Consider the following 55,334-nt stretch of genomic DNA (forward strand, 5'->3'; position numbering starts at 1 on the left):
GGATGCGGTGCTTGTTCTCGACAAGGCCGATGCGCACATGGCCGTCGCCGTACTCGCCGAAGCCCAGCCCCGGCGCCACGGCCACCTTGGCCTCGCTGAGCAGCAGCTTGGAAAATTCCACCGAGCCCAGGTGACGGAACGCCGGCGGGATCGGCGCCCAGCAGAACATGGTCGCCGGGGGCGACGGTACCTGCCAGCCGGCCTGGCCCAGCCCCTCGATCAGCACGTCGCGGCGCTCGCGGTACATGGCGCGGATGTCGTCGACGCAGTCCTGCGGACCGTTCAGTGCCGCCGTCGCCGCCACCTGAACCGGCGTGAAGGCGCCGTAGTCCAGATAGCTTTTCACCCGCGCCAGCGCCGAAACCAGCTTCTTGTTGCCGCAGGCGAAGCCGATGCGCCAGCCCGGCATGTTGTAGGTCTTGGACATGGAGGTGAACTCAACCGCGATCTCGCGGGCGCCAGGAACCTGTAGGATCGACGGCGGCGGGTTGTCGTCGAAATAGATTTCGGAATAGGCGATGTCCGACAGCACGTAGATGCCATGGTGGCGGCAGAAATCCACCACTTGCCCGTAGAAGTCCAGGTCGGCGGTGTAGGCGGTCGGGTTGGACGGATAGTTGATGACCAGCGCCAGCGGCTTGGGCACCGAATGGCGCACCGCGCGGTCCAGCGCCTCCAGCAGCTCCGGCCCCGGCTCGGCGGGCAGCGAGCGGATGGCGCCGCCCACGATGATGAAGCCGAAGGCGTGGATGGGATAGCTGGGATTGGGCGACAGGATCACGTCGCCCGGGCTGGTGATGGCCGACGCCAGGTTGGCCAGTCCTTCCTTGGAGCCCAGGGTGACGATGATTTCCGTCTCGGGGTCCAGGGTCACGCCGAAGCGGCGCTCGTAATAGGCCGCCTGGGCGCGGCGCAGGCCGGGGATGCCCTTGGACGTGGAATAGCGGTGGGCGCGCGGGTTTCGGGCAGCCTCGCACAGCTTTTCGACGATGTGGTCGGGGGTGGGCTGGTCCGGGTTGCCCATGCCGAAATCGATGATGTCCTCGCCGGCGGCGCGAGCTCGGGCCTTCATCGCGTTCACCTCGGCGAAGACGTACGGCGGAAGCCGCTTTATGCGATGAAACTCCTGCTCGATCATGGCACTGCCCAAAAATTCGATTTCGACGGCCTTGCGGAATGGGGTCGGAGCGGCGCGCCGGTGACACGGCGACGCCCGGGGCACGGGACGCCAAGGCCGGGACGACGTCCCCGTCCCGGCCTCTGTTCTACAACCTGTCCCTTCCGGGCGCGACTGCTTTCTGTAACGAATGCCCGCCCGTACCGAAACATCCTTTCAAGACGCTCCGCCTCAGCGAACCAGGAAAATCTCGACGCGGCGGTTGCCGGCCTCGCCCGAGGGCATGACCTCCAGGTACAGGGGCTCGCGGTCGCCCACGGCGGCCACGTCGATCACCTCGGCCGGAACACCTTCCCGGCGCAGTGCGTCGGCGACCGCCTCGGCGCGGGCGACGGAGGTGGTGAAGTTCACCAGCTTGTGCCGGTCCTGCGGCATGTTGGCGGTGAACAGGCTGGAGTGGCCGACCACCTTGACGAAACCACCCTGGCGCGCCTGGATGTCGGCGACCTGGCGCAGCACCCGGCGATCGCGCGCATCCAGCGTGGCCGCGCCGAAGGGGAACTGGATGACGGCGATGGGCCCGCCGCCCGCCGGCAGGCCGGGCACGGCAGACGGGGCGCCGGTCACGGCCGGGGCGACGCCGCCGCGCGGGCCGCCGCCGATGACCACCGGCCCGTTGCCGCCCGTCACCATGGGTACGGCGCCTCCGCCGGCCGGACCGCCGATGACGACGGGGCCACCGGCCGGCACAGCGCCGCCGCGGGGCCCGCCGACGACGGCGCCGGGAATAAGCGCATCGGGATGGGCCGGCTGGCGCACCTGCGGGCGCACCGCCACGCCACCGTAGGCCGCGGCCACCGCCTGGTCGAGCGCCGTCGTATCGGCACTGAGCGTCGGGCGCTGCGGCGCGGCGGGTGCGGCCTCCGCCGGGGGCTGCTGCGTCCTCGGCGTGCGCGGCGCCTCGCGCGCCACCAGCACCTCGTTCTGCTCGGCCGACGGCGTCGGGCTCTGGGCCACGGGCTGGGCCTCCGGCTCCGGTGCGGGTTGCGGCTCGGCAACCGGCTGCGGGGCGGCCGCGGCCTGAACCGGGGCGACGGGCTCGGACTCGACGTCCTCCGCGCGGCGCGGCGCGACCGATGCCTGGGGCTCGGGCGCCGGCGCCTCGGCGCTGGCGGGCTCCTCCTCCAGCGGGCGGACGGTGGTCACCGGCCGGCGGCTCAGTGTGTCGTCGTAGCGCTGGTTGGCGGTGTCGGGCGGCAGGCCGTCGACCACGCCCAGTGCGTCGGGATCGACCCGCGCCGGAGCCGCCTCGGCCGCCGCCGCGCCTCCCTCCGCGCCGGGGGCGGGAGACGATTCTTCTCCAAACATGGAACAAGACGCGACGAGAGAAATTCCCAACAGCAGTGACCCCGCCTTCACGCCGAAGCGAGCACCATTCACCGCCGTACCGGGCTTGCGCTTGTTCACCATGACGTCTCCGACCCTGTCCTTCGCCGATTCGGCAACAATTCGGTCAACAAATGCGACTTTATGTCGCCGCTGGCACTCCCTACAGTGTAAGCGCCGCGTTGACAATGTCTTGCCGACCGCTGGCGCAGTATACAGGGCGGAGTCGCCCAGGGACAGTACCGCGCGCGGTGCAGGCGCGACGGCCGCACGGGTTACAACAATGGACACCGGTGTGGTTCAATCGTAGCCTGCGCCCGACAACAAGACGGTCGCCCTGGCCGCGTCACCCGCCGCATCACGCCCGTATCCGGGACGGTTCCACGAAGGACTGGAAAATGGCCGACAATCAGGACCCCGATGTGAAGATGCCCGACCCCGCCGAGCTGACCAAGGCGATGACCGGAATCGCGGAGCGCAGCCAGCGGCTCGTGTCAGAGTTTCTCGCGCGGCAATCGCAGAACCCCGAAGTGGCGGCGAACGACCCGCTGAACCTCGGCGAGGCGTTCCTGGAGATGACCACGCGCCTGATGGCCGACCCGACCAAGCTGGTCGAGGCCCAGATGAACCTGTGGCAGGACTACATGCAGCTGTGGACCAACACGGCCCGCCGCATGATGGGCGAGGAGACCGAGCCCGTGGTCAAGCCCGAGCCGGGCGACCGCCGCTTCAAGGACGAGACCTGGCAGGACAACGAGGTCTTCGACTTCATCAAGCAGTCCTACCTGCTGTCGTCGCGCTTCGTGCAGGATGTGGTCCACGGCACCGAGGGCCTGGACGAGCACACCCGCGACAAGGTCGACTTCTTCACCAAGCAGTATGTCGACGCCATGGCGCCCACCAACTTCGCCATGACCAACCCCGAGGTGCTGCGCGCCACCGTGGAAAGCGGCGGCGAGAACCTGGTGAAGGGCCTGGAGCACCTGCTGGAGGACCTGGAGCGCGGCGGCGGCAAGCTGCGCATCACCATGACCGACGAAAGCGCCTTCACGGTCGGCGAGAACGTGGCGGCGACCCCGGGCCAGGTGGTCTACCAGAACGATCTGATCCAGCTCATTCAGTACACCCCGACCACGGAGAAGGTCCGCGAGACGCCGCTGGTGATCGTGCCGCCGTGGATCAACAAGTTCTACATCCTGGACCTGCGCCCGAAGAACAGCTTCATCAAATGGGCCGTCGACCAGGGCAACACCGTTTTCGTCATCTCGTGGGTCAACCCCAACGAGAAGCTCGCCAAGAAGTCCTTCGAGGACTACATGCTGGAAGGCCCGCTGTCGGCCATCGAGCAGGCCAAGAAGCAGACCGGCGCCGACACCGTGAACATGGTCGGCTACTGCCTGGGCGGCACGCTGCTGGCCTCCACGCTGGCCTACCTGGCGGCCAAGGGCGAGGACGAGCAGGTGGCCTCGGCGACCTTCCTGACGACGCTGACCGACTTCGAGAAGGCCGGCGACCTGAAGGTGTTCATCGACGACGACCAGTTGAAGAGCCTCGAGCACAAGATGGACGAGGCCGGCTACCTGGACGGCGCCGAAATGGCGACCACGTTCAACATGCTGCGCGCCAACGACCTGATCTGGTCGTTCGTCATCAACAACTACCTGCTGGGCAAGGACCCGTTCCCCTTCGACCTGCTGTACTGGAACAGCGACTCGACGCGGATGCCGGCGGCCATGCACAAGTTCTACCTGCGCAACATGTACCTGGAGAACAAGCTGCGCGAGCCGGGCGGGATCGAGCTGGCGGGCGTGCCCATCGACCTGGGCAAGATCAAGACGCCCATCTACATGCTGTCGACGCGCGAGGACCACATCGCGCCGTGGGTGGCGACGTACGAGCTGACCAACCTGGTCTCGGGCAAGGCGAAGTTCGTGCTGTCGGCCTCGGGCCACATTGCGGGCGTCGTGAATCCGCCGGTGTCGAACAAGTACTGCTACTGGACGAACAGCCGCAAGGCGAAGACGCCGGAAACCTGGCTGAAGAACGCCCAGCAGAACGAGGGGTCGTGGTGGACCGACTGGGATGCTTGGCTCAAGCCCATGGCCGGCAAGGAGGTCGAGCCCCGCGACCCGACCAAGGGCAAGCTCAAGGCCATCGAACCGGCCCCTGGCTCCTACGTGAAGACCCGCGTGGTGTGAGGCTTCGGCTGGTTCGTTGAATGAGGAAGGGGCGGCTCCTGACGGGGCCGCCCTTTTTCCGTGCCGTCAGCCGGACAGCCAGTTCTCGACACGCAGGCCCTCGACGCGACGGAACTCGCGCTCGTTGGCCGTGACCAGCGTCAGGTTCATGGCCAGTGCGTGGGCGGCGATGAACAGGTCATTGCCGCCGATGGTCTTGCCGCGCGCCTGAAGGTCGGCCCGTATGCGTCCGTAGATGTCATCGGCTGGTGGCTCGAAGGGGAGCACTTCAATGCCGAATAGAGCATCGTCCACACGATGGGCGGCCATCTTCGAGGGACTGCGGGCAGCGCCAAAGCGCAGCTCCGCGGCCACGATAACGCTCACGCAGACGGCCGACAGACCCACTTCTCTGATCCGTGCGGCGACTCGCCCGCTCGGATGGCGCATGCCGTCTGAGATGGCGTTGGTGTCGAGCATGTAGACGAGCATTAAAAGTCCACCGGCTCAGGCGGAGGGTCTTCCGGGTCAGGAAAATCCTCGTCCAAGTCGTCCCACTCATCGAACAGCTCAATGAGGGTTTTCCGCCGCTTCGGCGCGATGACCAGCCGGTCGCCCTCGCGGGTGACCGTCACCTCGTCGCCGGGGAACTGCATATCCGCAGGCAGGCTGATGCGTTGCTCGCCGCCCTCGCGAATGATCTTCAGCGTGCGCTGTGCGTTCATGGGCGCCTCCCGTGCGCGTCTGCCTTGAAGATAGGCCGCGCCGCGCGCAGGGTCAAACGGGGCCGAGGCACCAGACGCGCGCACGGGGCGACCGCGCGGGCCGCCCCTCCTCCACCGGAACGCGGCAGTGGCCTATTGCTTGCGGTGCGGCGCGCCGGGGCCGGACTGGTTCTGCTCGTCCTTGTTGCCCGAATGGACCGGGTCGACGTGTCCCTTCCGCGCCGACTTGCCGGGGCCACCGGCCTGGTGCTTCTGGATGTCCGTGTTCTCGTGCTTGGTCTCGCGGCGGACTTCCTGTTTCTGGCTCTTGCGCTCGGTCATGGCGTCCTCCTTGCCGTCTGGTGTCCGGCAGGAACGACCGAGGCGCGCGGAGGCTCCCCGATGTTTTAAGTCAGTACTGAATGCGCCCCTCCAGGGCCATGTATTCCTCGAAGATCAGGCGGCTTTCGTCGGGCATCAGGCGTTCGAAGGCCATTTCCCGCTCTTCCATCGTGCGCGGCAGTTCGCGGTAGAGGAAGGCGTCGTCGAAGCCCGCTTCCGCCGCGTCGAGGTGGCTCGCGGCCCAGTACACCTTGTCCAGGTGCGCCCAATAGATGGCCGACAGGCACATGGGGCACGGCTCGCACGAGGTGTAGATGACGCAGCCCTCCAGGTGGAAGACGCCCAGCTTCGCACAGGCGCGGCGGATGGCGACCATCTCCGCGTGGGCCGTCGGGTCGCAGCCGGACACCACCTCGTTGTGGCCCTCGCCCACGATCTCGCCATCGCGCACGATGACCGCGCCGAAGGGGCCGCCGCAGCCGGCCGTCATGCCTTTTTCCGCCAGATCAATGGCGCGCTGCATGAAGGCGCGATGCGGCTCGCCGCCGTCCCCGCCGGCGGTCATCAGCCCTGCCCGCCCGAGAGCATCCGACGGTACTGCTGCGCCATGTTGGCGTAATGCGCCGTGCCCTTGGGCAGGCTTTCCAGTTCCTCGGGCTTGAGGTCGCGGATGTATTTTGCGGGCGTGCCGGCCCAAAGCTGGCCCTTGCGGACGATCTTGCCCGGGCTGACCAGGGCGCCGGCGGCCACCATGGCGCCGCCCTCGACCACCGCGCCATCCATGACGGTCGCGCCCATGCCGACGAAGCTGCCGTCCTGAAGCTCGCAGCCATGGATGGTGGCCATGTGGCCCACCAGCACGTCGTCCCCGATGTAGGTGCCGAAGCGCTCGCGGGTCACATGGACCACGGAACCGTCCTGGATGTTCGACCGCGCGCCGATGCGGATCTCGTGCACGTCGCCGCGCACCGTGACGTTGAACCACAGGCTCGACTCATGCCCGATCACCACGTCGCCGATCACCACGCTGCTGGGGGCGACGAAGGCCGTTTCGTGGATGGTCGGCAGGACGTCGTTCCAGGGCAGGATGATGGGGTGGTGCGTGGTCGGCGCGGACATCGCGGCGGCTCTCCTTGGTTCGGTTTCGCTTTGGTTTCGCGGCTTTTACGGGAACATGGGCTGCTGCATCAGCCCGGTGGTCTCGTCGAAGCCCAGCATGACGTTCATGTTCTGCACGGCCTGGCCGGACGCGCCCTTGACCAGGTTGTCCTCCACCGCCGTCAGGATGCAGCGGCCGGGGACGCGGTCGGGGAAGGCGTTCAGCAGCACGTAATTGGACCCGCGCACATGGCGGGTGGCAGGCACCTGCCCTTCCTTCAGAACGCGCACGAAGGGTTCGGCGCTGAAGGTTTCCGACAGGTGTGCGCGCAGGTCGTCGGCGGTCGCGCCCTTGGCGGTCTGCACGTAGATGGTCGCCAGGATGCCGCGCGCCATGGGCATGAGATGCGGCGTGAAGGTGGACACCACGGGCTGCCCGGCGGCGTCCGTCAGGCCCTGGTCGATCTCCGGGCCGTGGCGGTGGGTGCCGACGCCGTAGGGGTGGATGCCTTCGGTCACCTCGGCGTACAGGGTGCCCTCCTTGGGTCCGCGGCCCGCGCCCGTGACACCGGACTTGGCGTCGGCGATGATGCCCTCGGCCTCGATCAGCCCGGCCTTCAACAGCGGCATGAGCGCCAGCTGGATGCCGGTCGGGTAGCAGCCGGGGTTGGCGACGATGCGCGCCGCCCGCACCTGCTCGCGATACATCTCGGTCAGGCCGTAGGCGACGGAGGCCTGCAGGTCCGGCGCCTTGTGGGGCGCGCCGTAGACCTGTTCGTACAGGGCGGTGTCCTTCAGGCGGAAGTCGGCCGACAGGTCGCAGACCTTGATGCGCTCGGGCAGGCCGGCGATGACCTCCTGCGTGGTGCCGTGCGGCAGGGCGCAGAAGACGAAGTCCACGACGTCCCAGTTGACCTCGTCGATGGCGGTCAGCGTCGGCAGGTCCAGGCCGCCCAGGTGCGGGAAGACGTCGGCGAACTCCTTCCCTGCGCGGCGGTCGGCGGTCAGCGCCGTGATGCGCACATGGGGATGCAGTGCCAGCAGGCGCACCAGTTCGGCGCCGGTGTAGCCGGAGGCACCGAGGATCGCGACTCTCGTCTTCTCGCTCATCTGTCTTGACGTCCTGTGTCCTGAGAAATGCGGGGCGCGGCCCCAATACACACGAAAAGGGCGCCCTCCCGCAAGAGGACGCCCTTTCGAACGCAGCGTTTGATCCGCGGGATCAGCGCTTGGAGAACTGGAAGCTGCGGCGGGCCTTGGCCTTGCCGTACTTCTTACGCTCAACCGCACGCGGGTCGCGGGTCAGGAAGCCGGCGGCCTTGAGCGCCGGACGCATGTTCGGATCGAACGCCGTCAGCGCGCGGGCCAGGCCATGGCGCAGCGCGCCGGCCTGACCGGACAGGCCACCGCCGGACACGGTGCAGACCACATCGAACTGGTTCTCGATGTTGGCGACCTTGAACGGCTGGTTGATCATCATGCGCAGCACGGGACGCGGGAAGTAGTTCTCGAACTCGCGGCCGTTGACGGTGATCTTGCCGGAACCGGCCTTCACCCACACGCGGGCGACGGCGTCCTTACGACGACCGGTGCCGTAGGACCGGCCCAGTTCGTCCTTCTTCACCTCGTACTTCGGGCCCTCGACGGTCTCGCCGCCGGTGGTCGCGCCCTTCAGGTCCTCGAGGGTCAGCTTTTCCTCGGCCATGGATTAGGCGCTCCTCTTGTTCTTCGGGTTGCGGGCGGCGAAGTCCAACACTTCCGGCTGCTGAGCCTCGTGCGGGTGTTCGGCGCCGGCGTAGACACGCAGCTTCTTCAGCTGGGCGCGGCCCAGCGGACCACGGGGCATCATGCGCTCCACGGCCTTCTGGATGACGCGCTCCGGGTAGCGGCCGCCCAGGATCTGCTCCATGGTGCGTTCCTTGATGCCGCCGGGGAAGCCGGTGTGCCAGAAGAACTTCTTGTCGGAGAGCTTCTTGCCGGTCAGCTTCACCTTCTCGGCGTTGATGACGACAACGTGGTCACCGACATCGATGTGCGGCGTGTACTGCGGCTTGGTCTTGCCGCGAAGAATGTTCGCCACGGTCGAGGCGAGGCGGCCCAGAACGACGTCCTCGGCGTCGATCAGGACCCACTTCTTCTCCACCTCGTTGGGCTTGGCGGAATAGGTTTTCATGGCACCATCTCGATTGCGGTTCTCGTCGGCTGCGGCGGGCCCGGGCGGGCTTGCCTTCGCCTCGGAAAACGACAGGGGCCACGGCTGCCGCGACCCCGGTGAACTTGAGAGCCGGAATATGCCACGTTTCAGCCGGATGTCAACGTTGGTAAAATCAATAAAATCAGACACTTAGAGGAACGGTATAATTTTACCTCCGCCGAGAGCCGCGGTATGCGGGCGTTCCAGCGGCCTTCGTCCGCCGACTATCCCGACAGGATAAGCCAGCCGCCACCCGCTCCGTTCCGTCTGGACCTATCCTCCTCGCAGCGGCCGTACATCGCCGGGAACGGCGCCTTCGCCCGACGAAGTAGAAGTCTTACGCGTCCTTATGGTTTCTTTATGCAGGAGCGGAAGAAGCCTTATGGACCGCTTATGGAATGTCCCAGCATCCTCGTCAGGCTTATCGTCTTAGACCGAGGTACCGATGGACACCCCTTCAGATTGCATTGAAGATCATCTTCCAGCGATGCGACGTTTGGCGCTGCATCTGACGCGCGACCGTGTCGCTGCGGACGACCTGGTTCAGGACACTGTCCTGCGCGCCCTGGAAAAGGTTCATCGCTACGAGTCCGGGACGAACATGCAGGCCTGGCTCGCCACCCTGATGCGCAACATCTTCCTCAGCCAGCGACGTCGTGACGGTCTTGCGGTGCGCCACGCGCGGCAGGTCGCCATGCAGGAGCGGCGCAGCGAGGCCCCGGCCCGCCAGGACGCCCACATCTACATCGGCCAGATGTGGAGCGCGATGCACCGCATGAAGGACCACGAACGCAACCTGCTGTCGGCCATCGCGCTGGAGGGGATGGAACTGGAGCAGTTGTCGCAGCGCCACGGACTGCCGACCGGCACCATCAAGTCGCGCGCCGCCCGCGCCCGGGCGAAGCTCCGTCTGGCACTTGGCGAACAGGCGGCTACGGCCGGGCGCGCGAAACGGCCTCAGGCGGCGTCGGGGGTGCCGGGCGGGATCGAATAGGTGCCGGTGACGTGGGCGACCATCTGCGGGTCGCCTTCGGAATAGAGGTCCACCTCAACCACCGCCAGGCGCTTGCCCGCCTTGATGACGCGGCCCTCGGCGATCATGTCCTTCGGCCCCGGCTTGCGCAGGAAGTTGATGTTCAGGTTGGTGGTCACCGCCAGATCCACCGGCCCCACCAAGCTGAGCACCACCACATACATGGCCAGGTCCGCCAGCGCCATCATGGCCGGCCCCGCCACAGTGCCGCCCGGGCGGATGAGGTCGGGCTTGAAGCGCATGCGCACGCGGCAGGTGCCGGCCGTCACCTCCTCCACCTGCATGCCCAGCACCTCCACCAGAGGAAGCTCGGCGTCGAGTATGGCCTGGATTTCGGGAATGGTGATCTTGCTCGCCATGGTGCGGACGGATGCCTCCTGGTTGGGTCGACGACCTTGTTTTCGCACCACAATGATCGGGCTTTACGCTTACGTCAACGGCAAGGGCCTTGCCGCCGGGGCGCAGGATCGCCACCATGGGCGAAAGCCCAACCCTCTGACGGAGGACGTTCATGAGCCCCGATAGCCCTGCCACCGCCACGCCCGCCGCCGACGCCGCCGCCGAAACCGACATCCTGCTGCGCGCCGATGCCGACGGCGTCGCCACGCTGACGCTCAACCGCCCCAAGGCGCGCAATGCGCTGTCGGTCGGGCTGATGGCGGCCCTGCAGGCCGAACTGGACGCCATCGCCAAGGACCAGTCGGTGAAGGTTGTGGTGATCGAGGCCGCCGGCCCCGCCTTCTGCGCCGGGCACGACCTGCGCGAGGTGCGGGCCAATCCGGGCCGCGAGGCCTATGAAGCGCTGTTCGAGCAGTGCTCCAACCTGATGATGTCGGTGGTCAACCTGCCCAAGCCGGTGATCGCCAAGGTTCACGCCATGGCCACCGCCGCCGGCTGCCAGCTCGTCGCCAGCTGCGATCTCGCCTATGCGGCCGAGGAGGCCAAGTTCGCCACGCCGGGCGTCAACATCGGCCTGTTCTGCTCCACCCCCATGGTGGCGCTGTCCCGCGCGGTCGGCCGCAAGAAGGCCATGGAAATGCTGCTGTCCGGCCGCCCCATCACCGCGCACGAGGCCGAGGCCGCCGGGCTTGTCAACGCCGTCGTGCCCGCCGCCGAGCTGGACGCAACGGTGGCCAACATGGCCGCGACCATCGCCGGCAAGTCGCCGCTGACGCTGGCGATCGGCAAGGAGGCCTTCTACAGGCAGGTGGAAATGCCGCTGGCCGACGCCTACGCCTACGCCAGCGAGGTCATGACCCGCAACATGATGGCGCGCGATGCCGAGGAAGGCATCGACGCCTTCCTGCAAAAGCGCACCCCGACCTGGGAAGGCCGCTGAGGGTGCTGCGCTGATGCGCGCGACGGGGTGATGCGGGGCCGGATTCCGGCCCCGCCTACTCCGCCGCCGCCTCGCGCCCGGCCTCCCGGTCGAGGTCCTCGAACAGGCGCTTGGCCGCGAGGATGGCATTGAGCGTCACGGGGAAGCCGGCGTAGGGGGCGACCTGCATGACCACTTCCACCAGTTCGTCACGGGTGACGCCGGTGCGCAGGGCCGCGCGCATGTGGATGACCAGTTCCGCCTCCACGTTGCCCATGGCCGTCAGCGCCGAGACGATGGCGAGTTGCCGGTCGCGGGCCGACAGGCCGGGGCGGCTGTGGATGTCGCCGTAGGGAAATTCGACCACCATGCGCGCGAAGTCCGGCGCGATGGCGCGCACCTCGTCCAGAACCCCTTCGCCCACCATGCCGTGGACCTCGCTCAGGCGGCCGAGGCCGCGCGCGTACCGGTCGTTACTCATATCCGCAGGACTACCTTTTACCCGAATGGCCTTGCCACCATAACGGGACACGCGCCTGAAAATCCAGTACCATTGGATGCGGCGGTCACTCCGCCGGCGAAGGCTCGGCCGCGCGGGAGGCCTCGACCACCGCCGGGGGTGCCGGCTCAGGCTCCGCGATGGCGCGGCAGATGCGCTTGCTGAAGTAGTAGACGCGGCGCAGCTGCTCCACCACCTCGGTCTCGCGGGCGTAGGCGTTGACGCGATTGGGCTCCGACGCCAGCAGGCGGGTCGCGCCGTAGTCCAGCGCCTTGCGGACCATGGCCTGGATTTCCGGCTTCATGGCGACAACGCGGCGGGCAGCCTCGCGGTCGTCCTCGGCCACGGCCTTGAGCGTCAGATCCAGGGCTTCCAGCACGCGGGCGTGCAGGTCGCCGACGCGGCGTGCGGTGTGCTCGCTGACGGTGACCTTCTCCTCCAGCCGCCGCCGGCCGATGGAGACGATGTCGGTTTCCACCAGGTCGCCGATGCTCTCCAGCCCGCGCGCGACCTCCATCAGGCGCATGTAAACGGCGGTCTGCTTCGGCGTCAGCGTGCCGGCGCCGAGGCGGCGCAGGTAATCAATGGTGGCCTCGTAGAGGGCATCCACCGAGTCGTCCATGCGCGCCAGGCGGTCCAGCGCGGTTTTTGATCCATGCAGGGCCGCCGGCAGGGCCTCGGCCACCATGCGACGGGCTCGCCACCCGATGCGCCCCAGTTCGCGCCGGACGGCCTCCATGGCGGCGGGCGGGGTGGAGAGCAGCGCCGGGTCCAGGTAGCGGGGCGTGACCGCCTCTTCCTCGGGGCTCTTGGGCCGTTCTGGGATCAGTCGCGTGATGACGGCCGTCAGCAGCGGTGCAAACCAGATCAGCACCACCGTCGCTCCCACGTTCACCAGCGTGTGCGCGTTGGCGATCTGTCGGGCGACGTCGCCGGGCGTCAGGCTCTGCATCAGGTCGGCGACCGGGCCGATCAGCCACACCCAGCCGAACACGCTGATGACGTTGAACAGGACATGCGCCAGCGATGCGCGCACCGCCTCGCGCGGGCGGCCGATGGCGGCCAGCAGCGCGGTGACGCAGGTGCCGATGTTCGCGCCCAGGATGATGGGGATGCCCGCCTCGATGGACATGATCCCCTGCCCCGCCATGACGATGACGATGCCCGTCGTCGCGCCCGAGGACTGGACCAGCGCCGTAAACAGCGCCCCGGCCAGGATGCCGAGCACCGGGTTCTTCATGCTGGCGATGGCGTCCAGGAACGGCGGCCAGTCGCGCAGGGGCTCCATGGCGTTGCCCATGAGCATCATGCCCAGGAACACCAGCCCCAGCCCCAGCAGCACCCCTCCCCACTGGCCGAACACCTTGCCGCGCTGCAGGCTGGCGCCGACGAAGCCGATGGCGATCAGCGGCAGGGCGGCATCCGTGATGCGAAAGGCGATGACCTGGGCGAAGACGGTGGAGCCGATGTTGGCCCCCATGATGACGCCGATGGCCTGGGTCAACGTCATCACGCCGGCAGAAATGAAGCCCACCACCAGCACGGTCGTCACCGACGAGGACTGGATGACCGCCGTCGTCACGGCACCGGTGATCACGCCCAGCAGCCGGTTTCGCGTCATGGCGGCCAGGATTCCGCGCATGTTGTCGCCCGCCGCCGCCTTCAGGGCGCCGGTCAGCTGCTCCAGGCCGAACAGGAACAGCGCCAGCCCGCCGAACAGGCCGGTGATGATGGCGAACAGGGGCAGGTCTCCCCCCGCGGTGACGGTCGCTGCGTCCATGATCGTGTCCCCGGCGCATCCCGCCGCGCGGCGGCATAGCCGCACTGTGTGCGCCTTTCCAGCGAGAATACACCCACCGGCCATTTATGACAATACGATGACAGGAGACGGACCCCGGGCCGATCGCATACGGGCACGGGCTCGATGGGATCGCCGGGTTGAAAAATCGGTCCGCCGCCCCAAGTGAAACCTGTGACGAGAAGACTTCCCCTTCTTCGATCAGATCCCGTCCTTGAGCGGCGAACGGCCCCCCTTGCCGTTCGCCGCATTTTTTGTGCGCATGGCTTCCGTGCCGGAACGACGAAAGCCCGGCCAATCCCGGCCGGGCTTTTCCGTCAGGTCATGCGCGCGAAAGCGCGTCTATCTGTGAGCGTCGTGCTCGAGGGATGGCGGGGCCGGAATATTGGCGTGGGCGTCGGCGAAGGCCTCCAGGTCGCGCACGGCAATGCGCCAGTCGCGGCCCACCTTGATGGCGCGCAGCTTGCCGCTGCGAATCCAGTCGCCCACCGTGCGCGGCGTCACCTTCATTCGGTCAGCCACCTCGTGGACGGTCAGCATGGGAGCCCGAAACATGCGTCCTCTCCGAACATGAGGGGGATGGCGTAACGCCAGCCGGCACCGACCGGTGGCGCACTCACCCTTCCAAAAACGCATATAACCACACAAACGCGTCATTCAACAGGTCTCATAAGATCGTCCGGCTGCCGGGCGGCGACGCAAGGCCGGCGGCAGGCGTACCCTGTAGGGACGACGCGACTCGGGAGACCAGCATGACCGCGAACGATGCCGCCCTTTCCGACGATGCCGCCGCGCTGAACGCCGCGTCCACGGACGAGCGCGTCAAGGCCCTGCTGACGGGGTGCCGGCGCATTGCCGTGGTCGGCGCCTCGCCCAAGGCCCACCGGCCGAGCAACGGGGTTCTGCGCTTCCTGGTACGGCACGGCTACGACGTCGTCGCGGTGAACCCCGGCCATGCGGGAGGTACCGTCGCCGACGTGCCGTGCCATGCGAAACTCGCCGATGTGCCGGGCCCGGTGCACATGGTGGACATCTTCCGCCGCTCAGACCGCGCCGGGGCGGTGATCGACGAGGCGATCACGCTGAAGGAGGAAAAGGGCATCGTCGGCATCTGGACCCAATTGGGCGTCGTGGACGACGCGGCCGCCGCCCGCGCCGCCGCCGCCGGACTGGTGGTGGTGCAGAATCGTTGCCCGGCCATCGAACTGCCCCGCCTCGGCCTGGGCTGAGGCCCTTCCCTACTCCGCCGCCTGGACGGGCGCCGGGGCGGGTTCGGGCACCGGCCGGTCCCCCGGCAGGCGGATGCCCATCACGGCGACGAACAGCGCCGCCCCGGCCAACAGCGCATAAAGCCAGAAGAAATCGCCCGTGGTGCCGCGAATCCAGGCCGCCAGTTGCACGCCGAGGCCCGCCACGCCGAAGGCCAGCACGAACTTCAGCCCATAGGCCGTCGCCCGCCAGCGCGCCGGGGTGTACTTGGCCAGCAGGCTGTTCTCAGCCGGCAGGGCGCCGATGTTCAGCGTCACCGCCAGCACGGCCGCCAGCAGCAGCGGCGCGCCGGTCAGCCCCAGGATCATCGCCAGCATGGGGATTTGCAGCAGGTACATGCCGACGTAGACGTATTTCAGCGGGAAGCGATCCGCCAGATGCCCGCAGACCAGCTGCATGAAGCCCGCGACGCCGTAGACGATCATCACCGCCGTGCCGACGCCCAGCGTCCCGCCGTCGCCCAGCAGGCCGCCCAATCCTTCCTCGAACACCTTGGGCAGCGTCGATTGCGTCGACTGGTAAATCAGCCCGCCGCAGACCATGCACAGCGCCAGGATGGTGTAGGCGCGCACCGTGTCGCGGCGATCCGGCTCGGGCTGCGGCGTGGCATCGTGGCGAGTCTCCCGCACCACGCCGCGCATCATGAGGACCACGAAGACCACCCCCAGCGCCAGCACCACCAGCGACGGCACGATGAAGGCCGCCCGCCAGCCGAACCATTCCACCAGCCCGCCGGCCGTCACGCCCGCCACCGCCGGTCCCAGGCCGCCGAAAATGCCGTTGAACCCCAGCGCCTTCCCGCGCGAGGTTGCCGACCGCACCAGCCAGGCGATGCCGACCGGGTGGTAAATGCTGCCGAACAGGCCGAGCGCCGCCAGTGCCAGCATCATCTCGGTGGCCGACCCTGACATGCCTGCCCACAGGCCCGAGGCGCCGAGCCCCAGGAAGAACACCGCCATCATGCCTGTGGCCGACCACCGGTCGCCCAGCCACCCCGCCGCCGGCGCCGCCAGTCCGTAAAGCAGTTTGCCGACGATGATGAGGGTCAGCGCCGCCTCGTAGGAGACATCGAACACCGTCGGCAGCACCAGCGCGACCACATAGAAGATCGGCTCGAACAGGTGGCTGAAGAAGTGCGCGATGCCGGCGATCCAGGCGACGGCCCGCTGTTCGGCGCGTGTGGGCGTCATGGCGGCGAAAGACCTTCCGTGGCGGACAGTCGTTCACCCTACAGCCCCGCCGCGCCCTCCGACAGGGCCATTGCGCCGCCAGCCCCAACAGCCCCGTTCCCGGCGCGCGCGGGCTGTGGTAAGAGCGGCCCATGCTGCACATCAACGACCTCGTCTATCGCATCGGCGGCCGGGTGCTTCTGGATGGCGCCACCGCCCACATCCCGGCGGGCCAGCGCGTCGGCCTCGTCGGCCGCAACGGCACCGGCAAGTCCACGCTGCTGCGCCTGATCCTGAACGAAACCGCGCCCGACGGCGGCGACGTCACCGTGCGCCCGCGCGCCAGCGTCGGCCGGGTGGCGCAGGAAGCTCCGGCCGGCGACGACACCCTGCTGGATTGCGTGCTGGCGGCCGACAAGGAGCGCGCCGCCCTGCTCGCCGACCTGCCACGGGCAGAGGACGAGGCCGACGCCCACCGGTTGGCGGAAATCCACGAGCGACTGAACGCCATCGACGCGCATTCCGCCCCGGCGCGGGCGGCGTCGATCCTGTCGGGCCTGGGCTTTTCGGCGGAGGCGCAGGCGCGGCCCGTGCGCGATTTCTCGGGCGGCTGGCGCATGCGTGTCGCCCTGGCCGCCGCCCTGTTCGCCCGGCCGGACCTGCTGCTGCTCGACGAGCCGACCAACCACCTGGACCTGGAAGCGACCATCTGGCTGGAGAACTACCTGGCCGCCTATCCGGGCACGCTCATCATCGTCAGCCACGACCGCGACCTGCTGAACAAGGTCTGCCAGCGCATTCTGCATCTGGATAAGGGCAAGCTGGTCAGCTACATGGGCGACTACGACGATTTCGCCCGCATGCGCCGCGAGATGATGGAACTGCGCGAGAAGCAGGCGGTCAAGCAGGAGGCCCGCCGCGCCCATCTGCAAAGCTTCGTCGACCGCTTCCGCGCCAAGGCCACCAAGGCCCGCCAGGCGCAAAGCCGCCTGAAAATGCTGGAGAAAATGGAGCCCGTCATCCCCATCGTGGAAGACAAGGGCATCCAGTTCGACTTCCCCCAGCCCGAGGAACTGGCCCCGCCGCTCATCCAGGTGGACGGCGGCACGGCGGGCTATGACGGCAAGCCTGTCCTGCGGCGGCTGAACTTCCGCATCGACATGGACGACCGCATCGCGCTGCTGGGTGCGAACGGCAACGGCAAGTCGACGCTTGCGAAGATCATCACCGGGCGGCTTGCGCTGATGGAGGGCACCCTCAAGGCCTCCACCAAGCTGCGCGTCGGCTACTTCGCCCAGCACCAGACGGAGGAGTTGAACCCCCTCGGCACGCCGCTGCAGCACATGGCGAAGCTGATGCCGGGCGTCAACGACACCAAGGTCCGCGCCCACCTGGGACGCTTCGGCTTCGGCGCGCAACTGGCCGACAACCGGGTGGAGCAACTGTCGGGCGGCGAAAAGGCGCGGCTGCTCATCGCGCTCATGACCCACGACGCGCCGCACGTCCTGGTGCTCGACGAGCCGACCAACCACCTGGACATCGACACCCGCGACGCGCTGATCGAGGCCCTCAACGTGTTCGAGGGCGCCGTCGTGCTCATCTCGCACGACCCGCACCTGGTGGAACTGGTGGCCGACCGCCTGTGGCTGGTCGCCGACGGCGGCGTCAAGCCCTTCGACGGCGACATGCAGGACTACCGCCGCCTGCTGCTCGACCAGGCGCGCGAGGCCCGGCGCGAGGCCAAGGCCGACGCCCGCGCGGCCAACGGCGCCGACGAGGCCCCCGCCCAGTCCGCCGCCAACCGCAAGGAAGACCGCCGCGCCGCCGCCGAGCTGCGCCAGAAGCTGGCACCGCTGAAGAAACAGGCGCAAGCGGCTGAAAAGAAGATGGAAAAGCTGACGGCGCAGAAGGACGCGCTGGAGGCCAAGCTGGCCGACCCCAAGCTCTACGACGGCCCGGCGGACAAGGTCTCGGCCCTCCAGATCGAACTGGGCGAGGTGGTCAAGCAGCTTGAGGAAACGGAAATGGCGTGGCTTGAGGCGTCCGAGGCCTACGAGGAGGCCATGGCGGCGGGAGCCTGAGCGCTGACGCGCTTGGGGCGGCGCCCCAGGCTCCGCTGTTCGTGTGGGCGCGGCGCGCCCACATCCGCTTTAGGCGATGCGGCATACCGGGCAGTTGGGCCCTCGGCTGCGAACGAGGCTATCAAGAAATCCGTCTATCGCGATTCATCACCGAGCGCCCGCGAGTTCGGGAGGCTTGCCTCCCTGGCGGGTGCGGGCACCAGCCCGCGCGGCGTCAGCCGCTCTGGTGCGAGGCGTCCGTGTTCGCGCTGGCCTTCTCCGTCCAGCCCCCGCGCTCGGTCTGCTGCCAGTAGTGCATCTCCCAGCCCTTGTCGCGGCAGGCCTTCCAGCGTTCGCGGGCGGACTGCACGGCGTCGGGGTCACGGCCGTCGAACAGGTCCAGGCAGCGGTCGTACTCGTCCATGCGCGACGAGGTCATGCCGTCGGTGAGCAGCAGTATGGCCGCGCCGTTGGGGCGCGTGTCTTTTTCCGCCAGCCACACGGGCTGTTCAGCGTCAAAGCCGTCGCCGGGAGTGCCGTGGGGCAGCCAGCTGTCGGGCTTCCAGGTCCACAGCACGGCCGACAGGGCCTCCGCCCGCTCGCGCGAGGCCGTCAGCACCACGGCGCGCTGGCCGCTCTCCTGCACCTTGGACAGCAGCGGCGGCAGGGCCTGTTCCAGCGGCCAGCGTTGCAGATGGTAGAAATCGACGCGCTTCATGCCGCGCACTTTAGCCGCCGCCCGCGCAAAGAGAAAGGGGCGGCCCGCACGGACCGCCCCTTCCCGTTCTTCCGCGGACTGCGCCTGCGTCAGCCTTCCTCGCCGATGCGCACGGCCACGAAGCGGCTGCCGGTGTCGCCCTGAACCATGAGCAGGACCGACTTGCGGCCGTTGTCGCGCGCCTGGGCCACCTGCTCGCGGATTTCCGCGGCGGAAGAGACGCGGGTCTGGTTGACCTCGGCGATCACGTCGCCCGGGCGGATGCCCTTCTGCGCGGCGTCACTGTCGGTGGACAGGTCCGACACCACGACGCCCGTCTGCACGTCGTCGGGAATGCCGTAGGTTTCGCGGGCCTCCAGATCCAGCGGCTGCACCGACAGGCCCAGCGCCGGCACCTCGGACCCGGTCTGCTCCGGCGTCGGGCCGTTGCCGTTCGGCTCGCCGGCGAACGCAGCGGCCTCCTCTTCCTGCAGCTCCGCCACCTCGACATCGATGGTCCGGCGTTCACCGTCGCGCCAGACGATGACATCCACCGTCCGCCCGATCTCGGTCTCGGCCACGGCCTTGGGCAGGTTGCGCATCTCGTTGATGGCCTGGTCGTCCCAGCGCAGGATCACGTCGCCGGGCTGGATGCCGGCCGCCGCCGCCGGGCCGTCCGGCTGCACGCTGGCGACCAGGGCGCCCTGCGCGCCCTCCAGGCCCAGGCTGTCGGCGATCTCGTCGGTCACGGTCTGGATGCGCACGCCCAGCCAGCCGCGCTTGACTTCGCCGTACTCGATCAGGTCCTCGACCACGTTGCGGGCCAGGTTCGACGGTGTGGCGAAACCGATGCCGACCGAACCGCCGCCGGCCGGGGAGTAGATGGCGGTGTTCACGCCGACCACGCGGCCGTCCATGTCGAACAGCGGCCCGCCCGAGTTGCCGCGGTTGATGGAGGCGTCGGTCTGGATGAAGTTGTCATAAGGGCCGGCGTTGATGTTGCGCGCCCGCGCCGAGATGATGCCGGCGGTCACCGTGCCGCCCAGGCCGAAGGGGTTGCCGATGGCGATCACCCAGTCGCCGACGCGCGCGGTGTCGCTGTCGCCCCACTGAACCGACGGCAGTTCCTCGTCGTTGTCGACCTTCAGCACCGCCACGTCGGTCTTGGGATCGCGACCGATGACCTCGGCCGTCAGCGCGGTGTCGTCCTGGAGGATGACGGTGACCTCCTCCGCGCCCTCGATCACATGGTTGTTGGTGACGATGTAGCCGTCGTCGCCGTCGATGACGAAGCCCGACCCCAGCGAGGTGGCGCGGCGCGGAACGCTGGGCGCCTGCTGGCGGTCGAAGAACTCGCGGAAGAAGTCCTCGAACGGGCTGCCCGGCGGAAACTGCGGCATCTGCGGCCCGCGCTCGCCGCCCAGGGTGGTGGTGGTGGAGATGTTGACCACCGCCGGCAGCAGGCGTTCCGCCATGTCGGCGAAGCTGGCGGGGGCGCCGTTCTGCGCCTGCGCCGGCTGCTGCGCGGCGGCGCCGAGCATCAGGGCGCCGACGACCACCAGCGCGGACAGCCAGCGGCCGGCGGCCGGGATGGGGGTGCGGATCGATCCTGTCACGGATACCTCTCCATTCAAGGCGGAAGCGGTGAAAGCGGGCCCCGGACGAGAAATGCGCGCGCGGTGCGTGCGGCCCCGGCCGGGAAGAACGCGGAAAAGTCGCGTTTCAATGTAGGACGCGGCGGCTTCTGGTTCCATAGGCACTATGCTTTTGGCCGGATCATCGTTGCTCCCGCGCGTGGCGAAAATCGGGCACCGGCGGAAGCGCCTCCCGGCGCTTCAGCCACGCACCAGCCAGGCCAGCAGCACGCCGACGGCGCAGGCGGCCAGACCGGCCGCGCGCAAGGCCCCGTCGGGCAGGGTCAGCACCTGGGCGATCATGGCCTTCATGCGACCGGGAAACAGGGCATAGACTGCGCCCTCCAAGGCGATGGCGAGGGCGAGCGCGGCAAGCAGGTCTTCGGTCATGGCGGGGCAGGATGTCGTGGAAGAAGGCTTATCGTGCCGGCGCCAGCCGCCGGACAGGAAAAGGGCGCGGCCGCGATGATCGCGGTCCGCGCCCTGTCTGGCAAAGGCGTCGGCCTACTGCGCCGAGGCGCCGGCCCCGCCATCCTGCTGTCCCGCCGAGGACAGCTGCGGGATCTGGCCGTTGGAGGGAGCCTGATCGAAATAGCGGAAGAAATCGCTATCCGGGCTCAGCACCATGGTCGTGCCGCCGTTCCCCAGCGCCTGGCGGTAGGCGTCCATGGAGCGGTAGAAGGCGAAGAACTCGGGGTTCGCGCCATAGGATTCGCCCAGGATGCGGTTACGGTCGCCGTCGCCCTGACCACGCAGGATCTCGCCGGTCTTGCGCGCCTCGGCCAGGATGACCGTGCGGTCGCGGTCGGCCTCGGCCTGGATCTTGGCCTTCAGCTCCTCGCCTTCGGCGCGCAGTTGGGCGGCCTGGGCGATACGGCTGGAGCGCATGCGGTTGAACACCGACTGGCTGGTTTCCTGCGGCAGGTCCGTGCGGCCGATGCGGACGTCGACCACCTTGATGCCGAACTCGTCGGCGCGGCGGCGCACGGCGTCGGTGATCTCCTCCATGACGCGGCCACGGCTTTCGGCCAGCAGGTCGGTCAGGTCGGCCTCACCCAGCTGGTCTCGGACCGCCGAGTTGAGGATGGAGCCGAAGCGGTCGCGCAGGCCCAGTTCGCCGCGAACCGTCTGGTAGAACTTCAGCGGGTCGACGATTTCGTAGCGGGCATAGGTGTCGACGATGATGCGCTTCTGGTCACGCAGAGGCACCTGCTGGCCCGGCGGGTCCAGGTCGAGCACGCGGCTGTCGTAGCGGACCACGTTCTGGATGAACGGGACCTTGAACTTCAGGCCGGGCTCGGTCTCCACCCGCTTGGGGCTGCCGAACTGCAGCACGAGCGCCTGTTCGGTCTGGTGCACGGTGAACAGGGAGGCATTGAGGACGATCGCCACGACCGCCACGGCGATGCCGAGAATGGCAAGGGTGGACTTTTTCATCGGGCGGCCTCCTGCGCGGTGGTGGAGGAGAAGGTGGGCGACGGGGCCGAGCGCTGCGGCGTCTGGCTGCCGCCGGTGCCGCCGGTGTTGTCGCGGCGATCACCGGGCTGGCGCTTCTGCAATTCGGGCAGCGGCAGGTACGGAACCACGCCCGAACCCTGGGCGCCCGCGTCCACAAGGACCTTGTCGCTGTTGGCAAGCACTTCCTGCAGCGCTTCCAGATACAGGCGCTTGGTGGTCACGTCCTGGGCGGTGTTGTAGCTTTCCAGCACCGACGTGAAGCGCTGCGCCTCACCCTCGGCGTCGGCGATGACCTTCTGCTTGTAGGCCTGGGCCTCCTGAATCATGCGCTCCGCCTCACCCTTGGCGCGGGGAACGATGTCGTTGCGGTAGGCCTGGGCCTCGTTCTGCAGGCGCTCCTTGTCCTGGCGGGCGCGCTGCACGTCGTTGAACGCGTCGATGACTTCCTCCGGCGGGTCGGCCTTCAGCAGTTTGACGTCGAGAATGCTGATGCCGGCCTCGTATTCGTCGAGAACGGACTGCAGCAGGTCCTGCGCCCGCGCCTGCACCTCGATACGGCCGTCGGTCATGGCCGATTCAAGGGGCGTCTGGCCGATCACCTCGCGCATGGCCGACTCGGCGGCGGCCTTCACGGTGGTCTCGGGGTCGCGGATGTTGAACAGGAACTTGCCGGCGTCGGCGATGCGCCACTGCACGATGAAGTCCGTGTCGATGATGTTCTGGTCGCCCGTCAGCATCATGCTCTCTTCCGGCACGTCGCGGGCGGAGCCGGCGCGCGGGTCTCCGCTGCCGCGGAAGCCGACGGTGATCTGGTTGGTGATGGTGACCTTCGGCGTTTCCACCGACCCGATGGGCGACGGGAACCAGTAGTTCAGGCCGGGCCCCGTATTCTTGACGTACTCGCCGAACAGAAGCTCCACGCCCTGCTCGTCGGGCTGCACGCGATAAAAGCCGGTCAGGCCCCAGGCGATGAGCACGCCCGCGACCACGAGCACCACGGTCTTCGGACCGATGCCGCCGCCGCCCGCACCGCCGCGGCCGCCGCCCCCACCGGGACCGCCGCCGCCGGGGAATATCCGGCGCATCTTGTCCTGGGCCTTGCGGAGCATCTCTTCCAGGTCGGGCGGCGGGTTTCCGCCACCGCCTCCGCCTCCGCCGCCTCCGCCGGGGCCGCGACCGCCGCCCCAGGGGCCGCCACCGCCGCCGCCGCTGTTACCGCCGCCGCCCCAGGGGCCGCCCTGCTGATTCCAGGCCATTGAACAAATCCCTCTTCGCCAACAGATGACTGGATGATTAATGTGTCTCTCAAGCAGGCTCCGGCCGGAGCACGCCCAGTGACAAATCATCCGAGCCCAAGACCCGCCCCGTGACGCGCGGTCCTCCATTCCTTATAGGGACCTATACTACCGGGCGCAATGAAGGCCCGGGTCGCGAGCGCCGGGCGGACCTTGTCGATGGGTGGAATATCGGGAAGTCTCAGGAGTTTTCAAGGATGGCGGAAATCGATAAGGACACCATTCTCCAGGCACTGAAGAGCGTGCGGTCCGAACAGGCCGGCACGGACCTGGTGTCCACGGGCTGGGTGAAGGACCCCGTGATCAGCGGCGGGCGCGTCACGCTGATGATCGAGGTGCCGGCCGAACTGGGTCCGGACCTGGAGCCCCTGCGGGCCGAGGCCGAGCGTACCATCGCCGAGCTTCCGGGGGTGGAGGCCGTGACCGCCGTGCTCACCGCCTCCAACCCGACGGGTGCCACCGCCGCTCCGCCGCCCAGGCAGCCGCAGGCCGCGCCGCAGCAGCAGGCGCCGCGCCAGGGCGGGCCGCAGGTGGGCGGCCACGGCGGCGGACCGGGCCAGATTTCGCTGCCCAGCATCAAGCACGTCGTCGCCGTGGCCTCGGGCAAGGGCGGCGTCGGCAAGTCGACCACCGCCGCCAACCTGGCGCTCGCCCTCGCCCGTCTGGGGCTGAAGGTCGGCCTGTTCGACGCCGACATCTACGGGCCCAGCGTGCCGCGCATCATGGGCCTGCACGACAAGAAGCCCGGCACCCGCGGCGACCGGATCGTGCCGCTGGAAAACCACGGCGTCACCGTCATGTCCATCGGCTTCATGGTCGAGGAAGAGGCGCCGGTGGTCTGGCGCGGACCCATGGTGGTGGGCGCGCTGGAACAGCTTCTGCGCGACGTCGACTGGCCGGAACTGGACGTGATGATCGTCGACATGCCGCCGGGCACGGGCGACACGCAGCTGACCATGTGCCAGCGGGTGCCGCTGTCGGGCGCGGTGATCGTCTCCACGCCGCAGGACATCGCGCTGCTGGACGCGCGCAAGGGCCTGCACATGTTCCGCAAGGTCGAGGTCCCCGTCCTCGGCATCGTCGAGAACATGAGCTACTACCAGTGCCCCAAGTGCGGCAACCGCGAGGAGGTCTTCGGCCACGGCGGCGCGCGTGAGACGGCGGAAAAGCTGGAGGCGCCGTTCCTGGGCGAAATCCCGCTGGACCTGAAGATCCGCGAAACCACCGACGCCGGCCGCCCCATCGTGGTCGATGATCCCGACGGCGCCCACGCGCAGGCCTACGGCGCCATCGCGCAGACTGTCTGGAAATCGCTCACCGGCGAGGCGGCCGAGATGGGCGAGGCTCCGAAAAAACGGAAGAAGCCGAAGTTCTGGTTCCGCTGAACCGACTCCGTCTCCGGCGGGACCGACGCCTCACGCCGGTCCCGCCGCCAGCGGCATCTCGCTCATCCCCGTGCCGCCGCCGCCGATGTCACGCAGGCGGGCCTTGAGCGCCAGGCGGTCCAACGCCGCCAGCGGCAGGGCCGTCAGCAAAGTGATGCGGCGCTCGAGGTCCATGTAGGTGGCATGGAAGGCCGCCATCTGGTCGGGCAGCGGCGCCTCGGCCGGGTCGGACAGATCCCAGTGGGCCACCACGGGCTCGCCCTGCCAGTGGGGGCAGACCTCGCCGGCCGCCCGGTCGCACAGGGTGAACACCATGTCCAGGCGCGGCGCTTCGGGACCGGCGAATTCCAGCCACGTCTTGGACCGCGCCGTGCGCGGATCGTGGCCGTTCATCTCCAGCGTGCGCGATGCCGCCGGATGCACGTGCCCCACCGGATCGCTGCCGGCGCTGTAGGCGACGAACCGCCCCTGCCCCATCCGGTTGAGAATGGCCTCGGCCAGGATGCTGCGGGCGCTGTTGCCCGAGCACACGAACAGCACTTTGTAGGGTTGCGTGTCCTGCATGTCGTCGTCCCCCGGTATCATGCGGAACCTTGTGCCGGCCCCGTGCGGGCCACTGGCATGATTCCCGCATCTGCTTTCCGGGTAAAATGATATGGCGGTGACAGATCGGCGGACGAACCATTACGGCGCCTGGGCTTTTTCACGGAAACCCCTTTGCAAGACCCGGCAAGGGTTCTATATAGGGCCTGTCGGGTCGCACCCGACTATGACGCTAAACCCTTCATGGAATAAGCGTAGCGGACCCGGGGGCAGTACCCGGCGGCTCCACCAACTTCTCGACGGGGCCGAAACAGGATCGACGCGCGTGGTAAAGATGAAGGTTGCGTCCGGCATGGCTCCACCGTTATCGGGCCATACGCAATAGTTGCCAACGACAACTTTGCTCCGGCTCGCGCCGCCGCGTAACGCGGTGTCGTGACCGAAATTGAAGCCCTGGCGGTTAGCCCCGTCAGGCGGGGTCCGGGAGGCACCTGGCAACAGAAGCCTCCCACTTACCTTCCGCCTCCGGCCCCGCCCGTCCGGCCGGGTCCGTCCGGCGCCCATCCGCCCGTGCCCCCAGAGCACGGCGTCACGGTGAAACAGAACGGGACCCCAAGGCCTTGACCGAGCACGACGACATCCCCGGCTTCAACTACGAGGAAATGGTCGAGGACGCCCTGCGGGGCGTGCTGCGTCGGGCGCTTGAGATCACCGCCGCGGAAGGCCTTCCCGGCGAACACCACTTCTACATCACGTTCTCGACCGAGGCGCCGGGGGTGAACATCCCCGACCGCCTGCGCGCCCAGCATCCCGAGACGATGACCATCGTCCTCCAGCACCAGTATCACGACCTGCTGGTGTCGCAGGACATGTTCAGCGTACGGCTGAGCTTCGGCGGCAAGCTGGAGACGCTGGAGATTCCGTTCTCTGCCGTCACCGCCTTCGCCGATCCGCACGCCAAGTTCGGCCTGCAGTTCCAACTGGGCATCCTGGACGACGAGGACGATTCGGACCTCGGCGACTTCGAAGGCTTCGACGACGAGGACGCCGACGTGCTGCTGCACGACCCCTCCTCCGACGAGCGCCCGGCTGCCGGCCCCGGCGCAGGCGGCGACTCCGGCGACGAGGATAAGGGCGGCGACAACGTCGTGACGCTCGACGCCTTCCGTAAGAAGTGATCTTGCGCTAAACACTCCCCCGCAGAGTTCCCTACCCGCTCGGGCGGGCCGCTGGTATGGTGGCCCCAGCCCGCGTGCGGGCCCGTCCGCCTAATGTCCGACCTGCGAGGCTGGAGCCATGACCATCGACGTCGCTTTCTCCGAGATGTTCCCCCTGGGCGCCGACACCACGCCCTACCGCAAGATCACCAGCGACTATGTGTCCGTGGAGACGCTGGGCGGCCGCGAGGTGCTCGTGGTCGATCCCATGGCGCTGAGCGTGCTGGCGGAGGAAGCCTTCAAGGATGTCAGCCACCTGCTGCGGCCCGGCCACCTGGCCCAGCTGCGCAAGATCATGGACGACCCGGAGGCCAGCCGGAACGACCGCTTCGTGGCGCTGGAGCTGCTCAAGAACGCCAACATCAGCTCGGGCATGGTGCTGCCCATGTGCCAGGACACCGGCACGGCCATCGTCATGGGCAAGAAGGGCCAGGGCGTGTGGACCGGCGCCAACGACGCGCACTACCTGTCGGCCGGCGTCGCCAACGCCTATGCCAAGATGAACCTGCGCTACTCGCAGATGGCGCCGCTGACCATGTACGACGAGGTCAACACCGGAAACAACCTGCCGGCGCAGATCGACCTCTACGCCACCGAAGGCGACGCCTACAAGTTCATGTTCATGGCCAAGGGCGGCGGGTCGGCCAACAAGACCTTCCTGTACCAGCAGACCAAGGCGCTGCTGAACCCCGACAGCCTTCGCAAGTTCCTGGACGAGCAGATCCGCACGCTCGGCACCGCGGCCTGTCCGCCGTACCACCTGGCCATCGTCATCGGCGGCACCTCGGCCGAAACCAACCTGAAGACGGTCAAGCTGGCGTCGGCCAAGTACCTGGACAACCTGCCGACCGAGGGCAGCAAGGCCGGCCACGCCTTCCGTGATCTGGAAGCGGAAGAGATGGTGCTGAAGATGACCCAGGACATGGGCATCGGGGCGCAGTTCGGCGGCAAGTACTTCTGCCACGACGTGCGCGTCATCCGCCTGCCGCGCCACGGCGCGTCGTGCCCCGTCGGCATCGGCGTGTCGTGCTCGGCCGACCGCCAGATTCTCGGCAAGATCACCCGCGACGGCGTGTTCCTGGAGCAGATGGAGACCAACCCGGCCAAGTACATGCCGGAGGTCAAGACCGAGAAGCTGTCGGACGAGGTGGTGAAGATCGACCTCAACCGGCCCATGAAGGAAATCCGCGAAACCCTGTCGCAGTACCCGATCAAGACCCGCGTCAGCCTGACCGGCCCCATGATCGTCGCCCGCGACATCGCCCACGCCAAGCTGAAGGAACGGCTGGACAAGGGCGAAGGGCTGCCGGAGTACTTCAAGGAAATGGCCGTCTACTACGCCGGGCCGGCCAAGACGCCCGAAGGCATGCCGTCGGGCTCCTTCGGCCCCACCACGGCGGGCCGCATGGACGCCTACGTGGACCTGTTCCAGGAGCACGGCGGGTCGATGGTGATGATCGCCAAGGGCAACCGTTCGCGCGCCGTCACCAAGGCCTGCGAGAAGCACGGCGGCTTCTACCTGGGCTCCATTGGCGGCGCGGCGGCGCAGCTGGCGCAGGAAGCCATCAAGAAGGTGGAAGTCCTGGAGTACCCGGAACTGGGCATGGAAGCCATCTGGCGCATCGAGGTCGAGGACTTCCCGGCCTTCATCATCGTCGACGACAAGGGCAACGACTTCTTCACCGCCCTGTAAGGCGGCGGAACAGCCCGGACATGAAGAGAGCGGCCTCGCGGGGGGCCGCTCTTTTTGTTTATTAACCACCAAGACACAAAGACACCAAGAGGATGTGCTGACGGTGAGGTTTCTGACAACGGGAGGCGGATGAGGCTTTGCGGCGGAGCCGCCCGTATTGAGGCAACGTTTTCGGCCACTGATCCGCGTTCACCCGATCTCTTGGTGTCTTGGTGCCTTGATGTTTCGAAGCCTCAAAGGTAAGGCGGCGTGCAGGCGGAAACCATGATGCACGGCTCGGAGAACGGGTTGCGGAAGCGGTGCGGCTGGCGGCTGTCGAACAGGTAGGTGTCGCCCTCGCCCAGCACTTCAATCTGGTCGCCCACCGTCAGTTCGATGCGGCCCTCGATGACCAGGCCGCCCTCCTCGCTGGCGTGCTGGAGCATGGTGCGGCCGGTGTCGGCGCCGGGCTCGTAGGTCTCGTGCAGGATCTGGAGCGTGCGGTTGCGCAGGTCGCCGCCCACCTGGCGCAGGAAGATGCGCCCCTTGCTGCGCTTCTGGATCTCAGTTGTCAGCTCCACCAGCTCGTGCGGGCGGAAGACGATTTTTTCCGTCTCCGGCATTTCGCTGGCGAAGAACTCGGCCAGCGACATGGGAATGCCCTGCAGCACCTTGCGCAGGCTTGCGACGGACGGGCTGTTGCGATTCTGCTCGATCAGAGAGATCGTGCCGTTGGTGACCCCGGCCCGGATGGCGAGTTGCCGCTGCGACAGGCCCTTTTCCTCGCGGATCGCACGCAGGCGCGCCCCCACGTCGAAATCCATCACGCCCTGTCCTCCCGTTCTTATTGTGTCGTCTAATATTTTAAACTGTCCCCGCACCGCTTTCCAAGGCCGAAATGCCTAGTGGAGCCGCCGGTTTGTGGGTGAATGGACCGTGACCGGAGGCGCACGGATGGTTTGTCTAGTTTTTTAAACGTGGTACTTTTGGGGCCACGCCACGAAGCGCCCATGTGCCGCGTTGTTCCGGCACATCCAGAACCATGCAGAACAGACCGACCAGACGGAGGCAGACGACGATGGTGACGCTGAACGACCCGAAGCTCCTGTGCAAGAAGGCCTACATCGACGGTGCCTGGGTCGACGCCGACGGCGGCAAGACCTTCGAGGTCACCAACCCGGCGACCGGCGAGGTGCTGGCGACCGTGCCCGACATGGGCGCCGATGAAACCCGCCGCGCCATCGAGGCCGCCGAGCGGGCGATGCCGGCCTGGGCCGCCAAGACGGCCAAGGAGCGCGCCAACATCCTGCGCAAGTGGTTCAACCTGATGATGGAGAACCAGGACGACCTGGGCCTCCTGATGACCGCCGAGCAGGGCAAGCCGCTGGCCGAGGCCAAGGGCGAGGTGGCCTACGGTGCGTCGTTCATCGAGTGGTTCGCCGAGGAAGGCAAGCGCATCTACGGCGACGTCATTCCCAGCCACGGCCCCGACAAGCGCATCGTCACGCTGAAGCAGCCCATCGGCGTGGTGGCGGCGATCACGCCGTGGAACTTCCCCAACGCCATGATCACGCGCAAGTGCGGCCCCGCCATGGCCGCCGGCTGCCCCATCGTCATCAAGCCGGCCGCGGAAACGCCGCTGTCGGCGCTGGCGCTGGCCGAACTGGCCGAGCGCGCGGGCGTGCCGAAGGGCATCTTCAACATCGTCACCACCTCGCGCTCCAGCGATGTGGGCGGCGAGATGACCGCCAACCCCATCGTCCGCAAGCTGTCCTTCACGGGCTCCACCGCCATCGGCAAGCTCTTGATGAAGCAGTGCGCCGACACCGTGAAGAAGATGTCGCTGGAACTGGGCGGCAACGCGCCGTTCCTGGTGTTCGACGACGCCGACCTGGATGCCGCCGTGGCGGGTGCCATGGCGTCCAAGTACCGCAACGCCGGCCAGACCTGCGTCTGCGCCAACCGCATCATGGTGCAGGCGGGCGTCTACGACAAATTCGCCGAAAAGCTGGCCGAGGCCGTCAGGAACCTCAAGGTCGGCGACGGCACGCAGGAGGGCGTGACGCAAGGCCCGCTCATCAACGAGAAGGCCGCCGTGAAGGTGGAGGAACTGGTGGCCGACGCCGTCTCCAAGGGCGCGACGGTGGTCACGGGCGGCAAGCGCGCCGAGCTGGGCCGCACCTTCTATGAGCCGACCATCCTGACCAACGTCTCCCAGGAGATGAACCTGTTCGCCGAGGAAATCTTCGGTCCCGTCGCGCCGCTCTACAAGTTCGAGACGGAAGAAGAGGCCATCAAGCTGGCGAACGACACCCAGTACGGCCTGGCCGCCTACTTCTATGCCCGCGACCTGGGCCGCGTCTGGCGCGTGTCGGAGGGCCTGGAGTACGGCATCGTCGGCATCAACGAGGGCATCATCTCCACCGAGGTCGCGCCGTTCGGCGGCGTCAAGGAGTCCGGTGTCGGCCGCGAGGGATCGAAGTACGGCATCGAGGACTTCATCGAGATCAAATACCTCTGCATGGGCGGCATCAAGTAAGCCGGGCAGCCCGCAGACGCACACCGGCCGCCACCCGCGTTTGATCGTGCGGCGGAGCGGCGGAAGACCCCGGGGGACGGGGCTTCCGCTTCTCCGCGACGGCCGGCCTGTGCCTCATCACCACCGCAACCAACTCTTCGTGAGGGAGTTCCTGTTCATGTCCGCGAACACCGACCTGAATGCCCGGAAGGCCGCCGCCGTTCCGCGCGGCGTCGCCACCCTGCTGCCCGTCTTCACCGACCGCGCCGAGAATGCCGAGCTGTGGGACGTGGAAGGCAAGCGCTACATCGACTTCGCCGGCGGCATCGCCGTGCTGAACACCGGCCACCTGCACGCCAAGGTGAAGGCCGCCGTCGCCGCGCAGCTGGACAAGTTCAGCCACACCTGCTTCCAGGTGACGCCCTATGAAAGCTACGTCGCGCTGGCCGAAAAGCTGAACGCCCTCGTCCCCTGCCGGGGCGAGAAGAAGACCATGTTCCTGACCACCGGCGCCGAGGCGGTGGAGAACTCCATCAAGATCGCCCGCGCCCACACCGGCCGCTCGGGCGTCATCGCGTTCTCGGGCGCCTTCCACGGGCGGACCATGATGGGCATGGCGCTGACCGGCAAGGTGGTGCCCTACAAGGCCGGCTTCGGCCCCTTCCCGGCCGAGGTCTACCACGCGCCCTTCCCCAACGAGTACCACGGCGTGAGCGTCGAGGAGGCCCTGCGCTACCTGGACGGCCTGCTGAAGACCGAGATCGACCCCTCGCGCATCGCCGCCATGATCGTCGAGCCCGTCCAGGGCGAGGGCGGCTTCAACGTCGCGCCGGCGGAATGGCTGCAGGCCCTGCGCAAGATCTGTGACGACCACGGCATCCTGCTCATCGCCGACGAGATCCAGACCGGCTTCGCCCGCACCGGCAAGATGTTCGGCATCGAGCATTCCGGCATCCAGCCCGACATGATGACCATGGCGAAAAGCCTGGCCGGCGGCTTCCCGCTGTCTGCCGTCACCGGCACGGCCGAGGTTATGGAGAGCGCCGCGCCGGGCGGCCTGGGCGGCACCTACGCCGGCGGCCCCATGGCCTGCGCGGCCGGCCTTGCGGTGCTCGAGGCCATCGAGGAAGAGGGCCTGGTGGAGCGTTCCGCCAAGCTGGGCACGCTGCTGACCGAGCGCCTGGAAGCCATGGCCAAGAAGAACAGCCTGTCGTGCATCGGCGACGTGCGCGGCCAGGGTGCGATGGTGGCGATGGAGCTGGTGACCGACCGCGAGACCCGCGCGCCGGCGGCCGATCTGACGAAGGCGCTGGTGCAGGCGGTGGCCAAGAAGGGCCTGATCCTGCTGGCCTGCGGCACGCGCGGCAACGTCATCCGCATCCTGGTGCCGCTGACCGCCTCCGACGCGCTGGTCAACGAGGGCCTGGACATCATCGAGTCCACCCTGGAAGAGCTGTCGGCGGCTTAAGCACGGATGGCCGGGGGAAGTGCCGAGAATGGCACTTCCCCCCTTCGCCGAACGCTTGGCACAGTGGTGCCACACACGCTATCCCAATCAACGCCCATCAAGGTCCGAGCCATGACGTCCAACAGCCTTCGCGACGCCGACATCGCCTATACCCTGCACCCCTACACCAACGCGGTGGCGCACGAGCAGAGCGGCCCCATGGTCGCCATGCGCGGCAAGGGCGTGCGCGTCTACGACGACGCCGGCAAGGACTACATCGAGGGCATGGCGGGCCTGTGGTGCACGTCGCTCGGCTGGGGCGAGGACCGGCTGGTGGATGCCGCCACCAGGCAGATGAAGGAGCTGGCCTACTACCACAGCTTCAACCACAAGGCGACGGAGCCCGGCATCCGCCTGGCGGAGACGCTGGTGCAGATGGCGCCGGTGCCCATGTCCAAGGCCTTCTTCTGCAACAGCGGGTCAGAGGCCAACGACACCGCCATCAAGATGATCTGGTACTACCACAACGCCATCGGGAAACCGGAAAAGAAGAAGATCATCGCCCGCCTGCGCGGCTATCACGGCGTCACCGTCGCCGCCGCCAGCCTGACGGGGCTGCCGCTCAACCAGAAGGGCTTCGACCTGCCCATCGAGCGCATCCTTCACACCTCCTGCCCGCACCATTACCGCTACGGCGAGGCCGGCGAAACCGAGGAAGACTTCGCCTCGCGAATGGCCGCCGACCTGGAGGCGCTGATCGAGCGCGAGGGACCCGACACCATCGCCGCCTTCTTCGCCGAACCCGTCATGGGCGCCGGCGGCGTGATCGTGCCGCCCAAGACCTACTTCGAGAAAATCCAGCCGATCCTGAAAAAGCACGACATCCTGTTCGTCGCCGACGAAGTCATCTGCGGCTTCGGGCGCACCGGCAAGATGTTCGGCACCGAAACCTTCGGTCTTCAGCCGGACATCATGACCATGGCGAAGGCCCTCTCGTCGGCCTACCTGCCCATTTCGGCGGTGCTCATCAACGAGACGGTCTACCAGGGCATCCGCTCGGGCAGCGATGCGCTGGGCGCCTTCGGCCACGGATACACCTACAGCGCCCACCCCGTCGCCGCCGCCGTCGCCAACGAGACGCTGGCGATCTACGAGGAGCGCGACATGCTGGGCCACGTCAATTCCGTCAGCCCCCGGATGCAGGAGCGCCTGCGGGCCCTTGCCGACCACCCGCTGGTGGGAGAGGCGCGCGGCATCGGCCTGATCGGCGCGGTGGAACTGGTGGCCGACAAGGCGACGAAGGAGAACTTCGACCCCGCCCGCAAGGTGGGGCCGTCGGTCGCCGCCAAGGCGCAGAACAACGGCGTCATCCTGCGCGCCATGGCCGGCGACATCATCGCCTTCTCGCCGCCGCTGGTCATCTCGACGGCCGAGATCGACGAGATGTTCGACCGGTTCGGGGCCGCCCTCGACACGCAGGCGGAGGCCATGGGGCTTTAGGCCCCGCCACCGCGCCCCACAGCGCAGCCGCGACAGGCCGCCCGCTTTGCCGGGCGGCCTGTTTTTTATTGGCGGTTGCAGAATACCGCACCCCTTTGAGATATCCCGAAAGAGGTGACGCTCGATCTTACAAAAATCAAACTCCAGTTCAGGCCCACGGTTGTTTTTTGCGGTACTGCCGAAAACCCCGCGGACTCCCTCATTTCTCTGCCAGGAGTCCTAGGACACGACCTGGACCTTGGTCGCAGCACTGCGTACCGATGGTCTCGCCCCTGCGGTACTGAGGAACCTCAAGCACTTACGGCACGCCGTCCGGCGTTGTCGGCTGCCTTTACACCGCGCCGTTCCTTTCCAAGGGAAGCGGTTCCCCGACCCAAGCATTTCCAGGCGTGTCGATTGCCGGAAGCACTTGGCACGTTGCTTGCTGCTGTATTGGCGGAACAGTCGCAACGGCTATCCGAAAGCGGCGGAGGACACGTCCGCCGGGATTACGACCCGGCGCCGTCAAAACGGGACCTTGGAAGAAGGACAAGGGCGATGAACAGAATGCTCATGCTCGCGGGCACCTTGATGACCGCACTCCTTGTCGCGGCGGCGCCGGCCCGCGCTGAACCGGCACTGCAGCTTTACATCGAGGGCGCGACCTACGACACCGTGACGGAGACCTGGGTCTTCTCCGGCACCGACCCGTTCACGCTGTGGGCGATCGGCTACGTCGACCACACCGGCCCCATCAGCAACGTGCGGCTGTCGGCAGTCTACGAGAAGTCGGTCATCACCGGCCCCGTCTCCATCAGCCTGACGCCGGTCCTGACCGAGGGCTACGGCGGCTTCACCGACCCCTCGTATGCCGACAACCCCGACTATATCCAGACCGTCGGCGACGGCAGCACCCCGACCCTCGGCGACGGAAGCTCTCTGCCGAACCACGGGGAGTATGGCGCCGACAAGGAATGGCAGGAGTTCGGCCTGGGCGACTTCACGCTCACCGACAGCCCCATCGGGGACTTCATGACCGCCGTTCCCGACGGGACCGACCCGGCCAAGCAGAACAAGGCTCAGATCAACGCCTATCAGGTGGTCGTGAGCGGACTGGAGGCCGGCTCGTTCGTCCACTTCGACTTGTACGACACCATCATTTCCGGCAACAAGGCCCGGGCCATCTTCGCGCCGTTCTCGCACGACGCGGCAGGCGACCCGAACGGCATTCCGGCCCCGGGACCGCTGGCGCTCATGCTGGTCGGCCTCGGACTGATCGGCTTCGCCCGCCGCCGTGCCTGAGCCCGGCCCGAGACGATACCGTAAGGTCCGATGGCGGCATCGCCCCGTAAGGGAGCGGTGCCGTCATCGCCATCGCCCGTCCTTGGTCAATCCGCCGACGATTCCCGTCAGCATCCGCCGCACGGCCGCTGCCGCGATGGACAGCGGCCGGTCGCTGGGGTGGGCCAGGTGGATGGTGCGGGGGATCGTCGGCTCGGTGATTACCGCGCCCGTCAGCCGCCCCGCCTCCAGGCCCGGCGCCGCCACCCGGCGAGAGGCGATGGTGTAGCCCGCCCCGCCTTCCACCAGCGCCCGGATATGCTCCAGCGCGTCCATCTCCAGGATGATGTTGAGAGCCACGCCGCAGGCCGCCGCCGTGCGCTCCACCTCGCCGCGCAGGCCGTAAGGCGGGCCGGTCAGGATCAGCGGCAGCGCGGCCGCCTTGCGAAACGGCATCCCGCCCGCCTCGGCCGCTTGGCTGACGTGCGGATCGCCGGCGGGCCCGATCACCCACAGTTCCTCCTGCGCGATGGGCGTGACCGTCAGGCGCGGCACGGCCGCCACGTCGAACACGATCGCAAGGTCCAGGTCCCCCGCCTGAAGCCATTCCAGCGTATGCCCCGACAGGCCTTCCGCCACGCGCAGGTGGACGTCCGGCAGCTCGCGCCGCACCGCCAGCGCCAGCGGCACCGACAGCATCATGCCGAGCGTGGTGGGGATGCCGACCGCCACCGGCCCGCTGGGTGCGGCCTCCGCCCCCCGGATGTCGTCGCGCAGGGTCTCCACCTCCGCCAGGATGCGGCGGGCGTGGGCGGCCAGGCGCTCGCCGTGTTCAGTGGGGCGGACGCCGCGGGCGGTACGCAGCAGAAGCTCCACCCCCAGATCGTCCTCCAGCTTGCGCACGTGCGCCGACAGCGCCGGCTGGGCGACGTTCAGCCGGTCGGCCGCGCGGGTGAAGGCGCCTTCCTCGACAATGGCGAGAAAGTATCGGAGCTGTCTCAGGTCCATGCCGTCCAGGCTAAAGCCATTTCCTTGTGCCGGCAACCGCGCCATCACTTTGAGTTATGGGATGCATCGCGAGACAGTCTTTGATCCGCCCCGCGCCCCGCGCCATGCTCGGAACCACAGAGAGACACACAGCCGTTGCGGAGACACGCGAGCATGACGCCGTTCCAGTGGGAAGACCCGTTCCTTCTCGACCAGCAGCTCACCGACGAAGAGCGCATGGTGCGCGACAGCGCCTACGCCTACTGCCAGGAAAAGCTGCTGCCGCGCGTCACGTCGGCGTTCGAGGAAGAACGCTTCGACCGCGAGATCATGAACGAGATGGGCGAACTGGGCCTGCTCGGCCCGACCATCGAGGAAGAATACGGCTGCTCCGGCGTTTCTCACGTCGCCTACGGCCTGATCGCGCGAGAGGTGGAGCGCGTGGACAGCGGCTACCGCTCGGCCATGTCGGTGCAGTCCTCGCTGGTCATGCACCCCATCCACGCCTACGGCAGCGAGGAGCAGAAGAAGAAGTACCTGCCCAAGCTGGCGACCGGCGAGTGGGTGGGCTGCTTCGGCCTGACCGAGCCCGATGCGGGCTCCGACCCGGGCAGCATGAAGACCCGCGCCAAGAAGGTCGACGGCGGCTACCTGCTGTCGGGCTCCAAGATGTGGATCACCAACAGCCCCATCTCGGACATCGCCATCGTCTGGGCCAAGTCCGACGCCCATGACAACAAGATCAAGGGCTTCATCGTCGAGGCCAACAGCAAGGGCTTCAGCGCGCCGAAGATCGACCAGAAGGCGTCCCTGCGCGCCTCCATCACCGGCGAGATCGTGCTGGACGAGTGCTTCGTGCCGGAAGAGAACCTGCTGCCGAACGCCAGCGGCCTGGGCGGCCCCTTCGGCTGCCTCAACAAGGCCCGCTACGGCATCGCCTGGGGCACCATGGGCGCGGCCGAGGACTGCTGGCACCGCGCCCGCCAGTACACGCTGGACCGCAAGCAGTTCGGCCGCCCGCTGGCCCACACCCAGCTCGTGCAGCTCAAGCTCGCCAACATGCAGACCGAGATCACGCTGGGCCTTCAGGCCGCCCTGCGCGTCGGCCGCCTGATCGACGAAGGCAACTGGGCGCCTGAGATGATCTCGCTCATCAAGCGCAACAACTGCGGCAAGGCGCTGGACATCGCCCGCATCGCCCGCGACATGCACGGCGGCAACGGCATCAGCCTTGAGTTCCAGGTGATCCGCCACATGATCAACCTGGAAACCGTGAACACCTACGAGGGCACGCACGACGTCCACGCCCTCATCCTGGGCCGCGCCCAGACCGGACTGCAGGCCTTCACCGGCTGACGCCGCAAGGTCCTGCACAAGCGGCGGGGCGGTTGCCCCTGCCCGGCTTCCCATGCAAGCCGTCCCGCCGCTTATTCCCTTCCCGTATCCCGTCCCGCCCGAATCCGCCCGGAGGCACCGTCCCATGTCCGGCCCGCTGAGCCACGTCCGCGTCCTTGACCTGAGCCGCGTCCTCGCCGGTCCCTGGGCCGGGCAGATGCTCGCGGACATGGGCGCCGACGTCATCAAGGTGGAACGCCCGGGCAAGGGCGACGACACCCGCGGCTGGGGTCCGCCGTACCTCAAGGACGAAGCCGGCAACGATACGTCGGAGGCCGCCTATTACCTGTCGGCCAACCGCGGCAAGCGCTCGGTGACCATCGACTTCACCCAGCCCGAGGGCCAGGCCCTGGTGCGCGAAATGGCGGCCAAGGCCGACGTGGTGATCGAGAACTTCAAGGTCGGCGGGCTGAAGAAGTACGGCCTGGACTACGACAGCCTGAAGGCCGTCAACCCGGGCCTGGTGTACTGCTCCATCACCGGCTTCGGCCAGGACGGCCCCTATGCCCACCGCGCCGGCTACGACTTCATGATCCAGGGCATGGGCGGGCTGATGAGCCTGACCGGCGCCCCCGACGGCGCGCCGGGCGGCGAGCCCATGAAGGTCGGCGTCGCCATCACCGACATCTTCACCGGCATGTACGCCACCTCCGCCATTCAGGCCGCCCTGATCCACAAGGAGCGCACGGGCGAGGGCCAGCACATCGACATGGCGCTGCTGGATGTGCAGGTGGCGACGCTGGCCAACCAGGCGATGAACTACCTCGCCAGCGGAGTGGCTCCGAAGCGCCTGGGCAACAGCCATCCCAACATCGTGCCCTACCAGGCATTTCCGACCGCCGACGGCTACATCATCCTGGCGGTGGGCAACGACGCGCAGTTCGCCCGTTTCTGCAAGGTCGCGGGGCTTGACGCCATCGCTGCCGACGCGCGCTTCGCCACCAACGCCGGCCGCGTGCGCCACCGCGAGGACCTGGTGCCGCAGATCGCCGAGGTCATCCGCACCCGCACCAGCGGCGACTGGCTGAGCGCGCTGGAGGCCGAGGGCGTTCCCTGCGGCCCCATCAACACCCTGGACCAGGTCTTCGCCGACCCGCAGGTGGTCCATCGCGGCATGAAGGTCTCCGTCCCGCACCCGCTGGCGGGCCATGTGGACCTGGTGGCCAGCCCCATGCGGTTCTCGGGCACCCCCGTGGACTACGACCGCGCACCGCCGACGCTCGGCCAGGACACCGACGCGGTGCTGGATGCACTGGGCGTGGACGAGGCCCGCCGCGCCGGTCTTCGCGAGAAAGGCATCATCTGAGGTTTCCCCGGGCGGCGCCCCGTCTCCCGCTTCTGGCGCCGCCGCTTTAAGCGCACCCGCGCTTGTCCTCCCCGCGCGCATTCCGCGCACACCTTGCGCCGCCCCGGCCGACCGTCGGGTGCGGCGCTTTTTTCTTCTTGTCCCTGGGTCCGTTGCGGCATCTCCACCGGCGCGAGCAGGAACCCCGGGCCGTCGCAAATCGTCGTTAGCAAAAGACCGAACGCTTTCGAAACGGAGGCAATCATGGCCGACGACTCCAAAAACACCGACGACATCGAGGTCCTGGAGGAAGGCACCATCTATTTCGCCTTCCGCCCCAAGGTGGAAACGCACGATCCCTCGGGATTGAAGGACGTGGAGCGCTTTTCGATGATCCTCGTGCCCTCCGGCCGCAAGAGCGTACGCATGGCGATCATCGGCCGCAAACGCCTGCCCGAGATCGACAGCCACGAGCGCGAATGGGGCTTCATCGAGACCGTAGGCAAGGACCCCAAGAAGCTGGGCCAGGACCTGGCGGAACAGCACCAGGACACCAAGACCCGGGGCGAGCGCACCTATCCCGCCTATCGCCCCGCCGGCCAGGGCGTCTACGCCTTCGTCCAGAAAGGCCGCAACATGCACCTGACCTACGCCCTGTCGGACCCGGAGAAACCGGGCGAGGTACAGAAGGCCTTCAACATCGCGCCCGAGGGCAGCTTCGCCCTTTCGGTGAAGAACCCGGAAAAGGGCCAACCCCGCGCCGCCGGCCTGTCGGACGAGGACAAGGCCGATTACCCCAAGTCCAAGCAGGAGGAGTTCGAGGGACGCCGTTTCGCGCCCACCGACCCGTCGCTGCTGGACTACGAGGGGGCGGAGTTCGTCATGGTCGGTGCCCGCCGCGATCCCGAGGAGGACTACGACCTCGACATTGAAGAAAAAGCCGACAAGATGAGCGACGAGCGCATCTTCCGCCACCTGCACATGGCCAAGACACGCAACCCCGTCGAACCCCTGTTCGACGGCAAATGGGCCTGATGCAGCCCACCGGCCTTGCATCGTTCGCCGCCCCCGGCTAAGTAGCATCTGAGATGCATCTTTAGAGTCGGGAGCGGCGCCCATGCCCTGGGACAAGGTCAGCGAAGACGGAATCGTCGAACTTGTGGATACCTTCTACGGCAAGATCCGCCAGGACCCGGAGCTTGGCCCCATTTTCGAGCAGGCCATCGGCGACGACTGGCAGCCGCATCTGACCAAGATGTACGATTTTTGGTCGTCGATCATGCTGACAACGGGCCGCTACAAGGGCCGCCCCCTGCCCGCCCACGTCCGCCTGCCCATCGAGCCCCGCCACTTCGGACTGTGGCTGGAGCTGTTCACCGAGACGACGGAAGAGGTGTTCGACCCGGACACGGCCCACGCCTTCCAGGTCAAGGCCCACCAGATCGCCGGCAGCTTCATGAGCGCGCTGGAAACGGTGAAGCAGTTCCCCAGCATGGCGCGGTAAGTTGCGTCAGCCCTTGATGCCGACAGCCTCGCAAAAGGCTTCCACCTCCCGCGCCACGGCCGCCGTGCACCGCTCCGCCACTGCGACGTTGGGCTCGGCACGGCTGTAGTCGAAGTCGTCATAGACATGGCGGACGACGTGCCGGAAGGCACGGAGGTCCTGAAGGTCGCGCGCGGTTTCCCTCGTGATGATGGCGGGGCGAGAGCCATCTACCGCCGTGGCAGCCCGCCGGATGAGTTCGGCATGGTAGTCGCGGCCCGTGGGTCGGCTTTCGTCGATCTCGTGGATCAAGCGATCCAAGGCGGATTCAAGGGCGCAGTAAGTGTCGTGGATGAGCTTGGAGATGGCCAACTCGCGATCCAGCCGCGCATCCTCATCAAGTGCCGCGTCATCGTGAAGAGTGGAGGCGCGCCGAACCGCCCGCTCACAAGCCTTTTCCGCCAACGTCAAATCTCGCCGGACATCAGCCCAAAGCGCTGGGTTCCCGCCCATTGCGGTCGATCCTTTCCTTCAGGGACGGAGAGAGGAAGCGTTCGGCGATGACGTCGGCGGAAAAGCCCGCGCGACGGAGCGCGATATCCACGTCAAGCGCCACATCCGAATCCACACCCTCCGGCAAGCCGCAGACAGCGACGTCGATATCCGACCGTTCGTCGAAACGGCCCTCCACCAGCGACCCGAACACGATCAGCCGGCCGCCCGCCTCATGCACGCGCGCATCGGCGACCCGCAACGCTTCCAGCGCCGCCCGGCGGCGCTCCGCCAGGCGGCGGGCGCGGAGCTCGGTGTAGGACGGATAGGTGGTCATGCCGTTCATGCCGCTCCAGACAACTCCTGATGAAACATAGCACAAACCAAAAGGGCGCGCCCCACCGGACGCGCCCCTTCTCCATGACCAGCCGACGAACCCCGCCCTAGCCGTCCAGGCCCAGGTCCTCGGCGATGTGCTTGCGCATGACGTATTTCTGGACCTTGCCGGTCACCGTCATGGGGAATTCGTCGACGAAGCGGATGTAACGCGGGATCTTGTAGTGGGCGATCTGGCCCTTGCAGAACTCGCGGATTTCCTCCTCCGTCGCCTCGTGCCCCTCGCGCAGGCGGATGCAGGCGCACAGTTCCTCGCCGTACTTCTTGTCGGGCACGCCGATGACCTGCACGTCGTTGACGGCGGGATGGCGATACAGGAATTCCTCGATCTCGCGCGGATAGATGTTCTCGCCGCCGCGGATGACCATGTCCTTGATGCGGCCGACGATCTTGCAATAGCCGTGCTCGTCCAGCGTCGCCAGGTCGCCGGTGTGCATCCAGCCGGCGGAGTCGATGCTCTCGCGCGTCTTTTCCTCGTCGTTCCAGTAGCCGAGCATCACCGAATAGCCCCGCGTGCACAGCTCGCCCGCGGTGCCGCGCGGGACGATGCGGCCGTCCAGGTCGACGATCTTCACTTCAAGGTGCGGCTGGACGCGGCCAACGGTGGAGACGCGGGCCTCCAGTTCGTCGTCGGCGGCGGTCTGGAAGCTGACGGGGCTGGTTTCCGTCATGCCGTAGGCGATGGTGACCTCTTCCATGTTCATCTCGGCGATGACGCGCTTCATAACCTCGATGGGGCACGGGCTGCCGGCCATGATGCCGGTGCGCAGGCTGGAGAGGTTGAAGCTCTTGAACTCCGGGTGGTCGAGCTGCGCGATGAACATGGTCGGCACGCCGTAAAGACCGGTGCACTTCTCCCGCTCCACCGTCTCCAGCACCGCCAGCGGGTCGAAGGCCTCGCCGGGATAGACCATGGTGGCACCGTGGGTGACGCAGCCCAGGTTCCCCATGACCATGCCGAAGCAGTGGTACAGGGGCACCGGAATGCACAGGCGGTCGCCGTGGCCCAGGCGGATGGCCTCGGCCACGAAGAAGCCGTTGTTGAGGATGTTGTGGTGGGTCAGCGTCGCGCCCTTGGGGAAGCCCGTGGTGCCGCTGGTGAACTGGATGTTGATGGGATCGTCGAACTGGAGCTTTTCCGCCAGCTCCGCCACCCGCGCGCGATGGCTGTCCTCGGCCATCTCGTAGAGTTCCTTGAAGGCATACATGCCGTGGATGTGGTCGTTGCCGATGTGCACCACGGCCTTCAGATCCGGCAGGCGCTCGGCCTTCAGGGCGCCCGGCGGGCAGTGGTCCAGCTCGGGCGCCAGCTTGCGCACCATGTCGATATAGTTCGACGTCTTGAACTCATCGGCGAGCACCAGCGCCTTGCACTCCACCTTGGTCAGCGCGTACTCAAGTTCCGCCAGACGGTAGGACGGGTTGATGTTGACCAACACCAGCCCGGCCTTGGCGGTGGCGAACTGGGTCAGCGCCCACTCGGCATTGTTGGGCGACCAGATGCCGACGCGGTCCCCCGGTTCCAGCCCCAGCGCGAGGAAGCCGGCGGCGATCTCGTCCACCCGGCGCTTCATCTCGGCATAGGTCCAGCGCACACCCTGGTGACGGACGACCAGCGCCTCGGTCTCCGGCCAGCGGGCGGCGGCCTTGTCGAAGTGCACCCCGATGGTGTCGCCGATAAGGGTGGTCTCGCTGGCGCCGTGGACGTAGCTCGGCAAGGCGGCGGCGGAAGTCTGGGCCTCGGTCATGGTGTCGCGTTTCCTCCGTCTTCATGCGGATCGTTATCCCGCGCGGAGCGTAACGCGAAGTTGCCGTTTACGTAAACGTCAAAGGCGTGAAGATTCGGTGGTAGCGCATCAACGCGCCTGCAACAAAAAAAGGCCGGAACCGCCGTAACGGTTCCGGCCAGGCTCAAGGCTCCGGGAGGAGACCTTTGAGGCGCACGGACGCTGGCGCGTCCGTGCTGCGTTCAATCGCCACGCAGGCTCACGCGCCTGCCCGGCGCGGGGTCGCAGTCGCGACCCTATTCGCCCTTATCGGGCTCTAGTTCGTGGTGCCCTCGGCGTTGGCGTCCTGCCAGGACTTCACCAGTTCATCGTAGGACACGGTCTTGCCCTGGGGCTTCTCGTTGGCCAGCTTCGGCTTCGGAGCACCCTCCTGCTGCAGCCAGTATTCGGCCTCGCGCGGCTCGTTCAGCTGCGGGCCGCACTCGCCCTGGATGCCGGCCCGCTCCAGGCGCGCCATGACGTCATCCTGCTGCTGGGCCAGGTTGTCCATGGCCGTCTGCGGGGTGACCTCGCCGGTCACGGCCTGGGCGACGTTCTGCCACCACAGCTGAGCCAGCTTCGGATAGTCGGGCACGTTGGTTCCGGTCGGCGTCCACTGCACGCGGGCCGGGCTGCGGTAGAACTCCACCAGGCCGCCCAGCTGGGGCGCGCGCTCGGTGAAGGACTCATGCCGGATGTCGCTGTCGCGGATGGGCGTCAGGCCGACGTGGGTCTTCTTCAGCGACACGCTCTTGGAGGTCACGAACTGTGCATACAGCCACGCGGCCTTGCGGCGTTCCTCGGGCGTGGAGTTGAGCAGCGTCCAGGACCCGGCGTCCTGATAGCCCAGCTTCATGCCCTCTTCCCAGTACGGACCACGCGGGCTGGGGGCCATGCGCCACTTGGGGTTGCCCTCTTCGTCCACGACCGGCAGGCCTTCCTTGGCCATGTCGGCGGTGAAGGCCGTGTACCAGAAGATCTGCTGGGCGATGTTGCCCTGCGCCGGGACCGGCCCGGCCTCGGAGAAGGTCATGCCGGCGGCTTCCGGCGGCGCGTACTGCTTCAGCCAGTCGATGTACTTGGTCAACGCGAAGACCGACGCCGGCGCGTTGGTCGCACCGCCGCGGCTCATGGTCGAGCCCACGGGCTTGCAGCCGTCGACGCGGATGCCCCACTCGTCCACCGGCTTGCCGTTGGGCAGGCCCTTGTCGCCGGTGCCGGCCATGGACAGCCAGGCATCAGTGAAGCGCCAGCCCAGCGACGGGTCCTTCTTGCCGTAGTCCATGTGGCCGTAGATGCGCTCGCCGTCGATTTCCTTCACGTCGTTGGTGAAGAAGTTGGCGATGTCCTCATAGGCCGACCAGTTGACCGGCACGCCCAGGTCGTAGCCGTACTTTTCCTTGAACTGGGCCTGAAGCTCGGGGTCGTTGAACAGGTCGTAGCGGAACCAGTAGAGGTTCGCGAACTGCTGGTCGGGCAGCTGGTAGAGCTTGCCGTCGGGGCCGGTGGTGAACGAAATCCCCATGAAGTCGTCCAGGTCAAGCATGGGGTTGGTGACGTCCTTGCCGGCCCCCTCCATCCAGTCGGACAGGGGCACCACCGCGTCATAGCGGAAGTGCGTGCCGATCAGGTCGGAGTCGTTGACATAGGCGTCGTAGATGTTCTGGCCCGACTGCATCTGCGTCTGCAGCTTCTCGATCACGTCACCCTCGCCGATCAGGTCGTGGGTGAGGTTGATGCCCGTGATTTCCGAGAAGGCCTTGGCGAGCGTGTTGGCCTCGTACTCGTGCGTGGTGATGGTTTCCGACACCACGTTGATGTCCATGCCCTTGAAGGGTTCGGCGGCCTTGATGAACCACTCCATCTCCTTCATCTGCTCTTCCTTGGAGAGCGTGGAAGGCTGGAATTCGTTGTCCACCCAGCGCTGTGCCGCCTCCATGTCCGCCAGTGCGGCATTGGATGCCAGCGCGAGACCGATGGCGGTCGCGGCCGCCAACGTTCGACGCATCATTGTGTGTCCTCCCTTGTTGGTCCGTTGTCTTGTCCGGAACCTAAGCAGGTGCGGTCTTCAGTCGACGGCGCGGGGCCACACCACCCCCGGCCTGGCAGCCCCCATCAGACCCAGCGGAAGACGCAGAGCGCGAACACCACCGAGATGATCGAGGCGATCCACAGCTGCGGGCCAACGACCCCCAGCCAGATGAGGTGTATCCAGCCGCTGCCCAGCAGCGAGATGAACAGCCGGTCGCCGCGCGTGGTCAGGATGCCCAGCACCCCGGCGCGTTCCGTCTGGGGCACGGCGCGGTCCCAGACCGTCATGGCGACCAGCGCGGTGACGATGCAGATGAAGAAAATGCCGGTGGGCCACGTCCAGGCCATCCACGCGAGATCCATGGGTCGCTCCTCCCTTGCCCGAAGCCGTCACACGCGGCCCAGGGCGAAGCCCTTGGCGATGTAGTTGCGCACGAAGTAGATGACGATGGCGCCGGGGATCAGCGTCAGCATGCCCGCTGCCGCCAGCACGCCCCAGTCCATGCCCGACGCGGATACCGTGCGGGTCATGATGGCGGAAATGGGCTTGGCCTCCGTCGCCGTCAGGGTGCGCGCCAGCAGCAACTCCACCCAACTGAACATGAAGCAGAAGAAGGCTGCGACACCGATGCCGGATGCGATCTGCGGCATGAAGATCTTGGTGAAGAAACGGGGGAAGCTGTAGCCGTCGATGTACGCCGTCTCGTCGATCTCCTTCGGCACGCCCGACATGAAGCCTTCCAGAATCCAAACCGCCAGCGGCACGTTGAACAGGCAGTGCGCCAGCGCCACGGCCAGGTGCGTGTCGAACAGCCCGACGGAGCTGTAGAGCTGGAAGAACGGCAGGGCGAACACCGCCGGCGGCGCCATGCGGTTGGTCAGCAGCCAGAAGAACAGGTGCTTGTCGCCCAGGAAGGTGTAGCGCGAGAAGGCATAGGCCGCCGGCAGCGCCACGCCGACCGAGATGACGGTGTTCATCACCACGTAGATGGTGGAATTGATGTAGCCGCGATACCAGGACGGATCGGTAAAGATCACCATGTAGTTGTCGAAGGTGAACTGATCCGGCCACAGGTTGAAGGTCGACAGGATCTCCTGGTTGGTCTTCACGCTCATGGTGAACAGCCAGTAGATCGGCAGCAGCAGGAAAATGATATACAGTGTCGGCACGATCCAGCGCTTGGGAATGCGCTTGCGCACGGCGGCGCGGGTGGGCGCCTTCTCCACCACGCCGCCGCGGGCGCGGGTGGACTGCGTGTCGATCTTGGCGGCCGAACCGGCGGGGATGCGGGTGTCCTTCATCGGTCGGACTCCTTGGTCTTGCCGGTCATGACGGTATAGAAGGCCCACGACACCAGCAGGATGATCAGGAAGTAGATGATCGAGAACGCGGCGGCGCGGCCCAGGTCGAACTGTCCGATGGCCATCTTCACCAGGTCGATGGACAGGAAGGTGGTCGCGCTGCCCGGCCCGCCGCCGGTGACCACGAAGGGCTCGGTATAGATCATGAAGCTGTCCATGAAGCGCAGCAGCACGGCGATCAGCAGCACCCGGTGCAGTTTGGGCAGCTGGATGTAGCGGAAGATCGCCCACTTGGACGCGCCGTCAATGCGCGCGGCCTGATAGTACGCATCGGGGATGGACTGAAGGCCGGCGTAGCACAGCAGCACCACAAGGCTCGTCCAGTGCCAGACGTCCATGACCACCACCGTGATCCAGGCATCCAGCGGGTCCTGCGTGTAGTTGAAATCGATGCCCAGGTTCGCCAGCGTGTGGCCCAGCAGGCCGATGTCGACGCGGGCGAAGACCTGCCAGATGGTGCCGACCACGTTCCAGGGGATCAGCAGCGGCAGCGCCATCAGCACCAGGCACACCGGCACCCACAGGCCCCGGCGCGGCATGGCGAGCGCAATCGCGATGCCCAGCGGCACCTCGATGGCCAGGATGATCCCCGAGAACAGGAACTGGCGCCACAATGCGCTGTGGAAGCGCTCCGACCGCAGGATGTCGGTGAACCAGTCGGTGCCCGCCCAGAAGAAGGCGTTGTTGCCGAAGGTATCCTGGACGGAATAGTTCACCACCGTCATCAGCGGGATGAGGGCCGAGAACGCCACCAGCAGCACCACGGGCAGCACGAAGAACCATGCCTTCTGGTTGACCTTCTTTTCCATCGGTCAGGCCTCCTGTTACGGCCAGAGGTGATCGTCGACATACAGGTTCACGGCCGAGGCATCGAACCGCACCCGCGCGTCGTCGGCGGGAATCTCGGCGCCCTCGGGCATGAGCGCGCTGAACGGAATGCCGTCCAGCTTCGCCTTGACGATGCGATAGCGGCCGATGTCGTCGACCCGCTCCACCGAGACGGGGACACCGTCCTCGCGGCCCAGGCGCACGAACTCCGGCCGCACGCCCAGCTCGATCTTGGAGCCGGCCGGCGGCGGTTCGTAGCCGCCGCGCAGCGCGATTTCGTGCTCGCCGACGCGGGCGCTCGCACCGTTCACCGCGCAGGGCAGGACGTTCATGCCGGGGCTGCCGATGAAGTAGCCGACGAAGGTGTGGGCCGGGCGGTGGAACAGCTCGTCCGGCGTGCCCACCTGCACCACCTCGCCCTCGTACATCACCACCACCTTGTCGGCGAAGGTCAGGGCCTCCGTCTGGTCGTGGGTGACGTAGATCATGGTGTGGGCGAAGCGCTTGTGCAGGTGCTTGAGCTGGCTGCGCAACTGCCATTTCAGGTGCGGGTCGATGACCGTCAGCGGCTCGTCGAACAGGATGGCGTTGACGCTGTCGCGCACCAGCCCGCGCCCCAGGCTGATCTTCTGCTTGGCATCGGCGGTCAGCCCTTTGGCCTTTCGCTTCAGCTCCCGCGTCATCTCCAGCATCTCCGCCATTTCATGGACGCGGCGGTCGATCTCGGCGGCGGGAACCTTCCGGTTGCGCAAGGGAAAAGCAAGATTGTCGTAGACGGTCATGCTGTCGTAGATGACCGGAAACTGGAACACCTGGGCGATGTTGCGCGCCTCGGGCGGCAGGCCCGTGACCTCGTGGCCGTCGAACAGCACGCGGCCGTGGCTGGGCGCGAGAAGGCCGGAAATGATGTTCAGCAGCGTCGTCTTGCCGCAGCCCGAGGGGCCGAGCAGCGCGTAGGCGCCGCCGTCGTCCCACGTCAGGTCGAACTCCTTCAGCGCGAAGTCGGCCCGGCTCTGCGGGTTGGGCATGTAGGCGTGGGCGAGGCGGTTCAACTCGATGCGGGCCATGGGACCGTGTCTCCCTCAGTCCGGGCGTATCTGTGTGGCGGCGTCAGGCGGCCTTGGCCTTGGTCTCGGGCGCGGCGACGAGGCTGCCGTCGCGCTCGAAGACGAAGAAGCGGTCGGGGTCCAGGAACAGGCGCACGGGCGCGTCGATCTCGGGCTCGTGGATGCCGTGCGACAGCGCCACCCAGCGGCAATTGGCGTAGTCGGCGTGGACGAAGCTTTCCGAGCCGGTAATCTCGGTCACCGCCACGATGCCCTCCAGCTCGATGTGGCCCGGGCCGGCCTCCTCGGGCGTCAGGTAGAGGTGGTTGGGTCGGAAACCGATGGTGTAGCCGCCATCGCGCAGGCCCGAGAGCGAGCCGCGCGCGGGCGTCACCGACTCCCCGATCCAGACGCGGCCGCCCTTCACCTCCACGTCGATGAAGTTCATGGGCGGGTCGCTGAAGACGGCCGCCGTCAGCTTGTCGTGGGGCTTGCGGTAGACCTGAAGCGTCGGGCCGAACTGGGTCACAGCGCCCTCGTGCAGGGTGGCGGTGTTGCCGCCCAGCAGCAGGGCCTCGGCGGGCTCGGTCGTGGCGTAGACCATGATGGCGCCGGTCTCGGCGAACACGCGCGGCAGTTCCTCGCGCAGTTCCTCGCGCAGCTTGTAGTCCAGGTTCGCCAGCGGCTCGTCCAGCAGCACCAGGTCCGCGCCCTTGACCAGCGCGCGGGCGAGTGCGGTGCGCTGCTGCTGGCCGCCGGAAAGCTCCAGCGGCGTCCGGTCGAGCATCTTCTCGATGCGCAGGAGCTTCGCGGCGTGCCGGACCTTTTCCTCGATCTCGGCCTTCGGGCGCCTGGCGACCTTCAGCGGGCTTGCAATGTTTTCCCACACCGACAGCGTCGGGTAGTTGATGAACTGCTGATAGACCATGGCGACGGACCGCTTCTGCACCGGCAGCCCGGTGACGTCGGTCCCGTCCATGATGACCTGCCCCGACGTCGGCGCATCCAGCCCCGCCATCAGCCGCATGAGGCTGGTCTTGCCGGAAAGCGTGGGGCCAAGAAGGACATTCAGCGTGCCCCGCTCCAGGGTCATGGAGACGTCGCGGATATGGGTCTCGCGCCCCACCACCTTGGTCACGTTGCGCATTTCGAGCGTCGTCATGCCGCGCCTCCCCGGCGGAGTTCCGGCGTCTTTTGCGCGCCGGTGGTCTGCGCATTCATCCAGTCTTGCAGGCGCGCACGCTGGTCGGCATCAAGCCGCAAACCCAGCTTGGAGCGGCGCCACAGGACGTCGTCGGCGCCCTTCGCCCATTCGACGTCCATCAGATACGTCACCTCGCGCGCTGTCAGACCCGCGCCGAACGACTGGCCCATGTCCGCGGCCGCGCGAGCATCGTCAAGCATGGTCCAGGCGCGCGTGCCGTAGGCGCGAACGAGACGCCGCGCCGTGACGTTGTCAAGGAACGGGTAATCGCGCGCGAGAGTTGCGATCTTCCTCTCAACCTCGTCGACGCCGAAATCGCCCCCGGGCATGGTCGCGCCGTCGGTCCAGGGGGGTGCCATGTCGGGGAAGGTGGCGGACAGCTTCGCCATGACGGCCTCGGCCAGCTTGCGGAAGGTGGTGATCTTGCCACCGAAGACGCTGACCAGGGGCGCGCCGCCGCCCTCGCCGCCGTCCACCTCGATCACGTAGTCGCGGGTGGCGGCGCTGGCGTCGGAGGCATTGTCATCATAGAGCGGACGCACGCCCGAGAAGGTGTGGACGATGTCGTCCTTGCGGACGTCCTGCTTGAAATAGGCGCTGGCCGCGCGGCACAGATAGTCCACCTCGCTTTCGGCGATCCGAACGTCGGCGGGATCGCCCTGGAAGTCCTCGTCGGTGGTGCCGATCAGCGTGAAGTCGGTCTCGTAGGGGATCGCGAAAATGATCCGCTTGTCCGGGTTCTGGAAGATGTAGGCGCGATCGTGGTCGAACATGCGCGGCACAATGACGTGGCTGCCCTTGACCATGCGCACCCGCGCCGGCGAGTTGATGCGGAACCGGCCCGTCAGCACGTCGGCGACCCAGGGCCCGGCCGCGTTGACCACGGCGCGCGCCAGGATCTCGCGCGTCTCGCCGCTGTCGCGGTCTTCCACCGTCACCCGCCAGCGGTCGCCGTCGCGGGCGGCCGACGTCATGCGGGTGCGGGTGACGACCTCGGCGCCTTTCTCGCGCGCGTCGATGGCGTTGAGCACCACCAGACGGCTGTCCTCGACCCAGCAGTCGGAATACTCGAAGCCCTTGGTGAAATCGTCCTTGAGCGGCGCGCCGACGGCGTCGCTGGTCAGGTCGATGGAGCGGGTGCCGGGCAGCAGTTCGCGCCCGCCCAGGTGATCGTAGAGGAACAGGCCGAGGCGGATGAGCCATGCCGGGCGCAGGGCATCGTGGTGGGGCAGGACGAAGCGCAGCGGCCAGATGATGTGGGGCGCGGCGCGCAGCAGGCGCTCGCGCTCGATCAGGGCTTCGCGCACCAGCCGGAACTCGTAGTACTCCAGGTAGCGCAGGCCGCCGTGGATGAGTTTCGTGCTGGCCGAGGAGGTGGCGCCGGCCAGGTCGCCCTGTTCGCACAGGAAGACCGAGAGCCCGCGGCCCGCGGCGTCCCGGGCGACACCGCACCCGTTGACGCCGCCGCCGATGACGGCGAGGTCGTATTCGTGCGGCTTCATGTCCTCCCTGCTCCGTCCAGTTGTTGACCCGCAGGTTGACCCGCGTGGCTTGGGCTTGATGGGGCGCCTGCCGCCAGGACCACCACCATCACGGAACTTTCATAAGGGAGCGTACGCGAAATTTTGTGCGCGTCAAAGCGAAAATTACGAAAGAGAAATCGCAATCATTCCGGGGCGATTTCGATGTGTGTCCCGGCGTTGGCGCAGACCGCCGCCAGGCCTTCGGGCGGGGCGCTGTCGGTGATCAGCACGTCCACCTGCGAAACATGGCCGATGCGCACCGGCGCGCTTCGTTCGAACTTCATATGGTCGGCCACCAGCACCACCGTGCGCGCATTGGCGATGATCGCCTGCGACACGCGCACCTCGCGATAGTCGAAGTCCAGCAGAGCGCCGTCCTCCTCGATGGCCGAGGCGCCAATGATGGCGTAGTCCACCTTGAACTGGTTGATGAAGTCGGTGGCGCTTTCGCCGACGATCCCGCCGTCGGCATGGCGCAGCACGCCGCCGACCACGATGGTTTCGATATCCGGCATGGTGTGCAGGATGTTGGCGACATTGATGTTGTTGGTGATCGCCATCAACCCCCGGTGCCCGCCGAGGGCGCGCGCGACCTCTTCGGTGGTGGTGCCGATGTTGATGAACAGCGCGCAGTCGTTGGGGATGAGCCCGGCCGCGTGCCGCCCGATTCGCGCCTTCTCGCCGGCGGCCAGCATGCGGCGGGCGTCGTAGCGCAGGTTTTCCACTGTGGAGGCCACCACCGCGCCGCCGTGCACCCGCTTGAGCAGGCGGCGCTCGCACAGGTCGTTCAGGTCCTTCCGAATGGTTTGCGGCGTGACGGCGAACCGCATGGCCAGGTCGTCCACCCCCACCCTGCCCTGTTCCCGCGCAAGTCCCAGGATGTCTTGCAGGCGGGGCGACAGATCTTCCATCTCGGCTCTCCTTGCCTTTGCGGTTTCGTTTTCTTTCGCAAAGGCTCGCATGAAACGCCGCGAGCGCCTAGCCTGAAAGGACCCGGGGCAATGGCCCGCGCCGGACACCGCTCGCGCTGCTAAGCTTCCCGCCGCACCGCAGGAGAACCCGAACCATGATCGACGACGCCGACGACGCCCCCGTTTCGCTGGACATCACCGATACCCCGGCCAAGGACGACATCGCCGCCATCCACGAGGGCCTCGCCGCCTACAACAGCGCCACCGCCCTGCCCTTCGACCGCCGCGACCTCTGCGTTTTCCTGCGCGACGAGGCGGGCATCGTGACCGGCGGGCTGACCGGCTACACCCAGTGGCAGTGGCTGTACGTGGACTGCCTGTGGCTGGGTGACGCCCTGCGCGGCTCCGGCCTGGGCACGCGCCTTCTGGCCGCCGCCGAGGAGGAAGCCCGTGCCCGCGGCTGCCGGCATGTTCGTCTGTATACGTACAATTTCCAGGCGCCGGCCTTCTACGAAGGCCAGGGCTACGAACAGTGGGGCGTGCTGGAGGACTACCCGCCGGGCCACCGCCAGATCTGGTACCGCAAGGCGCTGTAGGCCGGGCCGCCGGCGCCGCCTATTCCGGCAGCGGCAGTGCGTCGGTCTCGCCGGGCACGGGGGCGAAGCGGCCGGCCTTCCATTCCGCCCTGGCCTGCTCGATCAACTGCCGCCGGCTGGCGACGAAGTTCCACCAGACATGGCGCGGCTCGCCCAGCGGCGCGCCTCCCAGCATCATGACACGCGCGTCCGTCTCCGCCGTCAGCACCGGGGGCGGCGCGCCGTCCGCCAGGGCCAGCGTCAGGGGTTCGATCGGGTGGCCGTCCAGGCGCACCCGCCCTTCCACCGCATAAACCGCCCGTTCGGCGTGTTCCACCGGCATGGTCAGCGAGGCGCCCGCCGGCAGCACGGCGTCGATGTAGAACAGCGGCGACAGCACCGGCGCCGGGGCCTCCCGCCCGTAGGCGCGTCCGGCGATGAGCGTCAGCCGCGCCCCGCCGGCCGACTGCACCACCGGCTGCGCCGCCGCCGGATGGTGCGAAAACGCCGGCGCGATCTGCTCGTGCTCCACCGGCAGCGCCACCCAGGCCTGCATTCCGTGCAGGTGCTGCCCTGTGCGCCGATCCTCTGGCAGGGTGCGCTCGGAATGGACGATGCCGCGCCCGGCGATCATCCAGTTGACCGCGCCGGGCTCGATGGCCTGGCGGAAGCCCAGGCTGTCGTGGTGAATAATGCGGCCCGAAAACAGGTAGGTGACCGTCGCCAGGCCGATGTGCGGATGCGGCCGCACATCGATACCTCCGCCGGGCGGGATGCCGGCCGGCCCCATGTGATCCAGAAACACGAAGGGGCCCACCAGCCGCCGCGTCCGATGCGGCAGAAGGCGGCGCACCGCCAATCCGCCGATGTCGCTCTCGCGCGGCAGGATGACGGCCGGAGCAGCGCCGGCGAACGATCGAGGCATGGCACAGCCTTCCACCATGATGATCCCACAATCGTCGGCACGTCTGCGCCGTCCGTCAACCGCGCAGGTTTTCCGGGCTTTCCGGCCGGGCCACAGCGTTGTCACACCCAACCCAAGCGCACCTAAACCAATTCTTCATAAACCTAGGATTAGCTCGCCTGCAACAAGACCGCCCCTCGTGGCGGCGTCCTTTTCGAGTTCAGAGAGACCAATAGAGGGAAAGCGAGACCTCATCCCATGGCAACCCTGTCCGATTACCAGACGCCTCTGTCGGGCGACAGCAGCGTCGACGCCCTGATCAACACCTCCTGGCTGCGCCCGCAGCCCTGGCCGGACGACGGCACCATCACCTGGTCGATCATGCAGACCGACGCCATGGCCGATCTTTACGGCCACAATGCGCCGGGCTACGCGCCCATGAACGCCAGCCAGATCGACGCCACGCGCCAGCTCATGGAGCATGTGGAAGCCCTGACCGGCGTCGACTGCGTGGAAGTGGCCCCGTCGTCGGAGGCGGAAATCTTCTTCGGCACCTGCGATCTTCAGGACAATACGGTCGGCGTCGCCTACACGCCTTGGAAGTACTGGCACGACGGCAACGGCACCATCACCAACTTCCAGACCGACGCCTTCCTGTACCTGGACAACTCCGACCCCGGCCGGTTCTCCACCGACGCGCCGACGCCCGGGACCTGGGGCTACACCGCCCTGCTGCACGAGATCGGCCACGCGCTGGGCCTCAAGCACCCGTTCGAGGGCGACGTGACGTTGTCGGATGCGCTGGACACCATGGACAACACCGTCATGTCCTACACGGTGGGCTCCGAAGGCCTGCCGACGGAATTCCAGGAGCTGGACGCCGCCGCGCTGGACTACCTGCTGCCCGAAGGCACGCTGGCCACCGAGCCGGCAGCCGACACCACCGACACCACCACCGGCACCGCCACGCCGGAGCCCACGGCCGACAGCTTCGCCGTCTCCGCGGCCGTGACCAAGGAATGGGGCTCAGGCTACAAGGCCGAGATCGTGGTCACCAACACCTCCGACCATGCCGCCGAGGCGCCGACGGTCTCCTTCGACCTGCCGGTGGAGGTGGCCGCGGTGTGGGGTGCCGATCTGGTGGGTCAGGACGGCCATACCTGGACCGTGCGCGACGACGACACCGATATGCTGCAGCCCGGCGAGTCCATGCGCTTCGCCATCAAGGGCGCCGGCGACTACCACCCGGTGCCGACGGACTTCAGCGTCAACGGCATCACCGTTCCCGACGCCGCGCCGGTCGAGGTCGCCAGCGCCGTCACCAGCCAGTGGAGCAGCGGCTACGTCGCCGAGGTGCTGGTGACCAACACCACCGGCGGCGACCTTCTGACGCCGGAGCTGTCGTTCACGCTGCCGGAAGGCATCGACACCCTGTGGAACGGCACCGCCACGCTGGGCGCCGACGGTCGCTGGACGGTGGCGGACGACACCGCGGGCGCGGTCCTCAAGGACGGCGAGACCTGGCGCTTCGCCTACAAGGCCTACACCGACCAGCCCACCCTGCCGCAGGACATCGCGGTAAACGGGACCTCGCTGGACGATGCGGACACGGCCCTGGCCATCGCCGACCTGCTGGACCAGGAAATCGTCATCGACGTGTCGCAGATGCACACGACGGACGTGCCGCCCGCGCTGGCGCACCTGGGCGCAGGCCACGGCGCCGGCTGGGATGAGGACCTGGCCTGGGAGATGGACATGGATGGGGCCTTCGCCGTCTCCGAGCGGCCCACCCTGCCCGCCTTCGACGCCTTCGTCCTGCCGGAACCGGCCGAGGAGGTGTCGTCCGCCCGGCTGCTGCCGGTCGACGACGGCTTCCTGGTGTAAAAGCTTGACCCGAAACTCCGGCGGGTCGGCTGCGCGGTGCTTTTTCCGATGCGAAAAGCCCCTCGCCCAGCCTCAGCCGCTGAATATCGGGTCGCACTCCAAGACCGGTGCAGAGCGGCCCGTCAGGACTCCAGCGGCACGACGCGGACGCGCGCGACCCCGTCGTCGATCATGCCCAACTGGCGGGCCGCCTTTTCCGACAGGTCGATGATGCGGTTCTTGGCGAACGGGCCGCGGTCGTTGATCCGCACCACCACCGTGCGTCCGTTCTCCAGGTTCTTCACGCGCACCTTGGTGCCCAGCGGCAGCGACGGGTGGGCGGCGGTGAGCTTGGCGGGGCTGAAGACCTCGCCGCTGGCGGTGGCGTTGCCGGCCAGTTCGGCGCCGTACCAGGACGCCATGCCGACCTGAATCTCCTCGTCGGCGCGCGCGTCCAGGGGCGCGGAGAGGGCAAGCGGCAGGGCCACGGCAA

54 protein-coding genes and 1 other RNA gene (2 of these 55 only partly in view) are annotated in these 55,334 nt (G+C 67.4%); 19 read left to right on the forward strand and 36 right to left on the reverse strand.

The window, feature by feature from the left end; genetic code table 11:
* Window positions 1-1,138, reverse strand: the 5' portion of a protein-coding gene (locus C882_RS18575; protein ID WP_009542206.1) for an LL-diaminopimelate aminotransferase. Its footprint begins 89 nt before the window's first position; only the first 1,138 of its 1,227 coding nucleotides appear in the window; its start codon is at window positions 1,136-1,138; its stop codon lies beyond the left edge, outside the window.
* 210 nt (window positions 1,139-1,348) lie between these two features.
* Entirely contained in the window at window positions 1,349-2,485 is a 1,137-nt protein-coding gene (locus C882_RS18580; RefSeq protein ID WP_043646442.1) for an OmpA family protein, read from the reverse strand.
* A 416-nt stretch (window positions 2,486-2,901) separates the two neighbouring features.
* Here C882_RS18580 and C882_RS18585 point away from each other — a divergent pair, with 416 nt between their 5' ends.
* Window positions 2,902-4,701 carry a PHA/PHB synthase family protein gene (locus tag C882_RS18585; RefSeq protein ID WP_043646444.1) on the forward strand — a complete coding sequence of 600 codons (1,800 nt, stop codon included), beginning with the start codon at window positions 2,902-2,904 and terminating at the stop codon, window positions 4,699-4,701.
* A gap of 66 nt (window positions 4,702-4,767) precedes the next feature.
* On the opposite strand, the gene C882_RS18590 is transcribed toward C882_RS18585, so the two are convergent.
* The 8 genes from C882_RS18590 to rplM form a co-directional block, all read right to left on the reverse strand.
* A complete protein-coding gene (locus C882_RS18590; RefSeq protein ID WP_009542209.1) occupies window positions 4,768-5,172 on the reverse strand; it encodes a type II toxin-antitoxin system VapC family toxin in 405 nt (134 codons plus the stop codon).
* Window positions 5,172-5,405 carry an antitoxin gene (locus C882_RS18595; protein WP_009542210.1) on the reverse strand — a complete coding sequence of 78 codons (234 nt, stop codon included), beginning with the start codon at window positions 5,403-5,405 and terminating at the stop codon, window positions 5,172-5,174. Before C882_RS18595 ends, C882_RS18590 begins: the two co-directional genes overlap by 1 nt.
* A 132-nt stretch (window positions 5,406-5,537) precedes the next feature.
* Window positions 5,538-5,726, reverse strand: a complete 189-nt coding sequence (locus tag C882_RS18600; protein WP_009542211.1) for a hypothetical protein — start codon at window positions 5,724-5,726, stop codon at window positions 5,538-5,540.
* Between the two features lie 70 nt (window positions 5,727-5,796).
* Window positions 5,797-6,291: a nucleoside deaminase gene (locus C882_RS18605; RefSeq protein WP_009542212.1), complete on the reverse strand. Its 495-nt coding sequence runs from the start codon at window positions 6,289-6,291 to the stop codon at window positions 5,797-5,799.
* Window positions 6,291-6,845 carry a gamma carbonic anhydrase family protein gene (locus C882_RS18610; RefSeq protein ID WP_009542213.1) on the reverse strand — a complete coding sequence of 185 codons (555 nt, stop codon included), beginning with the start codon at window positions 6,843-6,845 and terminating at the stop codon, window positions 6,291-6,293. The genes C882_RS18605 and C882_RS18610 overlap by 1 nt, the downstream gene beginning before the upstream one ends.
* 45 nt (window positions 6,846-6,890) lie before the next feature.
* Window positions 6,891-7,934, reverse strand: coding sequence for an N-acetyl-gamma-glutamyl-phosphate reductase (gene argC / locus C882_RS18615; protein WP_009542214.1), 1,044 nt, complete (start codon window positions 7,932-7,934; stop codon window positions 6,891-6,893).
* Between the two features lie 112 nt (window positions 7,935-8,046).
* The gene (gene rpsI, locus C882_RS18620) at window positions 8,047-8,529 is read right to left on the reverse strand and encodes a 30S ribosomal protein S9 (RefSeq protein WP_009542215.1); all 483 of its coding nucleotides are present in this window, start codon (window positions 8,527-8,529) and stop codon (window positions 8,047-8,049) included.
* A 3-nt stretch (window positions 8,530-8,532) separates the two neighbouring features.
* A complete protein-coding gene (gene rplM, locus C882_RS18625) occupies window positions 8,533-8,997 on the reverse strand; it encodes a 50S ribosomal protein L13 (RefSeq protein ID WP_009542216.1) in 465 nt (154 codons plus the stop codon).
* Window positions 8,998-9,505: 508 nt separating this feature from the next.
* Between rplM and C882_RS18630 the strand changes: the two genes are divergently transcribed.
* Entirely contained in the window at window positions 9,506-10,012 is a 507-nt protein-coding gene (locus tag C882_RS18630) for a sigma-70 family RNA polymerase sigma factor (RefSeq protein ID WP_160166798.1), read from the forward strand.
* On the opposite strand, the gene C882_RS18635 is transcribed toward C882_RS18630, so the two are convergent.
* Window positions 9,976-10,410 carry a PaaI family thioesterase gene (locus tag C882_RS18635; RefSeq protein ID WP_009542219.1) on the reverse strand — a complete coding sequence of 145 codons (435 nt, stop codon included), beginning with the start codon at window positions 10,408-10,410 and terminating at the stop codon, window positions 9,976-9,978. The genes C882_RS18630 and C882_RS18635 overlap by 37 nt on opposite strands.
* Window positions 10,411-10,562: 152 nt before the next feature.
* On the opposite strand from C882_RS18635, the gene C882_RS18640 reads away from it, so the two are divergent.
* Window positions 10,563-11,390, forward strand: coding sequence for an enoyl-CoA hydratase (locus C882_RS18640; protein WP_009542220.1), 828 nt, complete (start codon window positions 10,563-10,565; stop codon window positions 11,388-11,390).
* A gap of 55 nt (window positions 11,391-11,445) precedes the next feature.
* On the opposite strand, the gene C882_RS18645 is transcribed toward C882_RS18640, so the two are convergent.
* The 3 genes from C882_RS18645 to C882_RS18655 all read right to left on the reverse strand — a co-directional run bounded on the left by C882_RS18645 (window position 11,446) and on the right by C882_RS18655 (window position 14,221).
* A complete protein-coding gene (locus C882_RS18645) occupies window positions 11,446-11,850 on the reverse strand; it encodes a carboxymuconolactone decarboxylase family protein (RefSeq protein WP_009542221.1) in 405 nt (134 codons plus the stop codon).
* Window positions 11,851-11,935: 85 nt separating this feature from the next.
* Window positions 11,936-13,648, reverse strand: a complete 1,713-nt coding sequence (locus tag C882_RS18650) for a Na/Pi cotransporter family protein (RefSeq protein ID WP_009542222.1) — start codon at window positions 13,646-13,648, stop codon at window positions 11,936-11,938.
* A 360-nt stretch (window positions 13,649-14,008) separates the two neighbouring features.
* Window positions 14,009-14,221 carry a helix-turn-helix domain-containing protein gene (locus tag C882_RS18655; protein ID WP_043646451.1) on the reverse strand — a complete coding sequence of 71 codons (213 nt, stop codon included), beginning with the start codon at window positions 14,219-14,221 and terminating at the stop codon, window positions 14,009-14,011.
* A gap of 197 nt (window positions 14,222-14,418) precedes the next feature.
* On the opposite strand from C882_RS18655, the gene C882_RS18660 reads away from it, so the two are divergent.
* Window positions 14,419-14,895: a CoA-binding protein gene (locus tag C882_RS18660; RefSeq protein WP_009542224.1), complete on the forward strand. Its 477-nt coding sequence runs from the start codon at window positions 14,419-14,421 to the stop codon at window positions 14,893-14,895.
* A gap of 9 nt (window positions 14,896-14,904) precedes the next feature.
* Here C882_RS18660 and C882_RS18665 read toward each other — a convergent pair whose 3' ends face one another.
* A complete protein-coding gene (locus C882_RS18665; protein WP_009542225.1) occupies window positions 14,905-16,125 on the reverse strand; it encodes an MFS transporter in 1,221 nt (406 codons plus the stop codon).
* 131 nt (window positions 16,126-16,256) lie between these two features.
* Here C882_RS18665 and C882_RS18670 point away from each other — a divergent pair, with 131 nt between their 5' ends.
* Window positions 16,257-18,185 (forward strand): ABC-F family ATP-binding cassette domain-containing protein, encoded by a 1,929-nt coding sequence (locus C882_RS18670; RefSeq protein WP_009542226.1) that lies wholly within the window; start codon window positions 16,257-16,259, stop codon window positions 18,183-18,185.
* Between the two features lie 214 nt (window positions 18,186-18,399).
* Here the strand turns inward: C882_RS18670 and C882_RS18675 are convergent, their stop codons facing one another.
* From C882_RS18675 to hflK, 5 genes are all read right to left on the reverse strand, one after another.
* Entirely contained in the window at window positions 18,400-18,882 is a 483-nt protein-coding gene (locus tag C882_RS18675) for a DNA polymerase III subunit chi (RefSeq protein ID WP_043646454.1), read from the reverse strand.
* An 89-nt stretch (window positions 18,883-18,971) separates the two neighbouring features.
* Window positions 18,972-20,477, reverse strand: a complete 1,506-nt coding sequence (locus C882_RS18680) for a DegQ family serine endoprotease (RefSeq protein ID WP_009542228.1) — start codon at window positions 20,475-20,477, stop codon at window positions 18,972-18,974.
* Between the two features lie 219 nt (window positions 20,478-20,696).
* Window positions 20,697-20,885 (reverse strand): DUF2065 domain-containing protein, encoded by a 189-nt coding sequence (locus C882_RS18685; protein WP_009542229.1) that lies wholly within the window; start codon window positions 20,883-20,885, stop codon window positions 20,697-20,699.
* 114 nt (window positions 20,886-20,999) lie between these two features.
* A complete protein-coding gene (gene hflC, locus C882_RS18690; protein WP_009542230.1) occupies window positions 21,000-21,932 on the reverse strand; it encodes a protease modulator HflC in 933 nt (310 codons plus the stop codon).
* The gene (gene hflK, locus C882_RS18695; protein ID WP_009542231.1) at window positions 21,929-23,209 is read right to left on the reverse strand and encodes an FtsH protease activity modulator HflK; all 1,281 of its coding nucleotides are present in this window, start codon (window positions 23,207-23,209) and stop codon (window positions 21,929-21,931) included. The genes hflC and hflK overlap by 4 nt, the downstream gene beginning before the upstream one ends.
* Window positions 23,210-23,445: 236 nt before the next feature.
* Between hflK and C882_RS18700 the strand changes: the two genes are divergently transcribed.
* Window positions 23,446-24,633 (forward strand): Mrp/NBP35 family ATP-binding protein, encoded by a 1,188-nt coding sequence (locus C882_RS18700; RefSeq protein ID WP_009542232.1) that lies wholly within the window; start codon window positions 23,446-23,448, stop codon window positions 24,631-24,633.
* Window positions 24,634-24,663: 30 nt separating this feature from the next.
* Here the strand turns inward: C882_RS18700 and C882_RS18705 are convergent, their stop codons facing one another.
* The gene (locus tag C882_RS18705) at window positions 24,664-25,197 is read right to left on the reverse strand and encodes an arsenate reductase ArsC (RefSeq protein WP_009542233.1); all 534 of its coding nucleotides are present in this window, start codon (window positions 25,195-25,197) and stop codon (window positions 24,664-24,666) included.
* A 148-nt stretch (window positions 25,198-25,345) separates the two neighbouring features.
* Here C882_RS18705 and ssrA point away from each other — a divergent pair.
* The 3 genes from ssrA (at window position 25,346) to C882_RS18715 (ending at window position 28,086) form a co-directional block, all read left to right on the forward strand.
* Window positions 25,346-25,689: a transfer-messenger RNA gene (ssrA, locus tag C882_RS24160) on the forward strand.
* A 107-nt stretch (window positions 25,690-25,796) separates the two neighbouring features.
* Window positions 25,797-26,354: an SspB family protein gene (locus tag C882_RS18710; protein WP_009542234.1), complete on the forward strand. Its 558-nt coding sequence runs from the start codon at window positions 25,797-25,799 to the stop codon at window positions 26,352-26,354.
* Between the two features lie 118 nt (window positions 26,355-26,472).
* Window positions 26,473-28,086 carry a fumarate hydratase gene (locus tag C882_RS18715; protein WP_009542235.1) on the forward strand — a complete coding sequence of 538 codons (1,614 nt, stop codon included), beginning with the start codon at window positions 26,473-26,475 and terminating at the stop codon, window positions 28,084-28,086.
* Window positions 28,087-28,319: 233 nt separating this feature from the next.
* Here C882_RS18715 and C882_RS18720 read toward each other — a convergent pair whose 3' ends face one another.
* Window positions 28,320-28,889 (reverse strand): cupin domain-containing protein, encoded by a 570-nt coding sequence (locus C882_RS18720; RefSeq protein WP_009542236.1) that lies wholly within the window; start codon window positions 28,887-28,889, stop codon window positions 28,320-28,322.
* Window positions 28,890-29,143: 254 nt separating this feature from the next.
* Here C882_RS18720 and gabD point away from each other — a divergent pair, with 254 nt between their 5' ends.
* The 4 genes from gabD (at window position 29,144) to C882_RS18740 (ending at window position 34,811) form a co-directional block, all read left to right on the forward strand.
* The gene (gabD, locus tag C882_RS18725; RefSeq protein ID WP_009542238.1) at window positions 29,144-30,604 is read left to right on the forward strand and encodes an NADP-dependent succinate-semialdehyde dehydrogenase; all 1,461 of its coding nucleotides are present in this window, start codon (window positions 29,144-29,146) and stop codon (window positions 30,602-30,604) included.
* A 157-nt stretch (window positions 30,605-30,761) separates the two neighbouring features.
* Entirely contained in the window at window positions 30,762-32,051 is a 1,290-nt protein-coding gene (gene gabT, locus C882_RS18730; protein WP_009542239.1) for a 4-aminobutyrate--2-oxoglutarate transaminase, read from the forward strand.
* Between the two features lie 111 nt (window positions 32,052-32,162).
* Window positions 32,163-33,530, forward strand: a complete 1,368-nt coding sequence (locus C882_RS18735; RefSeq protein WP_009542240.1) for an aspartate aminotransferase family protein — start codon at window positions 32,163-32,165, stop codon at window positions 33,528-33,530.
* Window positions 33,531-34,100: 570 nt separating this feature from the next.
* The gene (locus tag C882_RS18740) at window positions 34,101-34,811 is read left to right on the forward strand and encodes a choice-of-anchor N protein (protein WP_152415408.1); all 711 of its coding nucleotides are present in this window, start codon (window positions 34,101-34,103) and stop codon (window positions 34,809-34,811) included.
* A 63-nt stretch (window positions 34,812-34,874) separates the two neighbouring features.
* Here the strand turns inward: C882_RS18740 and C882_RS18745 are convergent, their stop codons facing one another.
* Window positions 34,875-35,798, reverse strand: a complete 924-nt coding sequence (locus C882_RS18745; protein ID WP_009542243.1) for a LysR family transcriptional regulator — start codon at window positions 35,796-35,798, stop codon at window positions 34,875-34,877.
* A 153-nt stretch (window positions 35,799-35,951) separates the two neighbouring features.
* Here C882_RS18745 and C882_RS18750 point away from each other — a divergent pair, with 153 nt between their 5' ends.
* The 4 genes from C882_RS18750 (at window position 35,952) to C882_RS18765 (ending at window position 39,961) form a co-directional block, all read left to right on the forward strand.
* Window positions 35,952-37,133 (forward strand): acyl-CoA dehydrogenase, encoded by a 1,182-nt coding sequence (locus C882_RS18750; protein WP_009542244.1) that lies wholly within the window; start codon window positions 35,952-35,954, stop codon window positions 37,131-37,133.
* Between the two features lie 124 nt (window positions 37,134-37,257).
* On the forward strand, window positions 37,258-38,478 hold the full coding sequence (locus tag C882_RS18755) for a CaiB/BaiF CoA transferase family protein (RefSeq protein ID WP_009542246.1): 1,221 nt from the start codon (window positions 37,258-37,260) through the stop codon (window positions 38,476-38,478).
* 243 nt (window positions 38,479-38,721) lie between these two features.
* The gene (locus tag C882_RS18760) at window positions 38,722-39,492 is read left to right on the forward strand and encodes a hypothetical protein (protein ID WP_009542247.1); all 771 of its coding nucleotides are present in this window, start codon (window positions 38,722-38,724) and stop codon (window positions 39,490-39,492) included.
* Between the two features lie 82 nt (window positions 39,493-39,574).
* Window positions 39,575-39,961 (forward strand): group III truncated hemoglobin, encoded by a 387-nt coding sequence (locus C882_RS18765; protein ID WP_009542248.1) that lies wholly within the window; start codon window positions 39,575-39,577, stop codon window positions 39,959-39,961.
* A gap of 6 nt (window positions 39,962-39,967) precedes the next feature.
* Here the strand turns inward: C882_RS18765 and C882_RS23535 are convergent, their stop codons facing one another.
* From C882_RS23535 to C882_RS18820, 11 genes are all read right to left on the reverse strand, one after another.
* The gene (locus C882_RS23535; RefSeq protein ID WP_152415409.1) at window positions 39,968-40,405 is read right to left on the reverse strand and encodes a ribonuclease toxin HepT-like protein; all 438 of its coding nucleotides are present in this window, start codon (window positions 40,403-40,405) and stop codon (window positions 39,968-39,970) included.
* A 19-nt stretch (window positions 40,406-40,424) separates the two neighbouring features.
* Window positions 40,425-40,778: a nucleotidyltransferase family protein gene (locus C882_RS18775; RefSeq protein ID WP_009542250.1), complete on the reverse strand. Its 354-nt coding sequence runs from the start codon at window positions 40,776-40,778 to the stop codon at window positions 40,425-40,427.
* A gap of 97 nt (window positions 40,779-40,875) precedes the next feature.
* Window positions 40,876-42,576 (reverse strand): AMP-binding protein, encoded by a 1,701-nt coding sequence (locus C882_RS18780; protein ID WP_009542251.1) that lies wholly within the window; start codon window positions 42,574-42,576, stop codon window positions 40,876-40,878.
* Window positions 42,577-42,871: 295 nt separating this feature from the next.
* Window positions 42,872-44,605: an ABC transporter substrate-binding protein gene (locus C882_RS18785; RefSeq protein WP_009542253.1), complete on the reverse strand. Its 1,734-nt coding sequence runs from the start codon at window positions 44,603-44,605 to the stop codon at window positions 42,872-42,874.
* Window positions 44,606-44,709: 104 nt separating this feature from the next.
* A complete protein-coding gene (locus tag C882_RS18790) occupies window positions 44,710-44,988 on the reverse strand; it encodes a DUF2160 domain-containing protein (RefSeq protein WP_009542254.1) in 279 nt (92 codons plus the stop codon).
* A gap of 27 nt (window positions 44,989-45,015) precedes the next feature.
* Window positions 45,016-45,927 (reverse strand): carbohydrate ABC transporter permease, encoded by a 912-nt coding sequence (locus C882_RS18795; protein ID WP_009542255.1) that lies wholly within the window; start codon window positions 45,925-45,927, stop codon window positions 45,016-45,018.
* Window positions 45,924-46,796, reverse strand: coding sequence for a carbohydrate ABC transporter permease (locus tag C882_RS18800; protein WP_009542256.1), 873 nt, complete (start codon window positions 46,794-46,796; stop codon window positions 45,924-45,926). Before C882_RS18800 ends, C882_RS18795 begins: the two co-directional genes overlap by 4 nt.
* 15 nt (window positions 46,797-46,811) lie before the next feature.
* Window positions 46,812-47,882 carry an ABC transporter ATP-binding protein gene (locus C882_RS18805; RefSeq protein ID WP_009542257.1) on the reverse strand — a complete coding sequence of 357 codons (1,071 nt, stop codon included), beginning with the start codon at window positions 47,880-47,882 and terminating at the stop codon, window positions 46,812-46,814.
* 43 nt (window positions 47,883-47,925) lie between these two features.
* Window positions 47,926-49,023 carry an ABC transporter ATP-binding protein gene (locus tag C882_RS18810; protein WP_009542258.1) on the reverse strand — a complete coding sequence of 366 codons (1,098 nt, stop codon included), beginning with the start codon at window positions 49,021-49,023 and terminating at the stop codon, window positions 47,926-47,928.
* Window positions 49,020-50,567, reverse strand: a complete 1,548-nt coding sequence (gene glpD, locus C882_RS18815) for a glycerol-3-phosphate dehydrogenase (RefSeq protein ID WP_009542259.1) — start codon at window positions 50,565-50,567, stop codon at window positions 49,020-49,022. The genes C882_RS18810 and glpD overlap by 4 nt, the downstream gene beginning before the upstream one ends.
* 164 nt (window positions 50,568-50,731) lie before the next feature.
* Entirely contained in the window at window positions 50,732-51,499 is a 768-nt protein-coding gene (locus C882_RS18820) for a DeoR/GlpR family DNA-binding transcription regulator (RefSeq protein ID WP_009542260.1), read from the reverse strand.
* 155 nt (window positions 51,500-51,654) lie between these two features.
* Here C882_RS18820 and C882_RS18825 point away from each other — a divergent pair, with 155 nt between their 5' ends.
* On the forward strand, window positions 51,655-52,095 hold the full coding sequence (locus C882_RS18825; RefSeq protein WP_009542261.1) for a GNAT family N-acetyltransferase: 441 nt from the start codon (window positions 51,655-51,657) through the stop codon (window positions 52,093-52,095).
* A gap of 19 nt (window positions 52,096-52,114) precedes the next feature.
* On the opposite strand, the gene C882_RS18830 is transcribed toward C882_RS18825, so the two are convergent.
* Window positions 52,115-52,999 (reverse strand): pirin family protein, encoded by an 885-nt coding sequence (locus C882_RS18830; protein ID WP_043646558.1) that lies wholly within the window; start codon window positions 52,997-52,999, stop codon window positions 52,115-52,117.
* Between the two features lie 237 nt (window positions 53,000-53,236).
* On the opposite strand from C882_RS18830, the gene C882_RS23540 reads away from it, so the two are divergent.
* On the forward strand, window positions 53,237-54,862 hold the full coding sequence (locus tag C882_RS23540; protein ID WP_009542263.1) for a cellulose binding domain-containing protein: 1,626 nt from the start codon (window positions 53,237-53,239) through the stop codon (window positions 54,860-54,862).
* Window positions 54,863-54,984: 122 nt separating this feature from the next.
* Here the strand turns inward: C882_RS23540 and C882_RS18840 are convergent, their stop codons facing one another.
* Window positions 54,985-55,334: the 3' portion of a septal ring lytic transglycosylase RlpA family protein gene (locus C882_RS18840; protein WP_009542264.1), read on the reverse strand. 22 nt of this gene lie beyond the right edge of the window; the window shows 350 of its 372 coding nt (coding positions 23-372); the start codon falls outside the window, past its right edge; it ends in the stop codon at window positions 54,985-54,987.

Source organism: Caenispirillum salinarum AK4, assembly GCF_000315795.1.
Lineage (GTDB): Bacteria > Pseudomonadota > Alphaproteobacteria > Rhodospirillales > Rhodospirillaceae > Caenispirillum > Caenispirillum salinarum.

What these genes read in the sequence shown, in the direction of transcription:
- C882_RS18580 (WP_043646442.1), bottom strand. Translation starts at nt 2,485, where the DNA reads ATGTTTGGAGAAGAATCGTCTCCCGCCCCCGGCGCGGAGGGAGGCGCG.
- C882_RS18585 (WP_043646444.1), top strand. Translation starts at nt 2,902, where the DNA reads ATGGCCGACAATCAGGACCCCGATGTGAAGATGCCCGACCCCGCCGAG.
- C882_RS18590 (WP_009542209.1), bottom strand. Translation starts at nt 5,172, where the DNA reads ATGCTCGTCTACATGCTCGACACCAACGCCATCTCAGACGGCATGCGC.
- C882_RS18595 (WP_009542210.1), bottom strand. Translation starts at nt 5,405, where the DNA reads ATGAACGCACAGCGCACGCTGAAGATCATTCGCGAGGGCGGCGAGCAA.
- C882_RS18600 (WP_009542211.1), bottom strand. Translation starts at nt 5,726, where the DNA reads ATGACCGAGCGCAAGAGCCAGAAACAGGAAGTCCGCCGCGAGACCAAG.
- C882_RS18605 (WP_009542212.1), bottom strand. Translation starts at nt 6,291, where the DNA reads ATGACCGCCGGCGGGGACGGCGGCGAGCCGCATCGCGCCTTCATGCAG.
- C882_RS18610 (WP_009542213.1), bottom strand. Translation starts at nt 6,845, where the DNA reads ATGTCCGCGCCGACCACGCACCACCCCATCATCCTGCCCTGGAACGAC.
- argC (WP_009542214.1), bottom strand. Translation starts at nt 7,934, where the DNA reads ATGAGCGAGAAGACGAGAGTCGCGATCCTCGGTGCCTCCGGCTACACC.
- rpsI (WP_009542215.1), bottom strand. Translation starts at nt 8,529, where the DNA reads ATGGCCGAGGAAAAGCTGACCCTCGAGGACCTGAAGGGCGCGACCACC.
- rplM (WP_009542216.1), bottom strand. Translation starts at nt 8,997, where the DNA reads ATGAAAACCTATTCCGCCAAGCCCAACGAGGTGGAGAAGAAGTGGGTC.
- C882_RS18630 (WP_160166798.1), top strand. Translation starts at nt 9,506, where the DNA reads ATGCGACGTTTGGCGCTGCATCTGACGCGCGACCGTGTCGCTGCGGAC.
- C882_RS18635 (WP_009542219.1), bottom strand. Translation starts at nt 10,410, where the DNA reads ATGGCGAGCAAGATCACCATTCCCGAAATCCAGGCCATACTCGACGCC.
- C882_RS18640 (WP_009542220.1), top strand. Translation starts at nt 10,563, where the DNA reads ATGAGCCCCGATAGCCCTGCCACCGCCACGCCCGCCGCCGACGCCGCC.
- C882_RS18645 (WP_009542221.1), bottom strand. Translation starts at nt 11,850, where the DNA reads ATGAGTAACGACCGGTACGCGCGCGGCCTCGGCCGCCTGAGCGAGGTC.
- C882_RS18650 (WP_009542222.1), bottom strand. Translation starts at nt 13,648, where the DNA reads ATGGACGCAGCGACCGTCACCGCGGGGGGAGACCTGCCCCTGTTCGCC.
- C882_RS18655 (WP_043646451.1), bottom strand. Translation starts at nt 14,221, where the DNA reads ATGTTTCGGGCTCCCATGCTGACCGTCCACGAGGTGGCTGACCGAATG.
- C882_RS18660 (WP_009542224.1), top strand. Translation starts at nt 14,419, where the DNA reads ATGACCGCGAACGATGCCGCCCTTTCCGACGATGCCGCCGCGCTGAAC.
- C882_RS18665 (WP_009542225.1), bottom strand. Translation starts at nt 16,125, where the DNA reads ATGACGCCCACACGCGCCGAACAGCGGGCCGTCGCCTGGATCGCCGGC.
- C882_RS18670 (WP_009542226.1), top strand. Translation starts at nt 16,257, where the DNA reads ATGCTGCACATCAACGACCTCGTCTATCGCATCGGCGGCCGGGTGCTT.
- C882_RS18675 (WP_043646454.1), bottom strand. Translation starts at nt 18,882, where the DNA reads ATGAAGCGCGTCGATTTCTACCATCTGCAACGCTGGCCGCTGGAACAG.
- C882_RS18685 (WP_009542229.1), bottom strand. Translation starts at nt 20,885, where the DNA reads ATGACCGAAGACCTGCTTGCCGCGCTCGCCCTCGCCATCGCCTTGGAG.
- hflC (WP_009542230.1), bottom strand. Translation starts at nt 21,932, where the DNA reads ATGAAAAAGTCCACCCTTGCCATTCTCGGCATCGCCGTGGCGGTCGTG.
- hflK (WP_009542231.1), bottom strand. Translation starts at nt 23,209, where the DNA reads ATGGCCTGGAATCAGCAGGGCGGCCCCTGGGGCGGCGGCGGTAACAGC.
- C882_RS18700 (WP_009542232.1), top strand. Translation starts at nt 23,446, where the DNA reads ATGGCGGAAATCGATAAGGACACCATTCTCCAGGCACTGAAGAGCGTG.
- C882_RS18705 (WP_009542233.1), bottom strand. Translation starts at nt 25,197, where the DNA reads ATGCAGGACACGCAACCCTACAAAGTGCTGTTCGTGTGCTCGGGCAAC.
- C882_RS18715 (WP_009542235.1), top strand. Translation starts at nt 26,473, where the DNA reads ATGACCATCGACGTCGCTTTCTCCGAGATGTTCCCCCTGGGCGCCGAC.
- C882_RS18720 (WP_009542236.1), bottom strand. Translation starts at nt 28,889, where the DNA reads ATGGATTTCGACGTGGGGGCGCGCCTGCGTGCGATCCGCGAGGAAAAG.
- gabD (WP_009542238.1), top strand. Translation starts at nt 29,144, where the DNA reads ATGGTGACGCTGAACGACCCGAAGCTCCTGTGCAAGAAGGCCTACATC.
- gabT (WP_009542239.1), top strand. Translation starts at nt 30,762, where the DNA reads ATGTCCGCGAACACCGACCTGAATGCCCGGAAGGCCGCCGCCGTTCCG.
- C882_RS18735 (WP_009542240.1), top strand. Translation starts at nt 32,163, where the DNA reads ATGACGTCCAACAGCCTTCGCGACGCCGACATCGCCTATACCCTGCAC.
- C882_RS18740 (WP_152415408.1), top strand. Translation starts at nt 34,101, where the DNA reads ATGACCGCACTCCTTGTCGCGGCGGCGCCGGCCCGCGCTGAACCGGCA.
- C882_RS18745 (WP_009542243.1), bottom strand. Translation starts at nt 35,798, where the DNA reads ATGGACCTGAGACAGCTCCGATACTTTCTCGCCATTGTCGAGGAAGGC.
- C882_RS18750 (WP_009542244.1), top strand. Translation starts at nt 35,952, where the DNA reads ATGACGCCGTTCCAGTGGGAAGACCCGTTCCTTCTCGACCAGCAGCTC.
- C882_RS18755 (WP_009542246.1), top strand. Translation starts at nt 37,258, where the DNA reads ATGTCCGGCCCGCTGAGCCACGTCCGCGTCCTTGACCTGAGCCGCGTC.
- C882_RS18760 (WP_009542247.1), top strand. Translation starts at nt 38,722, where the DNA reads ATGGCCGACGACTCCAAAAACACCGACGACATCGAGGTCCTGGAGGAA.
- C882_RS18765 (WP_009542248.1), top strand. Translation starts at nt 39,575, where the DNA reads ATGCCCTGGGACAAGGTCAGCGAAGACGGAATCGTCGAACTTGTGGAT.
- C882_RS18775 (WP_009542250.1), bottom strand. Translation starts at nt 40,778, where the DNA reads ATGAACGGCATGACCACCTATCCGTCCTACACCGAGCTCCGCGCCCGC.
- C882_RS18780 (WP_009542251.1), bottom strand. Translation starts at nt 42,576, where the DNA reads ATGACCGAGGCCCAGACTTCCGCCGCCGCCTTGCCGAGCTACGTCCAC.
- C882_RS18785 (WP_009542253.1), bottom strand. Translation starts at nt 44,605, where the DNA reads ATGATGCGTCGAACGTTGGCGGCCGCGACCGCCATCGGTCTCGCGCTG.
- C882_RS18790 (WP_009542254.1), bottom strand. Translation starts at nt 44,988, where the DNA reads ATGGATCTCGCGTGGATGGCCTGGACGTGGCCCACCGGCATTTTCTTC.
- C882_RS18795 (WP_009542255.1), bottom strand. Translation starts at nt 45,927, where the DNA reads ATGAAGGACACCCGCATCCCCGCCGGTTCGGCCGCCAAGATCGACACG.
- C882_RS18800 (WP_009542256.1), bottom strand. Translation starts at nt 46,796, where the DNA reads ATGGAAAAGAAGGTCAACCAGAAGGCATGGTTCTTCGTGCTGCCCGTG.
- C882_RS18805 (WP_009542257.1), bottom strand. Translation starts at nt 47,882, where the DNA reads ATGGCCCGCATCGAGTTGAACCGCCTCGCCCACGCCTACATGCCCAAC.
- C882_RS18810 (WP_009542258.1), bottom strand. Translation starts at nt 49,023, where the DNA reads ATGACGACGCTCGAAATGCGCAACGTGACCAAGGTGGTGGGGCGCGAG.
- glpD (WP_009542259.1), bottom strand. Translation starts at nt 50,567, where the DNA reads ATGAAGCCGCACGAATACGACCTCGCCGTCATCGGCGGCGGCGTCAAC.
- C882_RS18820 (WP_009542260.1), bottom strand. Translation starts at nt 51,499, where the DNA reads ATGGAAGATCTGTCGCCCCGCCTGCAAGACATCCTGGGACTTGCGCGG.
- C882_RS18825 (WP_009542261.1), top strand. Translation starts at nt 51,655, where the DNA reads ATGATCGACGACGCCGACGACGCCCCCGTTTCGCTGGACATCACCGAT.
- C882_RS18830 (WP_043646558.1), bottom strand. Translation starts at nt 52,999, where the DNA reads ATGCCTCGATCGTTCGCCGGCGCTGCTCCGGCCGTCATCCTGCCGCGC.
- C882_RS23540 (WP_009542263.1), top strand. Translation starts at nt 53,237, where the DNA reads ATGGCAACCCTGTCCGATTACCAGACGCCTCTGTCGGGCGACAGCAGC.